This is a genomic window from Aliivibrio friggae, assembly GCF_057368515.1.
Genome location: NZ_CM170649.1, coordinates 576,714 through 634,384 on the forward strand (window position 1 = coordinate 576,714; position 57,671 = coordinate 634,384).

53 protein-coding genes (2 of these 53 cut by a window edge) are annotated in these 57,671 nt (G+C 38.7%); 28 read left to right on the forward strand and 25 right to left on the reverse strand.

Translation table 11 applies throughout. From position 1 onward, the window contains the following. The 6 genes from AC2INI_RS16025 to ggt all read right to left on the reverse strand — a co-directional run. Positions 1 to 1,831 carry the 5' end (the start) of a DUF6701 domain-containing protein gene (locus AC2INI_RS16025; RefSeq protein WP_486306395.1) on the reverse strand. The gene continues 2,585 nt to the left of window position 1, outside the view, so the window shows 1,831 of its 4,416 coding nt (coding positions 1–1,831); the start codon lies at positions 1,829 to 1,831; its stop codon lies off the left edge, out of view. Next, entirely contained in the window at positions 1,828 to 2,247 is a 420-nt protein-coding gene (locus AC2INI_RS16030; protein WP_486306396.1) for an MSHA biogenesis protein MshP, read from the reverse strand. Before AC2INI_RS16030 ends, AC2INI_RS16025 begins: the two co-directional genes overlap by 4 nt. Beyond that, positions 2,219 to 3,034, reverse strand: a complete 816-nt coding sequence (locus AC2INI_RS16035) for a PilW family protein (RefSeq protein WP_486306397.1) — start codon at positions 3,032 to 3,034, stop codon at positions 2,219 to 2,221. The genes AC2INI_RS16030 and AC2INI_RS16035 overlap by 29 nt, the downstream gene beginning before the upstream one ends. Next, on the reverse strand, positions 3,034 to 3,570 hold the full coding sequence (locus AC2INI_RS16040; RefSeq protein ID WP_486306398.1) for a type IV pilus modification PilV family protein: 537 nt from the start codon (positions 3,568 to 3,570) through the stop codon (positions 3,034 to 3,036). The genes AC2INI_RS16035 and AC2INI_RS16040 overlap by 1 nt, the downstream gene beginning before the upstream one ends. Continuing rightward, the gene (locus tag AC2INI_RS16045; RefSeq protein ID WP_486306399.1) at positions 3,560 to 4,087 is read right to left on the reverse strand and encodes a pilus assembly FimT family protein; all 528 of its coding nucleotides are present in this window, start codon (positions 4,085 to 4,087) and stop codon (positions 3,560 to 3,562) included. The genes AC2INI_RS16040 and AC2INI_RS16045 overlap by 11 nt, the downstream gene beginning before the upstream one ends. A gap of 360 nt (positions 4,088 to 4,447) precedes the next feature. Beyond that, positions 4,448 to 6,202 carry a gamma-glutamyltransferase gene (ggt, locus tag AC2INI_RS16050; protein WP_486306400.1) on the reverse strand — a complete coding sequence of 585 codons (1,755 nt, stop codon included), beginning with the start codon at positions 6,200 to 6,202 and terminating at the stop codon, positions 4,448 to 4,450. Positions 6,203 to 6,479: 277 nt separating this feature from the next. Between ggt and AC2INI_RS16055 the strand changes: the two genes are divergently transcribed. After that, entirely contained in the window at positions 6,480 to 7,481 is a 1,002-nt protein-coding gene (locus AC2INI_RS16055) for an esterase/lipase family protein (RefSeq protein ID WP_486306401.1), read from the forward strand. A gap of 33 nt (positions 7,482 to 7,514) precedes the next feature. Here the strand turns inward: AC2INI_RS16055 and AC2INI_RS16060 are convergent, their stop codons facing one another. The 3 genes from AC2INI_RS16060 to AC2INI_RS16070 all read right to left on the reverse strand — a co-directional run bounded on the left by AC2INI_RS16060 (position 7,515) and on the right by AC2INI_RS16070 (position 11,194). Then, positions 7,515 to 9,362 carry a M3 family metallopeptidase gene (locus AC2INI_RS16060; RefSeq protein ID WP_486306402.1) on the reverse strand — a complete coding sequence of 616 codons (1,848 nt, stop codon included), beginning with the start codon at positions 9,360 to 9,362 and terminating at the stop codon, positions 7,515 to 7,517. Positions 9,363 to 9,586: 224 nt separating this feature from the next. After that, a complete protein-coding gene (locus tag AC2INI_RS16065) occupies positions 9,587 to 10,603 on the reverse strand; it encodes a curlin associated precursor, CsgA like protein (protein ID WP_486306403.1) in 1,017 nt (338 codons plus the stop codon). Between the two features lie 21 nt (positions 10,604 to 10,624). Continuing rightward, positions 10,625 to 11,194, reverse strand: coding sequence for a curlin subunit CsgB (locus AC2INI_RS16070; RefSeq protein WP_486306404.1), 570 nt, complete (start codon positions 11,192 to 11,194; stop codon positions 10,625 to 10,627). Between the two features lie 260 nt (positions 11,195 to 11,454). On the opposite strand from AC2INI_RS16070, the gene AC2INI_RS16075 reads away from it, so the two are divergent. From AC2INI_RS16075 to AC2INI_RS16090, 4 genes are read left to right on the forward strand one after another with little or no spacing between them, the layout of a single operon-like run. Beyond that, positions 11,455 to 12,093, forward strand: a complete 639-nt coding sequence (locus AC2INI_RS16075; RefSeq protein ID WP_486306405.1) for a LuxR C-terminal-related transcriptional regulator — start codon at positions 11,455 to 11,457, stop codon at positions 12,091 to 12,093. Between the two features lie 2 nt (positions 12,094 to 12,095). Then, positions 12,096 to 12,557, forward strand: coding sequence for a curli production assembly/transport protein CsgE (locus AC2INI_RS16080; protein ID WP_486306406.1), 462 nt, complete (start codon positions 12,096 to 12,098; stop codon positions 12,555 to 12,557). A gap of 9 nt (positions 12,558 to 12,566) precedes the next feature. Then, on the forward strand, positions 12,567 to 12,968 hold the full coding sequence (locus tag AC2INI_RS16085; RefSeq protein ID WP_122032451.1) for a curli assembly protein CsgF: 402 nt from the start codon (positions 12,567 to 12,569) through the stop codon (positions 12,966 to 12,968). 22 nt (positions 12,969 to 12,990) lie between these two features. Continuing rightward, a complete protein-coding gene (locus AC2INI_RS16090; protein WP_122032452.1) occupies positions 12,991 to 13,827 on the forward strand; it encodes a CsgG/HfaB family protein in 837 nt (278 codons plus the stop codon). Between the two features lie 152 nt (positions 13,828 to 13,979). Here the strand turns inward: AC2INI_RS16090 and AC2INI_RS16095 are convergent, their stop codons facing one another. Beyond that, positions 13,980 to 15,539 (reverse strand): methyl-accepting chemotaxis protein, encoded by a 1,560-nt coding sequence (locus tag AC2INI_RS16095; protein ID WP_486306407.1) that lies wholly within the window; start codon positions 15,537 to 15,539, stop codon positions 13,980 to 13,982. Positions 15,540 to 15,976: 437 nt separating this feature from the next. On the opposite strand from AC2INI_RS16095, the gene AC2INI_RS16100 reads away from it, so the two are divergent. Next, complete coding sequence (locus AC2INI_RS16100) at positions 15,977 to 17,137, forward strand: methyl-accepting chemotaxis protein (RefSeq protein WP_122032454.1); 1,161 nt, start codon at positions 15,977 to 15,979, stop codon at positions 17,135 to 17,137. A 236-nt stretch (positions 17,138 to 17,373) separates the two neighbouring features. After that, the gene (locus AC2INI_RS16105; protein ID WP_486306408.1) at positions 17,374 to 18,744 is read left to right on the forward strand and encodes an NCS2 family permease; all 1,371 of its coding nucleotides are present in this window, start codon (positions 17,374 to 17,376) and stop codon (positions 18,742 to 18,744) included. A gap of 97 nt (positions 18,745 to 18,841) precedes the next feature. On the opposite strand, the gene AC2INI_RS16110 is transcribed toward AC2INI_RS16105, so the two are convergent. From AC2INI_RS16110 to AC2INI_RS16140, 7 genes are all read right to left on the reverse strand, one after another. Beyond that, positions 18,842 to 19,450: a CDP-alcohol phosphatidyltransferase family protein gene (locus AC2INI_RS16110; RefSeq protein ID WP_486306409.1), complete on the reverse strand. Its 609-nt coding sequence runs from the start codon at positions 19,448 to 19,450 to the stop codon at positions 18,842 to 18,844. Beyond that, a complete protein-coding gene (locus tag AC2INI_RS16115) occupies positions 19,443 to 20,090 on the reverse strand; it encodes an ATP-binding cassette domain-containing protein (RefSeq protein WP_486306410.1) in 648 nt (215 codons plus the stop codon). The genes AC2INI_RS16110 and AC2INI_RS16115 overlap by 8 nt, the downstream gene beginning before the upstream one ends. A 14-nt stretch (positions 20,091 to 20,104) precedes the next feature. Then, positions 20,105 to 21,766 (reverse strand): ABC transporter permease, encoded by a 1,662-nt coding sequence (locus AC2INI_RS16120; RefSeq protein WP_486306411.1) that lies wholly within the window; start codon positions 21,764 to 21,766, stop codon positions 20,105 to 20,107. Between the two features lie 183 nt (positions 21,767 to 21,949). Continuing rightward, positions 21,950 to 22,627 (reverse strand): TVP38/TMEM64 family protein, encoded by a 678-nt coding sequence (locus AC2INI_RS16125; RefSeq protein WP_122032459.1) that lies wholly within the window; start codon positions 22,625 to 22,627, stop codon positions 21,950 to 21,952. A gap of 15 nt (positions 22,628 to 22,642) precedes the next feature. Beyond that, on the reverse strand, positions 22,643 to 23,416 hold the full coding sequence (locus AC2INI_RS16130; protein ID WP_122032460.1) for a heterodisulfide reductase-related iron-sulfur binding cluster: 774 nt from the start codon (positions 23,414 to 23,416) through the stop codon (positions 22,643 to 22,645). Then, entirely contained in the window at positions 23,413 to 25,209 is a 1,797-nt protein-coding gene (locus AC2INI_RS16135; RefSeq protein WP_122032461.1) for an FAD-dependent oxidoreductase, read from the reverse strand. The genes AC2INI_RS16130 and AC2INI_RS16135 overlap by 4 nt, the downstream gene beginning before the upstream one ends. Before the next feature lie 29 nt (positions 25,210 to 25,238). Beyond that, positions 25,239 to 26,225, reverse strand: a complete 987-nt coding sequence (locus tag AC2INI_RS16140) for a rhodanese-like domain-containing protein (protein ID WP_486306412.1) — start codon at positions 26,223 to 26,225, stop codon at positions 25,239 to 25,241. 403 nt (positions 26,226 to 26,628) lie between these two features. On the opposite strand from AC2INI_RS16140, the gene AC2INI_RS16145 reads away from it, so the two are divergent. The 4 genes from AC2INI_RS16145 (at position 26,629) to AC2INI_RS16160 (ending at position 30,739) form a co-directional block, all read left to right on the forward strand. Beyond that, positions 26,629 to 28,326 (forward strand): sensor histidine kinase, encoded by a 1,698-nt coding sequence (locus tag AC2INI_RS16145; RefSeq protein ID WP_122032463.1) that lies wholly within the window; start codon positions 26,629 to 26,631, stop codon positions 28,324 to 28,326. Between the two features lie 3 nt (positions 28,327 to 28,329). Continuing rightward, the gene (locus tag AC2INI_RS16150; protein WP_256372587.1) at positions 28,330 to 28,950 is read left to right on the forward strand and encodes a response regulator transcription factor; all 621 of its coding nucleotides are present in this window, start codon (positions 28,330 to 28,332) and stop codon (positions 28,948 to 28,950) included. Between the two features lie 93 nt (positions 28,951 to 29,043). Then, complete coding sequence (locus tag AC2INI_RS16155; RefSeq protein WP_486306413.1) at positions 29,044 to 29,721, forward strand: Rossmann-fold NAD(P)-binding domain-containing protein; 678 nt, start codon at positions 29,044 to 29,046, stop codon at positions 29,719 to 29,721. 91 nt (positions 29,722 to 29,812) lie between these two features. Then, complete coding sequence (locus tag AC2INI_RS16160; RefSeq protein WP_486306414.1) at positions 29,813 to 30,739, forward strand: LysR family transcriptional regulator; 927 nt, start codon at positions 29,813 to 29,815, stop codon at positions 30,737 to 30,739. A gap of 108 nt (positions 30,740 to 30,847) precedes the next feature. Here AC2INI_RS16160 and AC2INI_RS16165 read toward each other — a convergent pair whose 3' ends face one another. Continuing rightward, the gene (locus AC2INI_RS16165) at positions 30,848 to 33,256 is read right to left on the reverse strand and encodes a beta-mannosidase (protein ID WP_486306415.1); all 2,409 of its coding nucleotides are present in this window, start codon (positions 33,254 to 33,256) and stop codon (positions 30,848 to 30,850) included. Positions 33,257 to 33,777: 521 nt separating this feature from the next. Here AC2INI_RS16165 and AC2INI_RS16170 point away from each other — a divergent pair. The 3 genes from AC2INI_RS16170 (at position 33,778) to AC2INI_RS16180 (ending at position 36,677) form a co-directional block, all read left to right on the forward strand. Next, positions 33,778 to 35,655, forward strand: a complete 1,878-nt coding sequence (locus tag AC2INI_RS16170; RefSeq protein ID WP_162922433.1) for a methyl-accepting chemotaxis protein — start codon at positions 33,778 to 33,780, stop codon at positions 35,653 to 35,655. A 267-nt stretch (positions 35,656 to 35,922) separates the two neighbouring features. Further along, positions 35,923 to 36,210 (forward strand): hypothetical protein, encoded by a 288-nt coding sequence (locus tag AC2INI_RS16175; protein ID WP_122032467.1) that lies wholly within the window; start codon positions 35,923 to 35,925, stop codon positions 36,208 to 36,210. A 38-nt stretch (positions 36,211 to 36,248) separates the two neighbouring features. Continuing rightward, the gene (locus tag AC2INI_RS16180; RefSeq protein ID WP_486306416.1) at positions 36,249 to 36,677 is read left to right on the forward strand and encodes a hypothetical protein; all 429 of its coding nucleotides are present in this window, start codon (positions 36,249 to 36,251) and stop codon (positions 36,675 to 36,677) included. Here the strand turns inward: AC2INI_RS16180 and AC2INI_RS16185 are convergent. Further along, complete coding sequence (locus AC2INI_RS16185) at positions 36,669 to 37,154, reverse strand: hypothetical protein (protein ID WP_122032469.1); 486 nt, start codon at positions 37,152 to 37,154, stop codon at positions 36,669 to 36,671. The two genes, AC2INI_RS16180 and AC2INI_RS16185, sit on opposite strands and share 9 nt — an antisense overlap. 451 nt (positions 37,155 to 37,605) lie before the next feature. Here AC2INI_RS16185 and AC2INI_RS16190 point away from each other — a divergent pair, with 451 nt between their 5' ends. Continuing rightward, positions 37,606 to 37,728, forward strand: coding sequence for a hypothetical protein (locus tag AC2INI_RS16190; protein ID WP_256372588.1), 123 nt, complete (start codon positions 37,606 to 37,608; stop codon positions 37,726 to 37,728). 54 nt (positions 37,729 to 37,782) lie between these two features. Here AC2INI_RS16190 and AC2INI_RS16195 read toward each other — a convergent pair whose 3' ends face one another. Next, entirely contained in the window at positions 37,783 to 39,564 is a 1,782-nt protein-coding gene (locus AC2INI_RS16195; RefSeq protein WP_486306417.1) for a methyl-accepting chemotaxis protein, read from the reverse strand. Positions 39,565 to 39,829: 265 nt separating this feature from the next. Further along, positions 39,830 to 40,519 (reverse strand): DNA-3-methyladenine glycosylase I, encoded by a 690-nt coding sequence (locus AC2INI_RS16200; protein WP_486306453.1) that lies wholly within the window; start codon positions 40,517 to 40,519, stop codon positions 39,830 to 39,832. A gap of 135 nt (positions 40,520 to 40,654) precedes the next feature. Here AC2INI_RS16200 and AC2INI_RS16205 point away from each other — a divergent pair, with 135 nt between their 5' ends. The 5 genes from AC2INI_RS16205 (at position 40,655) to AC2INI_RS16225 (ending at position 45,429) form a co-directional block, all read left to right on the forward strand. Next, on the forward strand, positions 40,655 to 41,833 hold the full coding sequence (locus AC2INI_RS16205) for a MerR family transcriptional regulator (protein WP_486306418.1): 1,179 nt from the start codon (positions 40,655 to 40,657) through the stop codon (positions 41,831 to 41,833). A gap of 4 nt (positions 41,834 to 41,837) precedes the next feature. After that, entirely contained in the window at positions 41,838 to 42,374 is a 537-nt protein-coding gene (locus tag AC2INI_RS16210; protein WP_486306419.1) for a GNAT family N-acetyltransferase, read from the forward strand. A 111-nt stretch (positions 42,375 to 42,485) separates the two neighbouring features. After that, positions 42,486 to 43,409: a Gfo/Idh/MocA family protein gene (locus AC2INI_RS16215; RefSeq protein ID WP_486306420.1), complete on the forward strand. Its 924-nt coding sequence runs from the start codon at positions 42,486 to 42,488 to the stop codon at positions 43,407 to 43,409. Positions 43,410 to 43,551: 142 nt separating this feature from the next. Then, positions 43,552 to 44,379: a CPBP family intramembrane glutamic endopeptidase gene (locus tag AC2INI_RS16220; protein WP_486306421.1), complete on the forward strand. Its 828-nt coding sequence runs from the start codon at positions 43,552 to 43,554 to the stop codon at positions 44,377 to 44,379. Between the two features lie 93 nt (positions 44,380 to 44,472). After that, positions 44,473 to 45,429, forward strand: a complete 957-nt coding sequence (locus tag AC2INI_RS16225; RefSeq protein WP_486306422.1) for a LysR family transcriptional regulator — start codon at positions 44,473 to 44,475, stop codon at positions 45,427 to 45,429. Between the two features lie 60 nt (positions 45,430 to 45,489). Here AC2INI_RS16225 and AC2INI_RS16230 read toward each other — a convergent pair whose 3' ends face one another. Together AC2INI_RS16230 and AC2INI_RS16235 are read right to left on the reverse strand one after the other, a co-directional pair. Further along, on the reverse strand, positions 45,490 to 46,149 hold the full coding sequence (locus tag AC2INI_RS16230; RefSeq protein ID WP_122032476.1) for a nitroreductase family protein: 660 nt from the start codon (positions 46,147 to 46,149) through the stop codon (positions 45,490 to 45,492). A 152-nt stretch (positions 46,150 to 46,301) separates the two neighbouring features. Further along, positions 46,302 to 47,915 carry a methyl-accepting chemotaxis protein gene (locus tag AC2INI_RS16235; RefSeq protein ID WP_122032477.1) on the reverse strand — a complete coding sequence of 538 codons (1,614 nt, stop codon included), beginning with the start codon at positions 47,913 to 47,915 and terminating at the stop codon, positions 46,302 to 46,304. A 409-nt stretch (positions 47,916 to 48,324) separates the two neighbouring features. On the opposite strand from AC2INI_RS16235, the gene AC2INI_RS16240 reads away from it, so the two are divergent. The 4 genes from AC2INI_RS16240 to AC2INI_RS16255 all read left to right on the forward strand — a co-directional run bounded on the left by AC2INI_RS16240 (position 48,325) and on the right by AC2INI_RS16255 (position 51,051). Then, positions 48,325 to 48,795, forward strand: coding sequence for a hypothetical protein (locus AC2INI_RS16240; protein ID WP_174213426.1), 471 nt, complete (start codon positions 48,325 to 48,327; stop codon positions 48,793 to 48,795). A 271-nt stretch (positions 48,796 to 49,066) separates the two neighbouring features. After that, positions 49,067 to 49,336, forward strand: coding sequence for a PTS sugar transporter subunit IIB (locus AC2INI_RS16245; RefSeq protein WP_122032479.1), 270 nt, complete (start codon positions 49,067 to 49,069; stop codon positions 49,334 to 49,336). A 12-nt stretch (positions 49,337 to 49,348) separates the two neighbouring features. Further along, on the forward strand, positions 49,349 to 50,605 hold the full coding sequence (gene ulaA, locus AC2INI_RS16250) for a PTS ascorbate transporter subunit IIC (protein WP_122032480.1): 1,257 nt from the start codon (positions 49,349 to 49,351) through the stop codon (positions 50,603 to 50,605). Next, a complete protein-coding gene (locus AC2INI_RS16255) occupies positions 50,602 to 51,051 on the forward strand; it encodes a PTS sugar transporter subunit IIA (RefSeq protein WP_162922434.1) in 450 nt (149 codons plus the stop codon). The genes ulaA and AC2INI_RS16255 overlap by 4 nt, the downstream gene beginning before the upstream one ends. A gap of 87 nt (positions 51,052 to 51,138) precedes the next feature. Here the strand turns inward: AC2INI_RS16255 and AC2INI_RS16260 are convergent, their stop codons facing one another. Further along, positions 51,139 to 52,251, reverse strand: coding sequence for an NADH:flavin oxidoreductase (locus AC2INI_RS16260; RefSeq protein ID WP_122032482.1), 1,113 nt, complete (start codon positions 52,249 to 52,251; stop codon positions 51,139 to 51,141). 338 nt (positions 52,252 to 52,589) lie between these two features. Between AC2INI_RS16260 and AC2INI_RS16265 the strand changes: the two genes are divergently transcribed. From AC2INI_RS16265 to AC2INI_RS16275, 3 genes are all read left to right on the forward strand, one after another. Further along, on the forward strand, positions 52,590 to 54,056 hold the full coding sequence (locus AC2INI_RS16265) for a peptide MFS transporter (RefSeq protein ID WP_122032483.1): 1,467 nt from the start codon (positions 52,590 to 52,592) through the stop codon (positions 54,054 to 54,056). Positions 54,057 to 54,409: 353 nt separating this feature from the next. Continuing rightward, positions 54,410 to 55,894, forward strand: coding sequence for a dipeptide/tripeptide permease DtpA (gene dtpA / locus AC2INI_RS16270; RefSeq protein WP_122032484.1), 1,485 nt, complete (start codon positions 54,410 to 54,412; stop codon positions 55,892 to 55,894). A gap of 187 nt (positions 55,895 to 56,081) precedes the next feature. Further along, on the forward strand, positions 56,082 to 56,426 hold the full coding sequence (locus AC2INI_RS16275) for a rhodanese-like domain-containing protein (RefSeq protein ID WP_122032485.1): 345 nt from the start codon (positions 56,082 to 56,084) through the stop codon (positions 56,424 to 56,426). A 15-nt stretch (positions 56,427 to 56,441) separates the two neighbouring features. Here AC2INI_RS16275 and AC2INI_RS16280 read toward each other — a convergent pair whose 3' ends face one another. After that, on the reverse strand, positions 56,442 to 57,248 hold the full coding sequence (locus AC2INI_RS16280; protein WP_486306423.1) for a crotonase/enoyl-CoA hydratase family protein: 807 nt from the start codon (positions 57,246 to 57,248) through the stop codon (positions 56,442 to 56,444). 203 nt (positions 57,249 to 57,451) lie between these two features. Here AC2INI_RS16280 and AC2INI_RS16285 point away from each other — a divergent pair, with 203 nt between their 5' ends. After that, positions 57,452 to 57,671, forward strand: the 5' portion of a protein-coding gene (locus AC2INI_RS16285; RefSeq protein WP_122032487.1) for a hypothetical protein. The gene runs 17 nt beyond the window's last position; 220 of the gene's 237 nt are visible here — the first part of the coding sequence; the start codon lies at positions 57,452 to 57,454; its stop codon lies beyond the right edge, outside the window.

Here is a 57,671-nt window from a genome sequence, read left to right on the forward strand (position 1 = left end):
CACCAAATGCACCCGCTTGAGGGGTTATTTCGGCATCAGAAAATACAATGGCAAGACCATCAGCACCATTACCTCCATACGCCATATAATCGAATTCAACTTCAATTTTGTTACCAAGAGCAGGGTATAAATACTGATAAGAAGATGCTGTTGATTGTGCTCGTTGTGCTTGAGTTAACTGCAAGCGGCCATTAATTATTTTAGGTATAAAATTACCGCTACTAGAGCTGGTTACCCAGTTACTGTCTAAGCTACCATTATTGAAATTATCTTCATAACAGGTAGGTAAAACCACATCAGGGCAGGGATGACGTTGTTCATATAACTGTTCAATTTGGTCGTCTGATAAGGCTTGATCAAATACGTTTACTTCATCAATTAAGCCATTAAAAGTACGAGTTAAATCATAATCATTACCTACTTGTAGAGGCTGATTATTTACCTGTAAGTGTTTTAGTGGAGAGACGTCTTCAGTAATGGATTTTACTTTTTTGCCATTAATAAAAATCGAGGCTTTATTTCTATCATGAGCGTTATAACGAATAGCAACATGCGACCATTGGTTTTTTGGAATGCTTTGTGTTGTCGTTAGATTCATAGGGTAGCGAGAGTTTTTTAACTCCCAATACCAATTCACTTGACCGTATGAATTTAAATGAAATTCATAGTTACCATTTTTAGAGACAATGGTATTAAGGCGATTGCTAGAAGGGTATGAGCTAGGGTTTATCCATGCACTAACCGTAATCGTATCTTCATTAGAGAGTTTGCTGTTATTAGGAACTTCAATATATTGTTGCTGTGATTTATTAAACGCGCCATAGCCACAAGTTCCCATCTTGGCTAAATCGATAGGTAGAGCAGGGTTGTCCTTTTGAGGAGCAGGATTATTTATAGCTGTACCGTTATAGCTGTTACCAGAGCTATCTTTGACTTCGCCAGTAGTACCGTTCCACGAGTCCTCATCTAAGCGAAGAGATAGTATAGGGTAAGCTTCTGGTTCTGGTATTGTTGTTGCTTTATTGATATAGCTATTACCCTCCATGAATAATTTGTTACTAGATACTCGGCCAATGATGTAGCTGTCATTGTTTAATGAAAGACGGTTATTAGCATATACATAACCTTCTAGATAGGCGTTGTTATTTAGCTGTATATTATTAAATCCAACAACAGTAAGTGAGGCATTTTGTTCAAGAGTAACTTTCGTATTGTTGTTTAGAAGAAAATTATGATGAACAAATAAACGAACATTCCCTGATATTTTAATATGCGCATTGTCGCTGGTTGATATTTGATAAATCCAGTAGTCACCGGATTGCAAAGTAAGAGTTATATTATCTTCTAGATCTAAACTACCAACGTAAGTTGTACCACTTGAGTTTTTAAAGCTAGCCTTGCATGAATTACGGAGTTCAATTTTATTATATTTTTTTGATTTAAACTCTTCCTGTCCTGAGTTACAAGTTTCATTTTTAGGAGAGTAGCGAGTTTGAAAATTACCTAGCGATAAAGAAGTTGTTGCCTTGCCTGTGATTTCACAAAGTTGGTAACCACCATGGCCATCATCACAGCTATTACTTGGTAACCCAGCTCCTTTGTTACTAGAGCAGTAATTTAATGCCGCCCCTTGAGTTTCATTAATCTTTGCTGAGTTATTGAGTTCTAATTGAGTGTACGGACAACTCTCCCAAGAGTTTTTATGTCCTTGAGCAACATCTGGAAAGTAAGTGCTCGAGTTTATTGTTGGAAAAGCGGATGCATTCAGGGGCATCAAACATAAGCTGAAAACTGAAATAATAAGTGAGCGAGAGAAAAGTGTAGCCATCATTGACGAATTCCTACTTCAATAACACGTTGTAATGTGGTGGTGCCAAATTGACATCGGGCTGTACTAACCAATTGATTTACTGTAATTCCTGAATCTAAAATTCCAATACGCTTACACTCTATAGTGGCAGTACATTGAGATAGCCCTGTACCAGAAAACGTATAAGGTGAGTTTATATTTGCGCATCTGTCGGTAGTCTCTGTTGCATAAAACTCGCTTAAACTCAGCTGTATGCCAGATTGCGCCGCCATATTAGTGCGAGTCCCCATAATAGATGTCACGATATGATGACTCATTTTTTGTTGATTTTTAGTCGCCATTAGCGCGAGAAAACCAACAACGATAATGACAAAAATAGTAAGGATAAGCGCAGAGCCATTATTACGACTACGGCGTGTTTGCGATAAGGACATCATGATCCAACCTCACTTCTTCATTGTTATCATTAAAGACAAACTGCAGCTTAACTAAACCATTACGTACAAGAGAGGCGTGCTCTACATCAAATTGTACACTTTTGATTTTTTCAGCCATTAAGTCACGATCTCCCACGCTTAATTCTGCAGGGGAAAGCTCACTACGAGACAGCGGATAATTCGCATAACGATATAGTTGGCTCCCCTCTAAGCAATAAGCCACTGGGGTTTTATAGGTGAATAAACGATGTGCAGGGGAGTTTGCTTTAAAGCTTGTCTCTTGAGTAAAGTGAAGTACAACCATGGTTGATTGTGATGTGTTTGTCTCAAGCAATGGAATAAAATCCACATCTTGTTTTACTTCTGCAATTGTTGTGGCGCCTGAGGTTGAAATATCCTTTAATAGGGCATCTGCATTCATCGGCATGATCACGACACGTTCTGCTTTAGTGAACCCATGTTCAGGTAATACTCTCATCGTATCTGCCGATTCTGGTGCTAATGGTAATGCCTCATAGACAGCAGTATTAGTGATTGGTAACCACTCAATACAGTGGGTAGATGCGTTAACTTGTACACTGTTTGGTACGGCATCACGAATTTCTTTGTGCATACGTTCAGTAACAAAACGACCTTGAAGTAGCAGTTCTTCACGGGTGGTGGTATCGGTATAAATTGTCATACTGTGCTGAATAATGGCACTGAGCGAAACTCCGACAACCCCTAATAAAACAATAGAGATAACCATCTCGATTAAGGTAAACCCTTTCTGTTTTTTAAATAGCATTAGAAGTTTCCTCGAAAGACAGAAAAAGGATAGTGTTGGCCACTAGGGTCAATGACATCAACAACAATGCGCTTTCGGTTTCCGCTTACGGTATCGGCAATTCCATCTAGATTTGCATCATAAAAAACGGAGATAGAAATTGAAAAGTTAGGATACACAGACCCTAAATCATCGCCTAACACATCCTGAACATTGCCTGATAATCCATTAAAATCATCAACGTCATTAAAGAGTGTACGATCTGTTTCTCCAGCTTCTGGCTTTAATTCACCAGGAAGGGTACATAGTTCACCTGTTGGGCTATCACACTCTGGTAAACCCCCATTAGGCCCACTGTTTTGGTCAAATTGGCGACCTAATATCTCATCCATCACAGCAGCACCAAGTTCAGCCGCTTTTGTTGAATAGATTAATTCTACATTTTGTTGCGATTTAGGTACTAAGGCGGTTGTTACGGTAAGTAATGCAAAACTCATTAATATAATAGACAACACGATGGAGATTAAACTGAACCCACGCTGATGCTTAACAGGCATGAATATACCCCTCTTTTTCAATGCAGATTTTCTGTTGTGATTGGCCAAAAATAGTAATTTCACATTTATCTGTCTTACATTGTTCGATACGACCCATGCCATCAAAATCTAGCGCATAAGGAAAGGCTAAATTGATAAGGGTGTTATTTGCGACTAAAGAGAAATATGCATTTTGGTTAGCTAATATCGCGACATAACTTATATCTTCGTTTTCAAGATAAACATCACTTTTTTGAGTACTAGGAAAGACAGATGAACAGGCGTTAGATAGTTTATCTAAGCTCACTTGTTGTGCTCTGTGCTCATCAATTAACCATCGATTGCATTGCCCATTTCTGTGCATGGCGCGAGTTTGAGTTAAACGTAAAGAACGAAGTAGTTCCGTTTGTAATGTGTGCGCAGAAATACTGCTAATTCCTGAGAAATAGCTGCTCGCGCTGAGGGAGAGAATTGAGAGCAAAACAATAACAGCAATTAGCTCAATCAAAGTGAATCCAGAGGTATGATTTCTAGTCATTTTTTCGTTACAAAATGTAAGTCATATAGGAGTTGTGTAGTGTACGGAAGAAAGTTTTTAATAGAAGTGAAATAAGGTCTATTAACGTAATTATTTTGCTTTTTTCATGTATATAAAGCGTTAAATTATTTGCATTTATAGTATTTATTTTGCGAGTCAATTCAAATAATTAATGTCAATGAAAAATACTCGCTTTTTATAAACTGTCAATTGATATTTATGAAGTAAAAAGCACATCCTAGATTAGTCTGTTTGTGGCAAGGGCTCGAAGTTTGAAAGCGGTGTTTAAGTGACATTGATTAAATACAAAAATGGCAACAATGAGATCATCATTATTGCCATAAATTAACGGATACTAGTTTATTGCGAAATCACTTTACCTTCACGGCGAGGATCGGCGGCCCCCACAAGAGAATTTCCTTGCAGTTTAATCGCTTGAACCCCTGAGTTTAATTCCTTAACTTGAACTTTAAACCCGAGCTTTTCTAACTTAGGGACCCATGCTTCAGCGGCGGTGTCTTTTTCTATTTCAAATGCCCCAAAGCGATTATTCATGTTAGGCAAATCAATGGCTTGCTGTAGGTCTAAACTCCAATCTAGATGAGCAACCAATGTTTTTGCTACGTATCCGATAATTTGGCTACCACCGGGAGATCCAATTGCCATATACGGTTTATTGTCTTTCATTACGATAGTGGGTGCCATGGATGAACGTGGACGTTTACCCGGTTCGATGCGATTGGCAATAGGAACACCATCGACATGACTTCTAAAAGAGAAATCAGTTAATTCGTTATTCAGTAAGAACCCGCCAACCATTAAGCGAGAGCCAAAGCCATTTTCTATTGTGGTGGTAATTGAAACCACATTACGGTCTTTATCGACAATCGAAAAGTGACTGGTAGAGGGTAATTCAATCGCTTCATCTAATGCGTAATTGTTGGCATGAGACCACGGTGGAGAGCCCGCAGAAGTTTCAGCTAACGCATCCTTTCCTTTTAGTAGTTCAGCGCGTTTTTCTAGATACTTTTTATCCAGTAAGCCTTGAGTTGGCATTGGAACATAATCACTGTCTGCCATGTATTTACCGCGATCAGCAAAGGCTAGGCGAGAAGCATCCCCTAATAATCTCCAACTTTGTACATTGTCTTTACCCATATCTGAAATTGGGTAATGGCTGAGTACCCCCATAATTTGTCCAAGTGCCAATGCTCCTGAACTTGGTGGCCCCATACCACAAATTGCATATTGGCGATAAGGTGCGCAGACGGGTTCACGCTCTTTTACTTGATAAGCCGTAAAATCAATGAGGTTAAGTACCCCAGGATTTGAGGTCTCATTTCTTACTGTGTTCACAATATCTTGTGCCATTTTTCCTTGATAAAAAGCGACTGCGCCTTGCTCAGAAATAACCTGCAGTGTTTTTGCATAATCTGGATTTTTAAGCTTCTGACCAGCTTTTATTGGTGAACCGTCTTGGTTAAAGAAGTAGGCTTTAGCGGCAGGAGAGCGTTGTAGAAACTCTTGGTCATTATCAACCAATTTTGCTAAACGAGGACTTACGGTGAATCCATTAGTTGCAAGATCAATGGCTGGTTCAAATAGGGTTTTCCAATCCAGTTTGCCTAGTTTTTGATGAGTATCCCACATCAATTTTACTGTGCCAGGAGTACCAACAGATCGCCCTCCGACTACGGCATCATAAAACTTAAGAGGTTGGCCTTTGTCATCTTGAAATAATTGAGGTGTCACTTCTAATGGTGCCGTTTCCCTTCCATCAAAAGTAGTAAGCTCTTGCTGTTTTGCATTCCAATAGACAAGAAATGCACCGCCCCCAATACCTGATGACTGAGGCTCTACTAGCCCAAGCACCAATTGCGTAGCAACCATGGCATCAATCGCATTACCGCCTTTGCGTAGCATCTCAGCCCCCGCTTCACTGGCATAAGGGTTTGCGGAGGCGATCATCCACTCTTTTCCTTCAACGAGGTTTTGCTTGGTTAAGCCCGTTGCGGCTTCAGGGGCAACATTGTCTGCCGTTTGAGCTGCAAATGATATTGGCGTAATAAGAGAGGTTGAAACTAGTAACGCAAGAGTTGATGCTTTCCACTGCATAGATATTCCTTAATCGTATCAATTGGATGTAGGTAAAGGCGTCGAGTAAAATACACTGAGAAGAAAAGATTGGCAGAGGAAAGAAGGCCTGTCGAATAGGTTATTAGTGTTCTTGGTTAATGCTCACGTTTTAAAAGAATTGAGAATTACAATCTTACTTGCAGGAGGATAGATATCACATCAATCACCGATATCACTATTTGGTCCTCATATAAAAGTAATAATTGAATGAGAAATACCCTATGATGGTTTTATATTGTGTTTATGGATGAACTTAATGAATCAAATGGATTATTTGCGATGTGCCAGTGTGGGAGTACTTTTCGGCCTAGCTGGTTGTTCGTCAAACTCTGTCAATGATATTGATGAGGTTGAAGAACCAACGATGTTGACCAAGCAAACCCTAAATATTGAAGGGCTAAAGCATTGTAATAATGCCAATGATAGTCGTATTCATTTAAATCCAGATGAACCATTAACCATTATTGCTCATGGCTGCTTCGCTTCTGCGGGTCAATTTAAAACCTTAGCGGATGTTTATGGTTTATATGATCAACAAGCTATCTGTTTTGAGTATGATGACAGAAAGAGTCTAGAAGAGACCTCTGGCGAGCTTGTTTCTGCTCTAAATCAATTATCAAATGAAAATCCCAATCAGCCTCTCCATATTATTGGCCATAGCCAAGGTGGTTTGGTCGCTCGTAGAGCACTTACGGTTGATAGAGAAGATGAGAAAAAAGTCGCCACAAAACAACTGCAACTTACCACGGTCTCTTCCCCATTTAATGGCATTGAAATATCGTCACATTGTGGAATGACTTCTTTACGGATCTTGTCTTTGGGTATTGTTGATTTGATCTGTTATGCCGTGACTGGCGAGAAATATCAACAGATCCCACCTAATGCTGATTTTATTGAACAACCGGGAGAACTTCTCCCTTCAGTTTCTCAGCATTTAGTAATTAAAACGGATGAGCGTGATACGTGTCGAAGAACCAATGATGACGGAATATGCGTTGAAGATGATTACGTTTTTAGTGTTAGTGAGCAGTCAAATCAAGAAGTGGATGATGTCGTTCATGCGAATCCAATAACGGTGAAAGCAGGTCATGTTGAGATTGTCGGTAATGGCAATTCTGTTCCGACGGATTTGATTGATATCTTAAAAGAACAACAATTGCTGATTGATAATGGAACGGTTGGCCAGCTAGAGCAAGCACGTTTAATTGAGCAACTTTATTCTCAAGACGATCGCTCTAATTTATCTATATTGAAATAAGCAGGGTGGCATAAATACCACCCTGAAATCAGTTTAGCGTCCGTACGTTTTCATAATATAGGCTTCAAACTCGTCACACATTTTTGTGTTTGATTCTGTATTACTTGCTAATGTTTTTGGACCATCAATAATAGAGATTGTTGCATTTAGCGGTGCCACTTCGGCTTGAGTTCTAGAATCTAACTCTGCCATTTTTTCTTGCTCAGATTTCCACGCCTCTTCAACAGATAAATTACACTTATCAGCTAAATATTTAGCGTTAAAGCCTTCACCAGTAAGAGCTATGATTGAGTCATTATGGTTAACGCTGTTACCGGCATTCCAATAGTGTTTTGCCAGTAATGGACCAATCTCAGGATTATCAGTTAAGTAACCAAATTTCTCAGTGAAATAGGCGCGAGTTTGGTAGACCGCCATGTGTGCCAACAAGTAACCATGATAAGCACATGAGGCTTCATCAGACACTAAGTGAGGGATAGCCATTAATGGACGTGGACTACACGCTAATCCAAGAATTTTCTTTTCTGTAGTACGAGCTAATGCTGTGATGTTTTCTGGCGTAAGTTCTTCATCAGTTAATTGATAAAGCGCTCGTTCAAAATACGGTACCACTAAAATACTGCGTTCTTGATATGCACGGAAAGGTTGTTTGCTGTCGATCATTGCTTTGATAATCGAATCAGGTACAGCGTTGCCATTTTCATCAAGTGCATACTGTTTTAACCAATCTGCATCTTCTAGCAAGCTATCGCAGAACATGGATTGGGTTTCTGCATAGGCCATTGAGGTAGGCGCAAATTCTTGTGAAAAGCAGGGTGCGTTCATCTTCACGTTAGAGAAATGAGCCGCATGGCCACCTTCGTGAAATAAGGTGTTCATACCGTCATAACCACTGCCAACTTGGTCTGGTTTTGCGTTGCTAGTAAAATTAACTTTAGCAGCAACCCATTGGTCTTGATTATAAAAAGAAGGAATAGGGCCATGACAAAAACCGTTAGGGTATTTGCCTTTACGATCCAATAAATCAAGCGTTAATTCTGCGCCTGAGAACTCAATATTTAAACGGCCAAACGATTCAACCCAACGACGTAATGATTTTGAGAACGGTACGTAAGGGTCTAGATCTCGCATCACATCGCCTGCAAACGAGAAGACAAAGTTATGCGCGAGTAAGGCTTCATTGCCTTTATCCGTTGCAAGTTGATCTAAGCTACGTTGGTGACAATCACGAGTACGAATTTCAAAATCATCTAAAATAGTAAATAGTTGATCTGTCGTCATTTTTTCTTTTTTTGTTACCGAGTAATCAAAGAAAGTATCAAACCCTTGAGAGCGAGCAAATTTGTTGCGAAGTTTAATTAATTCAATAAATCCGTTTTGTAATAGCCATTGCTCTAAGCCAAGAAACGCTTGATGAGCTGATTGACGTGTTGCGGCATTAGCACTGGTGCGAACAATAGAAGCGAGTACAGGAAGAGAGCCTTCAACCGTTTCACCTTCTTCGTTTACATACGTCATGGTGTGGTTTTGCTTTTTTTCAAATAGACCCGCTTCAAATTTTATTAGATCTGCTTTTTGTTGTTGAGCTTGTTTTGATTCTATTGCGTGAGATTCAAATGTTGCTAACCAGCCTTTTAAACCAATCAAGGTTTGTTTTTTTTCTTCATTATCAGTGATTGATTCAGCCAGTATGATTTGTTCTTTAACTGCGGAGATTTGCTCTGCATTGCTTAAAAAGTTCGTCCATGCAGTTTCTGCTTCCGTAGAGCCTTGGTGATCATCGCTTAAACCCATGTAGGTATCCCAAAAGAAGTTTTCTTTGGTGCGATGAATCGATAAATAACGTTGGTTTAAGTCATTAAGATAAGTAGTGGCAGTCATTTTCGTCCCTTTAAATACAGCATATACAAAGGATTATTATGACATAGATGGTATAGGGATGAGGAGATTAAAATGAATGACATTATGTTTAACCCTATTTCTACTTTAAGTACTTATCATTTATCATCGCTAAAATAGAAAAATCCTAATCAATTACTGATTAGGATTTTTATTTAATTTTTCAATAGTTTAGATATTAATAATAGTTAGTTCTATCTTTAAATTTAGAATTGAGTAATAAAGACAGCATTACTATTACTATTGTCTGCTAGAACAGTGGCTGAATCGTTGTTAGTTTGGTTAACCACAACGACGTTACTGTTAGAGTCGTTTACTAGGTTAATGGTTGCATCAGAGTTACTACCCCATTGACCAACCATAGCGAAGTTATCGTGACTGGCATCAATAAGTATATCTGCCTCATTATCATTCCCGCCAACAACAACGGCGTAAACTGTATTATCTAAAGCCCCATTTTCTAGTAGGATTTCAGTGTCATTATCCGACGCACCAGCATAAAAGGCAGTGTAAGTGTCATTATCATGGCCATCAATATCAGTTAAAGCGGTATTACCAGAGCCACCATAAACACTAATCGTTGAGTCATTTCGGCGACCATCTTGTACAATGGCAAGTGAGTCATTGTTAGAACCACCATAAATACCAATGGTTGCGTCATTTCGACGGCCATCTTGTACAATGGTATTACTCATATTGCCATCAGCACCATCTAGGTAAATAGCCGCATCATTTCGACGACCATCTTGCTCAATCGTATTAACCATATTGTTATCAGAATAATCCATATCAATTAGAGCGTCATTATGGCGTCCATCTTGGTCAATCAGTGCCATATTATTATCACTGTCATAAGCTTCAATTTTACCGAAATTACGACGACCATCTTGCTCAACAGTAAGATCATTACCATCACTATGACGACGAGCTTTTACTACAGCTTCATTGTGTCGACCTTGTTGACCAATGAATAGGTCATTGTCATCACTGTTATTACGAGCCCTAACTACAGCATCGTTATGACGGCCCATTTGATAAACTTCAACATCATTTAGATCTGAATTTTTGATTAAAACATCTGCATCATTACCTACTGCTGGTGATAACTGGAAAATATTTACGTTATTATCATCGGCATTAACTAATTCAACATCAGCGGTATTTCCTGCGTACACTGCACCAGAAAGTAAGATGGTTGAGATTGCGATTGCTAAATTTTTCATAATAAACTTCCTTGAAATACTTTAATTTGTGATGGATATGAATCTATCCATTCCGTTGACTAAGATAATTCCTTGATTGCCAGTTTGATTAATGGAAAAACCTGCTCCATTACTTTTGTTAACTGCTGCTGCAATATTTGAATCACCAGTCTGATTTACTGCATTTTGTTTACCATTACCCGTTTGTGTTAAATGAGCGATATTGTCATTACCATTTTGTATTATGGCTCCCTCATGACTTACTCCCCATTGCTCAAGGGAGGCGTAATTGTTTATTCCGTCTTGGATAACTAGGCCTGTATTATTGCTTCCAACCTGCGCTATGATTGCATTATTTTCATAGCCAGTTTGTTGTACTTTTGCTTTATTACTTCCTGCCCCATTCACGTTATGCTGTAAAATTATCACACTAGAATTTGTTGAATTTGTAAGCTCTACAATGGCATGATTATCATTACTAGTATTTAATTCTGATAATGCCGTTAGTTCTTCAGGAGCATTGAATTCACTAATTCCTAAATCACTATTTGCATAGGTGTAACTACTTACAGCTAATAATAAATAGAGATAACGTACTGATAGTTTGTTCATATCAGTGTCCCTCTTTTTTTGTAATAGCATTTTTTGCTACACCAAAAGTATGGATTTTACAGAGAGAACAACCATGAACTTTTCTATGATATTTTAATAAAATAAAAATAAACTAAAGTATTAGAAAGCTCATTTTTACTGCTCTTATTAAATTCTCAAATTTGAGAATAATGCAATAATGTCCATTAGTTTACTACTTATTTCTGGATATACTTATGTATTGAACTAGTTTTAAATAATGTTAATTGTGGAGGTAGGATATGACTATTTATTACTTGTCATCATGCCAAACTCTATATTCATCATTACTGATTGATTTATTAGAAAAATCATCATGTATGAATATTGTATCTCTTAGTTTTGATGAGTTAAGCATCATGAATGAGTCAGATGAAGATGTTTTTATTATTTTAGATTTGAAAAATCAAACAGATAAAAATTATAAAAATTATTTATATATGATTAATCAAGAGAAGATGAAATTTAAAGAGATTCTTTTCAATGTGACTTGTTTAGATGCTTTGAAAGATATTATGAAATATCCAAATGTTGTGGGTGCTTTTTATGAGAGTGATGATATTAAAGTAATTTCTCAAGGAATAAAAAAAATAATAAGTGGTGAAATATGGCTTAGTAGAGAAATTACAAAAGAAATTATATTTTCTTATCGAGAGAGGCAAGATGGAATTTTAACAACATCGGTATCGTTAACTGAAAGAGAAAAAGAAATACTAAAATTATTAGCATTAGGCTCTTCAAATATAGATATAGCGAACACTATTTTTGTCAGTGAAAATACAGTTAAAACACATCTTTATAATATATTTAAAAAGATTAATGTTAAAAATCGTTTGCAAGCAATGATGTGGGCAAAAGGATATGACTTTAAAGAGGTGTGAGCATGAATTTTAAGGCTATATTTTTTTTGTTTATATGTTTATTTATTTCGTTATTCACTTATGCGTCTGATAATAAAAGTGATTTGGAATCAAAAACACCGTTAGAGAATAATAAGGTTAATGAAGTCGATGACTTAGTTGAGATTGATGGCTTAATCATTGATCGAACATTGACTCGATTAGGAAGAGATTTTTACGTTGCTTTTTCTATGAAAATGAATAGTAAATACGATGGAATAGATGTGAATTTAACAGTTAAAGAGAGGCCAACCGCATTATCTGGAAGCATTATAGGGGTTTACCATTTTGATAAAGTTATTTACAGAGGGGCGCTTTCACCGGGCCAAAGACAGGCTGATGAGAAAGCAGAACAAGCGATAGAGTCTGTAAATCAATATATTATAAGATGGAAAACAGAGAAATTATTTACAGACACATACGATCTCGAACTGCCTGAGATCTAAGGATTTAGTATGAGCATAAGGATTATATTTCTTGTTCTAATAAGTAGTTTTATACCATTAAGTCAAGCCAGTGAGTTAGTTTATACGCCAGTGAACCCTAATTTTGGAGGGAATCCTCTAAATACATCTCATCTTTTTGCTGGCGCAAATGCGATTAATGATTATAAAGCACCAAAAGATGATTCACTGTTTGAAGAAGAGTCAGCGTTAGATCGTCTCACTTCAAGTTTAGAATCTCGATTAATAAGCCAGTTATTAGCTGATGTAGGTAATGGTAATACTGGGCAGCTTGTCACAGATGATTTTGTTCTAAATATTGTTGATGATTCTGGAGCGCTGCTTATTCAAATCATAGATAAAGAAACGGGTGAAAGCTCGGAAATCCAAGTAAGTGGTCTTACTCCAGATTAATTTCTAAGCTAAGGAATCAGCAATGAAATATTCAATGTTATTTTTATTACTTTTTATTATTTCAGGTTGCTCTAATTCTATTGATGTACCTGAAACTTCAGAATTGCCGACATTAATGCAGCGTGGTGCTAATTATGTAGAACTCATTTCTTTACCTAAACCAAGAGGGAGAATATTTGTTTCGGTGTATGATTTTAGAGACCAAACGGGTCAATATAAGCCACAACCAAACAGTAATTTCTCAACGGCTGTACCTCAAGGTGGTACTGCTCTTTTAACGATGGCTTTATTAGATTCTGAATGGTTCTATCCACTAGAGCGCCAAGGCTTACAAAACCTTTTAACGGAAAGGAAAATTATTAGGGCGGCACAAAAAAAACAAGAATCTATTTCTAATCATGGTTCTACGCTTCCATCTTTGTTATCTGCAAACGTAATGATTGAAGGTGGAATCGTAGCCTATGATTCAAATATTAAAACGGGAGGAGCAGGGGCTAGATACTTAGGTATTGGTGGTTCAGGACAATACAGAGCGGATCAAGTTACTGTTAATATTCGAGCGGTCGATGTTCGTAGTGGTAAGATCTTAACAAGTGTTACAACCAGTAAAACGATACTCTCGTATGAGGTTTCAGCCGGTGCTTTTCGATTTGTAGATTATAAAGAATTATTGGAAGTTGAATTAGGTTATACAAATAATGAACCGGTAAATATAGCCTTAATGTCAGCGATTGACTCTGCGGTGATTCATTTGATCGTTAAAGGGGTTGAGGAAGGGTTATGGCGTCCAGAAAATAAGGACAGTATAGATAATCCAATTTTCCGTAAATACGCTTCAGAAACCCATCAGGTTCTGTAAAGGTTGCCCAGTTAAATAGAAAACAACAAATAGAAATAGAAACAGCAATGCAATATCAAGGAAGAGATATAAAAGTAGTAAAGATAAGTGTAAGGAGCAATCCGTTTATCATTGTTATGATGATAAACGGATTTTGTGTAGGTGCTCTTACTTTAGCTTAACGTCCTGAATTGAGACACTAAATCTCCTTGAGAGTGAATAGTTTTTGAAAGTGTTTGGCATTGCTCCATTGTTCCATTCGCAATGCTATTTGTTTCTAAACAGACATTATTAATTAATTGAATATTGGTATTCATCTCGTCTGCTACTTTTACCATTTGTTCTACCGCAACAGAAATTTGGGTGTTTTGCGCTGAAATATTAGTGACTTGATCTAATGATTCCTGCAGTTTATTTCCTGATTTTTTTGCATTATCAACGCACACTTCAGAAAGATCTCTACCTTCTTCTATCGTTTGTACTGCTTCTTGTGTACTTGACTGAATATGTAAAATGATTTCTTGGATTTCTTTGGTCGATTCTTGGCTTCTTTGCGCTAAGGCTCTTACTTCATCCGCAACAACAGCAAAACCACGGCCTTGCTCACCAGCACGTGCAGCTTCAATAGCGGCATTTAATGCCAGTAAATTTGTTTGTTCAGCAATGGATTGAATGACAGTTAATACAGAACCAATGGTGTTACCGTGTTCCTGTAATGTACTAATTACACCTGAAGCGTTGGTTAGTTGCGATACTAGCATTTCAATTGATTTTACTGTGTCGGTCACAGCTAACATACCTTCAGAAGCTATTTGGTGTGTATGCTCTGTTGCACTAGCTGTTGTTTGAACACTGCTTGAAATATCATTAACAGAAGCACTCATCTCTTGAATTGCATTGGCAACTTGAGCTGTTTCTTTGCTTTGAATCGTAATGTTATTTACGGTGTCTTGGCAGTTACTTGTTGATGATTGTGCTAATGCTTCAATTTTTTCATTGGAATCTTGAATACGACCAATAACCGCATTGATTTCTGATTGACGCATTTTTAACGCCAGTTCGATCTCTGAGATATCATCAATATGGTTGGTGTAAACCAATTCCATTAATGGATTATCGAACACTTTTCTGGCTTTGGTTGTTAAGGCCTCTAATCGACGAGTTAATGAATAGGTGCTTATGAGTGAAATTCCAGCGAAAGAAGCAAGGCCCAATAATGGTGATATTTGAGTTACTGCTGCTGAAATTGCAAAATTAGGAATCAAAGTTAACGCATAACGTTGCCATAAACGCGTTCTTGGTAGCTTCATTTTTAATGGTTTATTACCTGATTTTAACGCGGCATATACTTTTTCTGCATTTTTAACGTGTTCGCGAGAAGGGCATAAACGAACTGATTGATACTCTTGAATAGCACCATTTTTTAAAATAGGTGAAGCAAAAGCGTCAACCCAATAATAGTTGCCATCTTTACAGCGGTTTTTAACTAACCCCATCCATGATTTTTTTTCTTTAAGGTGAGCCCACATATCTTTAAATGCGTCAGAAGGCATATCGGGGTGACGCACAATGTTATGAGGTTTATTAATGAGCTCATTTAATGTAAAACCTGCGACCTCACAAAATTCTTTACTGGCATAGGAAATATGGCTTGAAGGAGTAGTAATAGATAACAAGTTGTACTCTTTAGGAAACAGAATCTCCTTATTGCTCATATGTATTTTAGACGTCATGTTTGATTATTCTCATTAGTATTTATTTCCTAATGTAAGCAAATATTGCACCAGTTTGACGTGTATGCCGAAGTTTCTACTTCAATTAACATTTAATGAGCATTCTTTAACCTATATAGAGACTCTAAAAGAAAATCCTTTGGTGTGATGAATGATTTTGATTTAAATTATACTTAAATGGTATGTCAAAAAATTAGCAAGAAAGTTGAAATGAGTTTTATAAGATGTCTAAACCGATTAAGTAAATGATTTAAATAGAACATTAAAATAAGTGTCATAAAGACAGTGTAGGTGTCTATTTGACACTTATTATGATGTCATATAGACACAGAATTTCGTCTGTATCATTAATTATCAATGACTTACGATTGGCTCAGTATTTGCTGTGTAGATAATGTGAAATATCAAATTTCTTTTTATCTTTTAAAGGCTTACTTATGCTCAAATCCCTTTTTTTCCGAATGAGAATGACTCATTGGCTTGGTATTATTCTGTTAATCTTGAATGCTTTCCTTTTTACAGAAAATATAACGTCTCAAATTATTCAATGCATATTGGCGCTCTTTCTGTTTATTCACGATAGAGATGAAAAGCATTGGGGTGTGGATACGTTAAAAGACACTCAAGTTTATATGGCCAATTTTGAGCAGAAAAACTTAGCACTTAAAAATGTCATCAATAGCTCGTTTAATAGTGAAATGAGTGGGGTCTTATCGGTTATTGAAAGTTTTAGAATTAATATTAATCAAGCACTCTCTGAGATCACCCATTTGTCGATTACTTCTGATCATACATCACATGTATTAACTGAAAAAACCGCAGATATCACGCGACATCTACAAGAACAATCTCAATTGTTTGATTCGATTTATACCCAGTTAGAAGATCTAGACAGTAACTCTGCAATATTAATTAATCGTTCAGTAAGCACAGAGAAAAAGGCGACGATCGCTCAAGAAGAGTTAATTGAAGTAAATACGACTAATGAAAAGATCATGGTTCAACTCGATAATTATGCGCAAAGTACAACAGAGCTGAGTCATAATTTTTATTCCTTATTAACACAAACAAATGCGATTAATAAATTTGTTACTGTGATTCAAAAAATTTCAGACCAAACCAATCTATTGTCTTTAAATGCGGCGATTGAAGCCGCGCGTGCCGGAGAGCAAGGTAGAGGATTTGCTGTTGTTGCGGATGAAGTTAGAACCTTAGCGTTATCTACACAAACAAGTCTTGAAGAAATTACCAGTATTGTTACTTCGGTCAATCAGACGATAGCTCAAACTCAAGAGCAGATTAACTACCAAGAATCAGAACTAATTAAGTTAGGTGAACAATACCAAATCAATAAAATATCAGTTCAGAATGCACATAATACCATTGCCGAAGTGAAAGAGTTGCTTGCTGATAATCAGTCTGAATCAGGGTTGCATGGTATAAAATCTAGTATTCATCGATTATTTGATGATGTTAATGATACAAGATCTCACGTTGCTACCAACTTTAAATTATGTGAAGAGATCAATTTTGAAGGTCAGTTTTTGGCTGATAAAAATGCAGAGTTGAAAGAAATGCTACACACTTTTAAGTTATAAATTGAAGTTTAAAGATCACTTTTATGAGAATCAGTGAAATAAAATTGATTCTCATTTTTTGTTTTTAGAGCATTTTAGGAAGAATTAACAGTAATTTCATTTGCTTAACGATTAATGGTAAGTAATTGTAATCTCGTGACGATAACGATTGCTTATTTATATTTTTCTCAGTTTATGCAAAAATGCGCGCAGAAAATTAACTCCACTTTACTGTTACCTATTTAAGGAATGTTCTAATGTCGCAGGACAATGTACAGAATACAGCACCACAATCTAATTTAGATAAAAAGCTAGATGGTTTTTTTAAAATTTCTGAGCGTGGCAGTACCGTTAAAACAGAGATGATCGCAGGTTTAACTACATTCTTAGCGATGGTTTATTCCGTTATCGTTGTTCCAAGTATGCTAGGTGCTGCAGGTTTTGATACAGGGGCTGTTTTTGTTGCTACCTGTTTAGTGGCGGCATTTGGTTCGTTACTAATGGGATTATGGGTAAACCTTCCAATGGCGATTGGTTGTGCTATCTCATTAACCGCTTTTACTGCATTTAGCTTGGTACTTGGTCAAGGGGTTAGTATTCCTGTTGCACTGGGTGCGGTATTCATCATGGGTGTGCTATTTACGCTTATTACGGTAACAGGTATTCGTCAGTGGATCTTGAATAACCTACCATCAGGTATTGCACATGGTACGGGGATTGGTATCGGTTTATTCCTACTGCTTATTGCTGCGGATGGCACGGGTCTGATTGTTAAAAATGCACACGCAGGTCTTCCAATCATGTTAGGTGATATTAAGTCATTCTCTGTGATCATGTCGGTACTTGGTCTTGCTGCTATTTTTGGCTTAGAGAAGAAACGCGTACCAGGTGGTATTTTATTGGTGATTGTGGCTATTTCAATTATCGGCTTAATCTTTGATCCAAGCGTAACCTACAACGGCTTCTTTGCACTACCAAGCTTGCAAACAGCGGATGGTGGCTCTTTGATTGGCTCAATGGATATTATGGGTGCATTAACACCAGCTATCCTTCCTGTGGTGATTGCTTTGGTAATGACGGCAGTATTTGATGCAACAGGTACAATCCGTGCTCTTGCGGGTCAAGCAAACTTGTTAGATAAGAACGGTAAAATCATCGACGGCGGTAAGGCATTAACAGCGGACTCTGCAAGTTCAATGGTCGCTGGTCTTGTTGGTGGTGCTCCTGCGGCGGTTTATATTGAATCAGCAGCAGGTACAGCTGCTGGTGGTAAAACAGGCCTAACGGCAACAGTGGTTGGTGCGCTATTTTTAGTGATGATCTTCTTATCGCCAGTAAGCTACTTGGTTCCTGCTTATGCAACGGCTCCTGCACTGATGTACGTAGGTTTGTTGATGCTAAGTAATGTATCAAAGTTAGATTTTGATGACTCTGTTGATGCGCTTTCTGGCTTGGTTTGTGCGGTATTCATTATACTTTCAGCAAACATTGTAACAGGTATTATGATTGGCTTTACTACTCTAGTCGTAGGTCGTGTTTTTGCTGGTGAGTTTAAGAAGTTAAACGTTGGTATTGTTTCAATTACGATTGCTTTGATTGTATTTTATGTTGGTGGTTGGGCTATCTAGTCTGCGTCAAAAACACAGCAACAAATCAGAATAAAACAAAAACGGATGGTAGTGATACCATCCGTTTTTTTATTGCTTTTTTAGAATATTTACAGAACTAGGATTTCAAGGTGTGGAACCCAGAATAGATCCGAGTAAAGGTAGTAAACCAACAAGCAGCACCAAAGATATAAGCAATAATGGCGAAATGAGCAGGGAACAAACAAATAGCGATAAAGCAGCCAATAGTCTCTGTTCCCTCGGTTAAGCCACTCATGTAGTAAAGTGATTTATGTTTATAAACTGGATTATCAATGCCTTGTTTACTCGCCATGACAGCAAAAGCAAGAAAGCTACTGCCGCTGCCAATAAATGAGAAAATTAAAAAAGCACCAGCTACTGCATTTTGCTCTGGATTTGCGAGAACAAAACCAAAAGGAATGAGTGAGTAAAATAGAAAATCGAGACTGATATCTAAAAATCCTCCCGCATCGGTAATGCCTTGAATACGGGCTAATGCACCATCCAGTCCATCACAAACTCTATTGAGTACAATAAACACTAAGGCGACTAGATAATGTTCTGTGATCAGCGCAGGAAAAGCCAAGCAACCTAAAAAGAAGCCAAATAAGGTGGTTTGATTGGCAGTGACACCGAATTTATTAACTAGTTTAGCACTCTGCGTAAGCGGCCAGCGGATCACTTTTATACTAAAGCTATCAAGCATGATTCATCTCCCATGGCCAAGTTAATACACGGCTTCCTTGTGGAACATCTTCTTTGTCATGAGTTACCATTAAGGCCGGAATATTGGCCTCTTTAAGTTGCTCTACCACCCAATCTCTAAATTGAATACGCAAGTCTTTATCAAGTTTACTGAAGGGCTCATCGAGTAAAGCGACTTTAGGTTTAGCAAGTAACATACGAGTAAGGCTGATACGAGCTCGTTGGCCTCCTGAGATTTGGTCAGGAAATGACTCAGCCAGTTTAACGAGAGAGATATGTTCTAGTGCTTGCATGGCTTGTATTTTACGCTCGTTACCTTTAACTGAGTTTGGTAAAGCAAAAGCAAGATTCTCCCAAACGCAAAGGTGAGGAAAAAGTAAGTCATCTTGAAAGAGTATACCTACATTGCGTTTATGGGCTGGTAATTGGCTTAAATCTACACTGTCGAGCATGACCGTACCTGAGTAGGAAAACTCTTCAGAAAGATGTCCTGCGATCACATCTAATAGGGTTGATTTACCACAGCCACTTGGACCCATCAGAGTCAAGATCTCTCCTTGTTTCACTGTCATATTGAGTGAAGAGAATAAGGCATCACCGCTGTTTTTCTTTATGGTGATATTGTTAAGGTTAAGACACATTGTGAGAAATACCCTTAGGTTGAAATACGGCGATATCTGCCTTGAACTCGGCTGAAAACTATCGCAATGGTAAAGAAAATTAATGGTAATAAAGCCTGCCAAATTGCATAAATGGCAGTGACCCTGCGGTCAAATCCACTTGAAAGCGCAACCGCTTCGGTTGTGATGGTACTAATACGCCCAGCACCTAACATTAGTGTAGGTAAATATTGAGCTAAACTGACACTGATCCCAACCGCCCACGCAAATACAATGGCAGGCAGAAGAATCGGCATTTTTACTTTGAGCCACGCTTGCAGAGGTGATTTACCAAGACTGAGGGCTGCGCGAATAAGCCTTATATCGAAACTGCGCCAAGGTCCATCAAGTGCAAGATAAACAAATGGAAAAGCGAAAAAGACATGAGCCCAGCAAACCCAAAGTAAATATGAATCGCTGCTTAAGTATAGCGTAACGACTTGTAAGCCAAATAAAATAGATAGCTGTGGAATAAGCATTGGAATAGCAATGACATAACCTGGAATTTGCCATTTATATTTGATGCGATATTCATGAGCTAATAGCGCCAGTACCAGCGTAATAGTAGCGGTGATTATGGCGATAATGAGGCTCTGATTAATCGTACTTACAATACTGTCCCATTCGAGTTGCCAAAAATGATTACTGTATCGGCTTGGTAAAAGATCAGGAAAACGCCAACGCTGTGCAAAGCTCCACGTGATCATGAGTGGGATGATAAAAATGGTTAACGATATGATCATGATAAACAGAGAGTTACCAGGAAGGGATATGCCATATCGACCTGAGAATTGCCAACATTTAACCTCTTTGATTATTGTCCATTCAATTAAACGAGCAAAGGCAATCAACAGTGAAGCAATAGCAAAGAGAATCACCGCCCCAGCGGCAGCGCGAGGTAATAAACTTAAGTCAGGGTCACTAAACCATTGCCAAACTAATACGGCAAAGGTCGGTGGGTTTGTTGGACCAATGATTAGAGCGACATCGACTACGGATAAGCTATAAGCAATCACTGCTAACATTGGAAAGCGAAGTTTCGCAAACCATTGTGGCAAGATGCATTTCCACCACATTTGGTTTTTACTGTAGCCTAATGAAGCACTGACTTTCTCTATTTGAGTGACTTTTAGTTGCGCTAAGATAGAGATGCTCATTAAGAGTAAAAAGGGCACTTCTTTTAATGCGAGCATAACAATTAGACCAAGTGCGTGAGGGTCTTTAATCAATAGAACCGCATCATTAACGCCTTGGGTGGCAGGGTCATAACCAAATAGACTGTGCAGCGCTCTAATACCCATACCGGTTGGAGCAAATAAAAAGGCAAAACCAATGGCAAAAGCAACATGTGGCATTGCTAATAAAGGGGACAGGGAGAGTTCGATTTTACGCCAAATCTGAGTGCCCCATGTTGCCTGTAAAATAGCAAAGGTAATGAAGCACGCAAGATAGCTACTGGCAATAGCAGAGTAAACCGTAAGACCAATGGATCGCCATACACCTTGCCAATCAAATACCATAGCAAAGCCTGTGAGAGAAAAGCGGTTCATACCTAATGGTGGAATATAACCAAATGCAGACAGAGCTACACCCAGTAAACCAGGTAAGGTGGGTAGAATACAAATCACAATAATGAGGAGATATAAAACTCGTAACATCTTAATTAACTTTAACTCGGCTTGCGTGGTATTTCATAAATTCATCCGTGTAATTATAGAGTAAAAAATAGTTGTTATGTTTAGGTAACAATAAAAGGGATAGTAAGTTATCTATCTCTATTATGCATCTTAATTTGATAATAGATTCAAACAATTACTATCCCTGTCATAGCTATTCAGCAACTACTTTGCTAACTCTTCCATGTTGATGCCTTTCTTCTTCGCTATGTATTTAGGAATAAGAGACATACCAAATAGGATTAGCCCTGCAACGGCGAATTTAACTAATAACATTGCAGAGACACCGTTCGTTGCAATATCCCCAGCCATGTAAGCGAAAATGAATGCACCCGGAGCCATTGTTACTAATGAGACCAATGCATAAGTACCTAAGTTCAAACTAGTTAGTCCATAAGCGTAATTTTGTAAGCTAAATGGGAATACAGGAACTAAGCGCGTTAAAATTAAGAAACTAGTCCCATTCTTTGCGACGCCATCATCAATCTTTTTAAACATTGGATTGTCACCGAATTTCTTCATGATGGTATTTCGAAGAAGAAAGCGAGCAACAATAAATGCAACAACAGCCCCTAGTGTCGCTGAAAATAGAGCTAAGATCCCACCTTTGATTGGACCAAAAACAATACCTGCAACGATAGTAAATGCACTGCCAGGAAGTAAGAACACACAAGCAAAAACAAACGCAATGATAAAGACGACATAGCCCCATGCACCAAAGCCTGCGATCCACTCTTGAAGACTCTTAATATCAGTGATGATTTCAAGAATACCGGTTTGTTTAGCGGCAAAAAGTGCCAGTGCAATTACCGCAATGATAAGAGCAATTTTTACAAATTTCATTTTAAATCCTTTTAATTAATCGACTGACATACACTTGATTAGACCCGCTTTTGACTTATAGCGGTTGAACCATGATTTAACAGGGCTCGCCAATACGTTTGCCGGTGGTTCATCACCATTCATTACGACAGGACCAAACATTAAATCAAGGATGTGCCATGCTTTAGTATCGACACCCATCATAGAGGCACGACATGCGGCACAGTACACAACGACGTGACCGGTTTTAAACTCTTCAACACGACGTTTGATTACTCGGTTTGCTACATCTGGGTTAGCTGGAACTACCATGCCACCAAAGCCACAACAACGCGTGTTCTCTTTGGTGTATTCAGGCTCTTCAATTTGATAGCCAAGCTCAGTTAATATCCAACGGATACCCGCTTGAAGCTCGCTCTCGTAGCGTGTAGAACAAGAATCATGAATGGTGAACACCACATCGCTGTTTTTTGCTTTACCAATTAATTCAGCAGGAAGACCGATTTGAGGTAACAACTTCCAAAGTGATACTGGTGTTTGATTCCCCCCTGACTTTTTGATCATGCCGTAACAGCTTTGGCAAGCCACGATGACTTCTTGCGCATCAAGCTTATCGAAATCAGCTTGTAGCTGGCCGTAACGTTCTTTAAATAATTCATATTGACCAATAGCTGCGGTTGGTTTACCACAACACTTTTGTACTGCCCCCATGTCTGGATACACTTCTTTTAGATATTTTGCGATGCTTGCAACGCCTTCTGGCGAGTAGGATGGCAGACTGCATCCTGGCATAAATACTTTATTACTCATTTTGAAGTCACCGTACGTTTAGCCATAGTAAAGAGTTTAGAGAAGCCAAGCTTCTGATGCATATTGATTGCTTTGTGCCCAGGTATTGGAGAGTTACCGCCATTGGCATTAACAAAATCCACGCGAGCGCCTAAGAACATCTCTTTCATTGGATAATCTTTAGGGCAAACAATCGTACATTGGTCACAGGCATTACATGAGTAAGCCAATAGCGGGTCCATGGCTTTGTTATTAATGAAGTCACTAAACAAGGTTTTAGGACAATCTCCAAAGTCATTCATCATCACACATTCGTTCATGCATAATTTACAAGTACATTGCAGACAACGAGACGCTTCTTGCTTGATTTGTTCTTCAGAAAAACCAAGGTCAACTTGTTTAAAGTCTTGCTTGCGTTCTTCTATGTTGCGTAATTGACCATGCAAACGAGGAGTGTCTGTTGTGCCTTTTGGAAGAGGGATTTCAAGGCGAGAGGGGTAACTGTACTCTTGCTCGAAATTACGCTCTTCAGTGAGAGGACGTTTTGCAAATTGACGCTCAATGCTCAGTGCGGCTTTATGACCCAATGCCATTGCCTCAACGACAATGTTACCGCCACAAGCGTCACCAGCAACATAAACCCCATCAACAGAAGAGACTAAGGTTTGTTTATCAACCACATAACGACCGCCACGAGTTTGCTCAAGTGCGCCATCAGTGATATCTGCGACGACTTGGCCTGTTGCGAAAATAACCGTATCTACAGCGATAGTGCGGGTTTCATCTGAGTAACTCGGTGCAAAGTTGCCATTTTCATCTAAAATTGAGATGACTTTTTTAAGCACTACGCCCGTTACTTTTCCGTCTGTTTCTTCAATTGATATCGGCCCCCAGCCCGCATTAAATAGTACGCCTTCTTCGAGAGACTCATCAATTTCAACTTGGCTCGCAGGAAGTTTTGTCATCTCTTCTAACGAACATTGGTGTACTTCATCAGCACCAATACGCCACGATGAACGAGCACAGTCCATAGCAACATCACCGCCGCCAATGACCATGATACGTTTGCCAGCGCGAGGAAAATCTCGTGTTTCTGAAACTTCTTTTAGGTATTCAACGGCAGAGAATACGCCTTGTGCTTTGTGTCCTGGAAGAGGAATGATAGAACCTACATGAGCCCCATGAGCCAATACAATTGCGTCATGAGAAAGACGAAGTTCATTAAAAGAGATGTCTTTACCTATCTCTACACCGAATTTTGTTTCGATACCTAGCATATCTAAATAACGGTATTCAAAATCGATAACATCACGTGGTAAACGGTATTCAGGAATACCCACACGCATCATGCCACCATAGACATTCAGTTTTTCAAAGATAGTGACTTGGTGGCCGCTACGACGAAGCTCAATTGCCGCTTGCGCACCTGCGGGTCCAGCACCAATGATAGCGATTTTTTTACCACTATCATTTGCAACGGTTAGATCCCAGTTACTTTGTTTATCCATTTTTTCAGCAACAAAGCGTTTGATCCCAGCAACACTGATTGGTTGATTAAATTCAGTATTACGGCGACATGCAGCTTCACATGGGTGAGCACAAATACGACCAAGCGTTTGAGGTAAGAAAAGTTTGCCGCGAATTAAATCTAAGGCTTCTTGATAATGTCCTTCTCCTGCTAAACGTACATACTGTTTTACATCCGTGTGCATTGGACATGCGGTTTGACATGCTGGATCGGCATCACCCATACAGCCATCTACAATCAGCTGAGCCGTATCGTAGAGTTTTTGACTAAAAATTACATTGCTCATTTTTATTATGATTCCAATTTAAGATTGAATTAGCTTTGTTGGCCGTTGATAACGGTAACGTTCGGCTGTTTTTCTTCATAGTGAGCGTGGCTGTACTCAATCCATGAGCCGTCGTAGTTGTAAACTTCGTCTGCACCCAGAACGTTTTGTAAAATCATGGTGGTGTGTGCAGAGCGAACGCCTGATTGGCAGTAGGCAATGACTTTTTTGCCTTTAATTACATCACCGTATAGTGCTTGTAATTCTTCTACTGATTTTAAGGTAGTGTCTTCATTTACTGCCTTGGTCCAGTTAATGTGAACACTGTTTGGGATTGTCCCCGGGCCAAATGCACCACCAACTGTCGTAGTACCGTTAAATTCGTCATTACCACGAGTATCTATGATTACCCATTCATCATTATTCTGTGCTTGAATGACCATATCCAATGTAGCAAGAGCTGTGTGCTCATGGGTTGGTTCTGCTGCTTGATAATCAGACTCTTCTTGTGAAGGGTTTGCATTGCCTGTTGGTAAATCTGCGCCAACCCAGGCGTTTAATCCGCCATCTAAATAACGAATGTCTTTATGGCCTAGCGCTTCAATTTGCCAAAATAAACGCGCAGCATCGTGGTGTGATGTTGCTGCATAAACAACGATGGTTGAGTCAGAAGTTGCGCCGTAAGTACTTAGGATTTTCTCCATTTCTTCCGTGGTGTTACTCATGCCATCAAATTCATACGCGCCTTCTTTTGCTGAGTAGCCATCACGCCACATAGTAAAAGATCCTTCGATAGGTGCATCAGGTTTTATTGGGTTAAGAGCGCCAATAACCACGACATCCTCATTACTATCCATCAATTTCTTAAGGTCTTGAGCACAAATGAAGTGTTCTGGTTGGGAGTAATGAGAGAATTTCGCATTGAGTTTCTCGTCACTGATTTCAAACGAAGGAGCAGAGAACATAACGTTATAGGTTGGATATCCTATGGCGACAGCAGCGGCAAGAATGCCAAGAGCAAGGGTTGATTTTTTCATTGTCTATTTCCAGTAAGTTAAAGTTTTTAAGCCTCGCAAAAGCAAGGCGGTTAGCATTTTTTGAACCAATACTGGAGAGTGTGATAACTAACTTTTTTATAATTTTTGGTGTTAGGTTATGGTGACAAATTATGATTATTCACTTACCCCCAAGGTAGTAGGGTGATTTTGAGTTATTCAGTAATTCACAACTATTGTGGTAAACCACAATATTGATAAGGACTTGATCTAAAACAATAAAAATATTGTGAAAATCGATGATAACTGCACATATAAAATATGATGTTTAAGGCTATTTTCATTGTTTGATAACCATTCCCCAAAATTATCGGCTTTCTGTCTGTTTTGCAGTGCATTCTTGCTGCTTATTTGTCCATCGTTGTGTTATGCCAATGAAATAAAAGTGAAGCAATATGACGTGGGCGTTTTGGCGTTAAGAGGCCACTATCATTGTAATATTGCTTGGGAGCCAACAATGAATTGGTTGGAATCACAAATACCAAACTCAAAGTTTGTATTACATTCTTATAATTTTGATGGCTTGGAGAATGCATTCAAATCTGGAGAGCTTGATTTTTTATTAACGAGTCCGGGGCAAGCCACCACTTTTGCAAGACAGCTTCCGATTCACTGGTTAGCCACACAGAAAAAACAGCATGAAGTCGCATTGAGTAAAGCCATTGCATCGGCGGTGATTGTTCGGGCTGATTCTCCCTATCATTCTTTACAAGATATCGAATATGCGAGAGTAGCGGCGGTTTCTGAAAAGGCCTTTGGCGGTTTTATTGCTTTCCATTTTGAGATGGATAAACGTGGCTATTTTAATACTGCTTTTTATGATCGCATTCAATTTCCAGGACCACCAACGGATAACTTGATTCGAGCGATTGAGAAAAAGGAGCTAGACGTAGCGATTGCCCCCGCTTGTACACTAGAAGAAATGGTCGAAGAAGGTTTTGTTGAGCGCTCTCAATTTAGAGTTTTAGGTGAACAACAACATGATGGATTTACGTGTGCAGTGAGCACGCCATTATATCCGAATTGGACTTTTGCAAAGACAAGTAGAGCAACCAATGAGATAGGTAAGCAAGTTACCCAAGCTTTATTAGCAATGCCTGCGAATGCAGAGGCAGCCAAAGCTGCGAGTAATGTTGGTTGGACATTGCCAGAAAGCAGTTTGAATGTTGATAAGGCTTACCAACATCTAGATATGCATCCTTTACAAACACCATGGACGCAGCAAATGGAAGATTGGTTACATCGAAATCCTTATCTAGCCTTGATGATGATAATTGGCTTATTTGGTTTAAATATTTACCATTTATTACTGGAATGGCGTTTTAAGCGCAGTAAGAAAGCATTGCGGAAAACATTAGAAGATTTACGTCAAAAAAGCACTCTGCTAGAGCATGCTCAACGTATCATGATAGTGGGAGAATTAGGCAGTAGCCTTGCTCATGAAATCAATCAACCATTGTCAGCAATAAAAAATTACAGCCAAGGCGTTAAATTGCGAGTTGAAAGGGGAAGTAAACCTGAAGAGTTACTGCCTGTGATGGAAAAAATTCAACAACAAGTTAATGTGGCAAGTGACATTATTCAACGTCTTCGAGATTTGATCCATAAGAAACCGACAGAAAAAAAACGCTTCTGGTTAGGTACGTTAGTGAATGACACCTATCGATTGTTAGAGCATGATTTTCAACGAAATAATATTGAATTAGAAATCAATAGTTATGGTGAGCCGAGTATGGTTTTAGCGGACTTTACTGGTTTTCAACAGTTGCTGCTTAACGTATTAAATAATGCGAAAGATGCCTGTGTCATGGTGAATGACTTGCAACAAGCATTATTGGTTACGATTGAAATAATCTATCAAGAAGACCGGGTTCAGATTTCTGTGACCGATAATGGAGTTGGAATTGAAAACAATAAAATACCGTTGGATCAGGCATTTTATACAACAAAAAACAATGGATTGGGCTTAGGATTAGCTATTTGTCGAGAGGTTATCGAAAACCACAATGGCACCATAGAGTATCACTCAGTACAACCAAGGGGCTGCCGTGTGGTGGTAGTTTTACCATATCAGAAGGGATGACAATTGTTAGATAAGGGATACACAGAGCTAAGCGCTTATAATGTTTATGTCGTTGATGATGAAAATTCAGTACGAGAATCTCTGGTTTTTATGCTTGAAGGGTATGGTTTTACCGTTTCTGAATTTTCTAGTGGCCAACAATTTTTAGATAAGGTTGATATCACTTTACCGGGATGTGCAATTTTAGACAGTCGAATGCCAGAACTTAGAGGGCAAGACGTACATAGCTTATTGAATAATGAAAAAAGCCCATTAAGTGTGATTTTTTTAACGGGCCATGGCGATATTCCCATGGCAGTTGAAGCTCTAAAATGTGGTGCCGTTGATTTTTTTCAAAAGCCAGTCGAAGGTGAAGATCTTTGTGCAGCCATAAAGAAGGGGTTACAGTTATCAGATAGGCAGTGTAAGGATTTGGATGTTAAACGAGCATATCAAAATTTAACCTCTAGAGAGCAAGAAGTTCTACAACTGATTGTAAAAGGCTTTAAAAATCAACAAATGTCTGATTCTATGTGTGTTTCTTTGCGAACGATTGAAGTTCATCGATCTAATTTAATGAAAAAATTAGGGGTAAATAGCGTGGTTGATTTGATCATGAGATATGGCAATAGCATCAGTAATTAGTTGTCATCGATATAAAGAATGGTGAACCTGTGTTTTCAATGACATTATTAAGCTAAAATTACAGTGATGAAAGTGAATACTCAGGAGTACATTATGTCAGATTCAATATCAATTATTATTGCTGGTTCAACAGGGTTAATTGGCCATCATTTATTGAATTTTGCGTTAAAAAGTGAAGACGTAGAATGTGTGTATAGTCTAAGTCGTCGACCTATTGAAGAAGCTTGTACTAAGTTGACTCAGTTAGTCACTCCTGGCTTATCCATAGATAAAATGGCACTGGCCGATAATAAACCTAGCATTGGTTTTATTACTCTAGGGACTACGATTAAAAAAGCAGGCAGCAAAGCAGCATTAAAAGCGGTAGATGTCTCTCTGGTAGTGGACGTCGCGCAATCTATGCATGAGGTTGGTGTCGAGCATGTTTATATCGTCTCTTGCATTGGCGCTTCATCATCAGCGTTATCGCACTATTTAAAATGCAAAGGTGAGATGGAAGATAAGGTGACTCAAGTTGGTTTTAAAAGTGTCACGTTTATGCAACCAGGGCCACTGGCAGGAGACAGAGCAGAAGCTCGAAAAGATGAGACATTTTTACAAGGGGTTATGACTGTTTTAAATCCTTTAATGAAAGGTTTCTTATTAAATTATAAGCCTATTGAGGGAGAAGTCGTGGCGCAATGCATGCTTGATTTAGCATTGAAAAATCAAGAACTAATGGGTATTCATCGTTATACCTCAAAAGAGATGTTTAGATTACAAAAGAAGTAAAATGACCTCGAGATAACAATAGGGATTACAATAAAAGAGATGATAACCAAACCAACTGATTTTGGTTTGGTAAAAATTAGTGGAGTAACCCGTGTTGCAGTTTGATTATAATTTATTGAATACATTAGAAGTATTGCTAGAAGAGCAGAGCGTAACTGCAGCCGCATCAAGATTACATTTAAGCCAATCGGCAGTCAGTAAGCAATTGGCAAAGTTACGAGAAGTATTTGATGATCCCTTGTTTGAGCGAACACCTTATGGATTACGATCCACACCAAGAGCAAAACAGTTAGCACCAGAGCTGCGTCAAGTATTACAACGATTAGAGTTATTTACGCGACCAAATGACTTTGAGCCAGATAAAAGTAAGCGAACCTTTGATATTCATATGGTAGAGCCTGCGTATTCGTTGACCTACCCCTACTTTATGCCTGATTTATTAAAGCAAGCACCTCAAGTTAATGTGCACGCTAAAACGTGGCGTCGTGATAGTTTAGAGCAATTATTACGTTGTGAAATTGATTTGGCGATCAGTTGTTGGGAGTGGGATCCTCGCTCAAAATGGCACATTGAGAACATTCCCTCGGAGTTGAACTACGTTGAGTTGATCCAAGATCACGCGGTGTGTTTAGTTCGTGAAGATCATCCATTGTTTCAAGAAGAATGGGATCTAGATACCTTTTTAAAATATCGTCATTTGCAGGTGGTGTTTGGTGGTATTGAACAGTGGTTATTGGATGATATTCTTAATTTGCAGCACCTAAAACGAGACATCGCGGTTAACTTAACTGACTTCCATTCAGCAATGGAGTTATGTGAAAACAGCGATTTAATTTTATGTGCTCCAGCAAAGTACGTCGATACGATGCTCAAGGGCTCACCACTTAAAAAACTCAAAGCACCGGTAAAAATGGAGCCCGGATGTTATGTATTGATGTGGCATAAGCATTTCGATTTTGACCACTCTCATCGTTGGTTTAGAGAGTTAATCATCGATAAAGTAAAAGGGATGGTTTAATTTTTTAGTACAAAATGAGTGACAGAAAAAAGCCAATGGTGAGAGTCATTGGCTTTTGTTTTTCGGCTTAATACATAGAACAGCTAATTAATTACATTGGTATAAGAACTAATAACTGTTAGATAAATCATAGACTCGCAACGTGTTCGTGAGCGTTTCGATATCATCTCCAATGTAGGTTATGGTGACTGGATTTTCAGGTAACAATGTAAAGCTTGAGTCACTAAATCTGCCCTTTCCATCGTGTTCTAAATGCACAAAAAAAGCAGGATTATCGGTTCGTAACGTAATGCTAGCGCCTTCTTGAACCACCTCAATATTCGCTTTTTTTAGAGTGAGCTGTTTTAATCGTTGATTTGCAAACCACGTATTTTGGAGCTGTTTTCCGTTAACGAATGCGTCAACAAAGAAGAAGCTGTTATTAGCACAATCGTGGTATTTCTCATGGCTTAATGACCAAATAACATCATTACCATCAGGCTCAATCGAGTAATTAATTGACCATTGTTTTAAGATCTCTCCATTAAAGTCCATCCAATAAACAGTACCATCAATATGATTTTCATTACGACAGTCATTTACCGCTCTAATACGAACCTCATTATTTGAGATCTCAAAAGGAAGGTATGTTGGTGAAAAAAATCGTTTAGCATGGTAGTGAAGTTGCTTCCATCGACCACTGTATTCAATGCTCGACCATGAACTGACAGGCCAGTTATCATTTAACTGCCAATACAACATGCCACGGCAAATTGGGCTAATCGCTCGCCAATAGTCACACCCTGTTTTAATCGCAATAGCTTGCTGCACTTGGCTTAAATACAGCATGTTTTCAAAGCTAGATGGGAAACGGAAATAGCGAGTAAACATCTCAGTGATGATGCTGTTTCCGCGGCCATTTTTTTGATGTGCTTCAAAGGTTGGAGAGGTGACGTTCCAATCTTCTTCAGGGACAAAGGTTTTCACCTCGGCAAAAGAGGGCCAAGATTGAAAGCCAAATTCAGAGCAAAAACGAGGCTTAATATCGAGATAGGCATCGAATGACTTACCTGAGTGCCAAACATCCCAAAAATGCATATCACCACGATTGTCGTTATGCCACGCATCACCAAAATCCATATCGCCATTACAAGGTGAGCTCGTCCAAAAACGACGGCTTGGGTCTTCCTCTGCAATCCATTTAGCAATATTTCGGTTTAAACGATCGTAATTAACCGTGTAGGTCGTCTTGTTGTTTTTCGATTCATCATACCAACCAATTGCACCAATGACTTCGTTATCACCACACCAAATCACAATAGAAGGGTGATCTTTCAATCGTTGGATCTGTTGGCGAATTTCAGGCTCAACTTCATCTATAAATGCATCAGTAGAAGGGTAGAGTGAGCAGGCAAACATCATGTCTTGCCAAACCATTAATCCTAGCTCATCACAGATATCATAGAACATATCGGACTCATATTGCCCGCCTCCCCATACTCTGATCATGTTCATATTGGCGTCTTTCGCACTGCCTAATAATTCACGATAACGCGCTTCTGATTCTCGGCTTGGCATGGCATCCATCGGGATCCAATTTGCCCCTTTTGAATTGATAGGAAAGCCATTAATGACAAACTCCATTGCTGAACCAATTTGGTCAGGCTTGTTGTTAAGTACTAGCTCTCTAAGACCGATTTTTTTAGAAATAGTCTGGTTATTAAGATCAACATGCAAAGAATATAAAGGCTGTTCACCATAGCCTGAAGGCCACCAAAGTTCAGGCTCTGTAATATGAAAACTAACCGTCGTCATCCCCGTTTTACTGGTGGTGGTCATCTGTATTTGATCGCCAAACGTCACCGTTATTTCATGATCAGCAATAGGATCATGGTTAATCGTGACATTAACTTCAACCCTATTTTGATGCCAAATCTGCTCTGTTTGGGCAGACAATAAAGTGATGTGTTCAATTACATCAATATAAACAGGATCATAAATACCAGAGACTAATAAACAGAGCCCCCAATCCCATCCTGAATGGCATTGTGTTTTACGGATCAGATTCATGTGTGGCACTTTGTTATTACCTACCGCCCATGGAATAGGCATCGGTAAGATTTCGGCTCGTTGCTCTCCTTCTTTATCAACTCTAGAAAAATGCACAGAGATGATATTGTCGCCCAGTTCAACAAACGGTTTGATATTGATGTGATGTAACTGAAACATATTGGTACTGTGTAACACCAGTTCACCATTAATGAATACATCGGCAAGGGTATCTAAGCGACTTAGATTTAATAGCAATGAAGAGGCATTGAGTTCTTGTTGCGACAAATAAAAAGTATGAGATAAATGCCAATCGCATTCCCTTACCCATTGAACGTCTTTTTCGTTCACTCCTTGGTAGGGATCAGCAATAATATTCGCATGATAGAGAGCTTGATAATTATCCCCTGGAATAGTCATGGGAATACAGATAGTTGGGTGTGTCGGAGAGGTCAGTGTCCAATCACCATTAAGAGAAACCTGCGACATAAAAAATCCTTCTGATGCCGTTGATATAGAGACCGTAAGTAAGGAGGGAGTGTATGTTTGAGATGAGAAAAAAAATGTGAGTTTACTCTCGGATAAGAGCGAACCATAGGCTTATTTTTCTATATATTAGAGTGAATGCACAAAATATTTATTGATACTTAACTGTTTAAGAGAGTTAGAAAAGTAGGCTGTTCTCATGTCCGGTCGCCACTTATCTGTGGCTTTCTTTTATTAACCATTACTGAGTTATGCAATCCATTTGACTGATGGATAAAAAATTTTCATCCATAAACAGATAAAGTCTTTTTCTTCGGTGCTCTGTATTTATAAAATCTTAAATTTATCAGTATTAACCATTGTAATAATGAGAGGTTGATTTTATTTTTATGGAATAGTAAATACAATATAGAAGATGCCATTCCAAAACCTTTAATTTAAGTGGTATGATATTCTGTTATATCTTAATGTTGATACTATTGTTATTAGCATGTGCGGAATTTTATAAACGGGTTAACATAAAAATGAATATTTCAATAAAGAACAAACTGACTATCATGTTTGTCGCAGTCATATTAATCATGGCTTCAATACAAACATACATGACGGGTAAGCAGTTAATGGAAGAAACGTATCGTTCTGTTAACCAGTTCTCCGCAGCAATTACCAAATCGAGTGTACTTGGTATCGAGAAATGGATTGACGGTAAAATTCAGATCTTACAAGCAACAGAACAAGCCTTTAACTATTCAGCAGAGCCAATCAGTTATTTTTCTCAATCGGAACATTCAGGCCGATTTGATATTACTTATGCAGGCCTTTCAACGGGTGAGTTTTATCAAAGTAAAAATATACCGGTACCTAATGGATATGACCCACGCACTAGAGATTGGTACAACCAAGCGAAAAACTCAACCAATGCCATTGTTACGAGCCCTTATATTGATGTGGGTACAGGTAAGTTAGTGATTACTATTGCTGATTCATTCAATACGAATGGATACACAGGGGTTATTGGCGCAGACATTAGCATTCAAGCTATTGTTGATGATGTTTTGTCGATTAATCAAGATGGTGTAACTGCTTATCTTGTGGATAGTGATGGTAAATTTGTTGCTCACGATGACCGCAGTATGCTGCAAAAATCCGCGACAGTTTTAGGCAGTGGATTTACGATGAATAATATTGAGAAGTTGGCTCGTAATCATTCTCAATCAGAAGGCATCGTTAATGGCAAAGAGGCATTCATCACAGCAGCTAAAGAGACGACTTCTGGTTGGTACTTTATTGCTGTTGTTGATAAAGATCTTGCATTCGCCTCGGTTCGCAGCGTGATCCGTGATTCTGCATTTATGGTTGTTTTACAGCTGGTGATTATTGCCGCTTTAGCTATGTTTTTAATCAAGAAAGCACTGGCGCCATTGAATATATTAAGCAAAGCGATGGAAGATCTTTCTAAAGGAGAAGGTGACTTAACTCAGCGCATTGAAGTTGATTCAAAAGATGAAATTGGTCATTTAGCTGCTCATGTAAATGCCTTTATTGAGAAGTTGCACACCATCATTAAAGATATCGCAACATCATCATCAGAGCTTAACTCCCAATCAAAAGTAAGTACGCAGGTGGCATGTAAAACCAGTGATGGTTTAGCGATTCAAGTGAATGAAATCACTCAAATTGCAGCGGCAGTACATGAAATGTCCGCGACGGCTCAAGAAGTGGCTAATAACGCTCAGCTAACCGCAGAATCAGCAATTAACTCAACAGAAAGCTGCGAGCAAGGCAAGCAAGTCATTATTCGCAACCAAGAATCAATTACGAATCTAGCAAACCAAGTTGATAACGCGTCTGGGATAATTCAAGAGCTTGAAAGCAATGCTCAACAGATTAACACCATACTTTCAACCATCCGTGATATTGCTGAACAAACGAATCTATTAGCGCTAAATGCGGCGATAGAGGCAGCTCGCGCAGGTGATCAAGGTCGAGGTTTTGCGGTTGTGGCTGATGAAGTGCGTGTGCTTTCACAGCGAACTCACAGTTCAACAGATGAAATTCGCCAGATGATTGAAACATTGCAGCGCAATACCAATAGCGCAGTTCATAGTATGGACGAGAGTAAGAAGTTTGCTCAATCAAGTGTCGATGATGCAAATAATGCTACGACTGCATTAGAAGAAATCTCGTTTTCTATTCAACAAATCTCAGACATGGCAATGCAGATCTCAAATGCGGCAGCGGAGCAAAGAACCGTGACGGACGAAGTAAGCCAAAACATTCAATCAGCAAGTGATGTGTCCGATCAAATGTCAAACGAAGCAAGCAATTCACAGCAGCTATCTGAAGAGTTGCGTGAGATCGCAACGCAGTTGAATAATCAAGTACACTTATTTAAATATTAAACGGTAATAAAAATAGTACCTATGCCTCTGTTGAACTTATTAATTATGTTATTTGTTAATAATCTTCAATCGAGGCATCTTTGTATACATTAACTGAGTATAGTGAGATGTAGGTCTATTTTTACTGAACTATCTATTGATTGTTCTGTTGTGAATAAATAGATTCATTCATAAGTTTTATAAAAAACGGTTAGCTCTAAATAATAAAATATCGCATCCAATTTTAAATCATTTTTGAGACGTTTTATTTAATAGAGGAAACTAACTATGGCTAAATACCAATTCTTTTGCATTCCCAATAGCAATCGTAAGCAATACACCTTTCTTGATATGGCATCAAGCTCGTTCCTACAAGAGAAATCTGCGATTTTAGATCAAGGTTTTGAAGTAGAGGATGATGTCATCTATGCAGATACTCCTGAAGACGCTGTTGAAAAATTCAAATCAAATTTCATTTATGCGGTTGATGAATATGGTAAAGCAAATGTTAGTTATGGCTTTGTCGTCTTTCTACAATCTATCTATAAAATGATTTTTTCTAAGAAAGTTAAATAACTTATCGTAACAATAACAGTGCATGAAAAGGAAAAAGCATGGACAAGGTATTATTTGATTCGAAGAAATATCAGCTCACCGAAAGCAGTTTTACCTATCAAGGCCACAAGGAAAAATTAGAAAATATTTTAAGTCTTAATATAATTCAGTGGGGGAGAAAAGAGCGTATTAAGTATGGAATGGGACTAGGCATATTCAGTGTGATCATGTTCTATACCATTGGCTGGTTTTTAATATTGCCAATCCTCGATGCGTTAAGTGGGAATGAGCTATCTGATTATTTAGTTGAAGCCGTAACTTCATTAGTTTTCATCTTTTTTAGTGTGTTAGGTTACCTTTCTCGTAAGGGATACACATTAGAGTTAGAGAAAGCCAATGGGAACAAAGGAACCATAGGAAAATGCATCCATCGATTAGATTTTGATAAGCTATTAGTGGCCTTTGTAGAGGCTAAAAAGCTAAAATAAATCGTTAAAAGATAGCTGAAGATGGTGCATGAAAATAACACCTTTGGAATCCGGCACAATGCCATTAACAACAGAAAAGGCGATTGTGTCGGTAATAGGGTAAGTAAAGATCAGTTGGGGTATTAAATAAAGACTAATGTCGTCATTAATGTAAGTGATTATTTGGTCTTTTTCATAACCAGTAACTACGCCAGCGACAGCACCTAAATGAACGGATAGATCGTATATTTTTACGCTATCCTCCATTAGAAACTTCCAACCCACTAACGTAGATTTGTTATGGTAAGAGTTAACAAAGTGCGCAACACTAAAGCCATTATTAATGCTTAATCCAATTAACTGGTGGCTTTCATTATAATCATAATCTCGGTCCACATAATGGTTACTGTAGCCTAAAAAAACGACTTCGACAGAGTTTGAATATGCATTAGTTGTAAAGAAAATTAAAAGTAAACCAGGCAGTGAAATCCATTTCATTCAGGCTCCTAAAAAGTAAGAAGGTAAAATGTAATGGTAGTCAGATAATCTTGATTTTTCTTGTTTATTTCTGGTTTTTTGGACTTATGCTATAAAAATAACATGACCACAAATACAATACCAAATACAGCTGGTTTCGCTATAAAACCACTCTTGATGCTGGCGACAACATGGGCAAATCATCTTATCCATATATCCTCACTTAATATTCTTTCTTTTATTAATTATGGAATCTATTTTCTTTTTGGCAAACCAATATTTGAGCTCATGAGGTTCATTTAGAGTTAACTAATGTTTTTATGTAACTGTTAGAAATAACAGTAACAATGTTTTGATAAATAGTCTTTTAAACCTCGATATTTAGTCATGTTTTTGGCGAGTGTCACATTTTGAATGTAACGAATAGAGGTAGAATAAGTTACCGAAACAAAAGTTTGCTCAAGGAGGAGTAATGTTTATATCGGAAGGGTTAAGTCCACTGACAGAATTAGTCATTTGGATGAGTTATGCAATAACCATTGTGATTGCAGTTCTCGGTGTCAGTATTTTGATCGAGTTCAATAAAAAAGAGTAAAACAAAAGACAGCGATATTCTATATGGCTGTCTTTTTTAGTTTAAGGCTAGTTTCTAACTTGTCTTAAATTGTGAAACTTGTTCTTTCATCTCTTCAGCTTGTTCTGCTACCTGTTGCAGCTCTGTCAAACATGCTTGCGCTGAATTAATGTTGCTGTCAGTTAAGTCATTAAGCTCTGTAATAGTTTGGCTTACTTCGTTGGTTGTTGTGTTCTGCTCTTCAATGGCTGAAGCTATCTGAATTGATGAGTCAGAAATGGTCGACATATCCACGATGATTTTATTTAATATCGCTTCTGCACTGCTGGCTTTTTCAACCGAACTTTCACCTTGGTCACTGCATTTCTCAATATTCGTAACCACTTTATCCGTTTGAGTTTGAATGGATTCAATGATCGTTCGTATCTCTTCAGTCGATGATTGTGTTCTTGTGGCTAAAGAGCGAACTTCGTCAGCAACGACGGCAAATCCTCGACCTTGTTCACCAGCACGAGCGGCTTCAATTGCGGCATTAAGCGCTAGAAGATTAGTTTGTTCAGCAATGCTTTGAATCATCTCAACCACACTACCTACTTGACCAACTAAACCGCTTAAATGTGAAATGTCTGTTTGGCTTAAGAGCAGAGTACTTGATAACTGAGAGATCTCCTGAGATGCCGCATGTAAGGTCTCTTGGCCTTCTGTCGCATGCTGATGTGATTGGGTGGCATTACTTGCTGCAGCCTCAGTATTGTTCGCAATTTCAGCGACGGTTAGACTCATTTCATTGACTGCCGTTGCCATCATCATTGTATGTTGTGACTGCTGATCAAAATCGCGTAACACACCTTCTAATTGCTCTCTCATTTCAGACGCACTGCCTGCTAAATGAATTGATTTTTGTTGTGTATCACCAACCAGAGACTGAATGTTATCTAGTAATTGATTAAAACTTAACCCTATTTGACTGATCTCATCATTGCCCATATTTTGAGCACGTAATGAAATATTATTGGTATCAGTGATTTCTTTAATGACATTAGCTTGGTTTGAAATACGGCGAACAATCATTAATGAGAGTGTAATAGACAGGGCAATTAATGAGAGGATTAAAAAGCCAGAGACAAGGTATTTTTGCCAATTTAAATAGGCAATATGTTCATCCACTTTTTCGTTTAGCTCTTGAGCTAACAGAGAGAAATTACTTTCAACTTCAGAAGACTCTACACGAGTTTCGCCTTTCAAGCCTTGATCGTATTTTAAGCCTAATTTGATTTTTTGCTGAATTACCGCATTGGCCTGAGAAGCTAAGGAAAATAGCTCGCCAGTATAATTATTTAGCGTAATAAGGTTACCGTTAGCTACACTTTCATCAAAGCGTAGAATCCCTTCTAATAAACTGATGTTTTGTTGGCGAAACGCTTTAGAGAATAATATTTTTCGATTTTTATGATAATTGGCAAGCAATCCATCTTGCTGAGTTAGTCCTAATACTTGATAGGCACTAATAAGGTTTTTAAACGTGACTTGGTATTCTTCTAATTCTTTCTTTATCAGATCATTGCGCTCAAGTTTAATGTCAAAATCATCAAATATTTGAGATATCTCTTGGCTTTTGTCCATGAATTTTTGAGCATTTTTATCAAACTTCGTAAGGTATTTTAAATCCATTCTCGCCATAAAGTCTTTTTCATTACGACGCATATTAAGCAAATTAATTTCTAATTCTGCTAAATCTAAACGGGCTTGGTTTAGTTGGTTTGAATCTTGGCTGATTTTGTAAGCATACCCAAGGGTAAAGGTCATACCTAGAACACCGACTAGGCATAAAGAGTAAAGTATATGTTTAATTTTCATTTAATTGGCTGTCCATAATTTCGATTACTTTGCGACCATACCTACTATTTTGTAAATTATCAATAGTGTGAATGTAGCATTGCGACTCATCAGATTTTTTGATGTGTCAGGGTGGCAAAGGAAATTAATGGATAGAGTTTTTTGGCCTGAATAATAAATAAAATGATAACCTTACATATATCATATGGATAAATTTAATTTTCAAAACAAAATAAGAGTCAAAATTGGGGGGATATTAGAATGCTCCCCCTTAGAATGAAGAAAATTACACGACTCGATTATCCCCACAGCTATAAGCAATTATTTGGCTAATTTCAGACAAAGATCGCCCTGACTCAGTTTTCCATTGGTTAAATGCTTGAGTTGCTGCTTGAAGTGCTCGCTTCGTATCTCGGCCACTATCAATAATATCGCAATGACGTAAATACGACTCTACATCGGAAGATAAAATGAAGGTATCGACACCCATTTGGCGTAATGCATAAGCACCAGTATTTCCACCTAAGCGTTTTCCGTGTTTTTTAAGATATGCCCATAACCCCGTAATATCGTCCTCAGGCCAATTTGCTACCATCTTGCCAAATGATCCATACCTTAAGCTTGCCATATTAATCATCATGGCATTAGCAGGGATCGTCATTACCTTAGTTAGATGGCGGATAATACGCGGATCTTTAGCTTTCTCCTCCCATGTTTCATCGGGTTGGAGTAGCAACGGTTGAATGCGAAATTGAAAGAAAACCTCTTCAAACTCAGGCCACTTTTTACGAACTACATTCCATGAAATACCACACTGAAAAACCTTTTCTGTAAATACTGCTAACCAACGATCATCAGGGATCGCGGCTAACTCTTCTGGTGATAATGGCTTATGTAGCATCAGCTCTAGTTGTGCTTCCCCACCTTTACGCTGCGCCGCTCGTTGATAAATGGATTCAAATTTTTCAATAGTCATGATTGTCTCTGATTTAAAAGCATGAAGAGATTGAAGCATAAATAGATCTATTTTTGTATTAAAAAGAGTGAACGCTTGACCTGTCTAAAGCTTCATAGTTTATAGTGTTTGTTATCAACCAAGAGGAAAGAGTGTATGTATCGTATTTCTGAGTTAGCACAGCACGTGGGATTAAGTCGTTCAACCTTGTTGTATTACGAGAAGTTAGGCCTGATTTCAGCAAAACGACAAGCCAATGGTTATCGCAGCTATTCAGAAAACGATCTTCAGCGTCTAGTGTTATTGCAGCAATTACAAGCAGGAGGTTTGTCACTAAAAGAGTGTCAGGCTTGTTTAGAGGCTAAAATAGACAGAGAGAAATTGCTGCATAGATTAGAGGTTCTAGATGATGAAATCGCAAAGAAACAAAAAGCGAGAGAGCTTCTATCCTCAATGCTTGGTATGAACTCAATGAGAGAGTGGCATCAAACCATTGAACAACAAGCGCCTTCAGCACATTTAGAATGGCTAATAAAACAAGGGTTTGATGAAAAACAAGCCATGAGATTAAAGTGGTTATCAAAAGACATGAATGAACATGAGCGTTATATGCAAGATTTTAACTTGGTATTTGAAGCGTTAGAAACGTGGGGGCCAGGCAGTAAAGCTGACAGGTTGAAAGCATTAAATATAGTACCGAACCAAATTGATACCATACTGGAAATTGGTTGTGGGCAAGGTATAGCGACTCAGATATTAGCGGAGAATACTCAAGCGACAATCACAGCGGTAGATAATGAAGAGTTTGCCCTAGACGCGTTAATGCAAAAAATGAAAGCAAAAGGCCTCGATAATAGGATCTCAACGCTTTGCGCCAACATGACAAGCCTACCTTGTGAAGCTGCAAGTTTTGATCTTATTTGGTCAGAGGGCAGTGCTTATATCATGGGGGTTGAAGCGGCACTAAAAGCGTGGAAACCGTTATTGAAAGAAGATGGTGTCCTTGTATTAAGTGACGCGGTGTGGAGCGTTGATAAGCCAAAGCAAGAGAGCGTCGATTTTTGGCAAAAAGAGTATCCAGACATGACAACCACGGCTACTCGTATTAAGCAGGCAAAAGAGGCGGGTTATGAATTGATTGATACTTTCCCACTCAGTGAAGAAGCTTGGCAAGCTTATTACCGTCCATTAGAAGCAAGACTAAACGAGCTAAAAGAAGAGTTATACGGTTCTTCTGTTTTGGCTGATATCGAGCGTGAAATCGCAATCTTTCACCAAAGAGCCGGTGAATATGATTATCAAATGTTTATATTAAAAAATTCAAAGATAGGATAAGACAATGAAATATTCTTTATATACAGCAGCACAAACAAACGAGATTAACGCACTATTTACTAAAACCTTTTCTGACTCAGAAGGAGAGCAAGAGGGGCAGTTAATTGGTCAATTAGTAGAAGATCTTATTGGAACCACTAAAGCTGAAGACTTATACGTATTTGTAGCAACAGAAAATGAGAAAGTGATAGGCAGTATTTTATTCACCAGACTGACATTTAAAGCAGATATCAACGTCTTCTTACTTGCGCCAGTAGCTGTACATACGGATTATCAAGGCAAAGGAATTGGTCAGGCGCTGATTAATTTTGGCCTTCAAGCAATGAAAAAAGAAGGTGTAGAATTAGCGTTTACTTATGGTGATCCTAGCTTTTATTCAAAAGTGGCTTTCCAACCAGTAACAGAAGCGCAATTTAAAGCGCCACTTACACTTAGTTACCCTCATGGCTGGTTAGCACAATCTCTAAGTGGTCAAGAGCTGATCGGGATTGATGGTGACTCTTCATGTGTTCCTGCGTTTAATAAACCAGAACTTTGGTAATTTCAGTCTTGCTGTTGGTTAGCGTTAATTTTCTTATTTGATAAATGATGGCAGCCTTATAAAGTTGTGATAGCGTTGCAGTATACCTATCGTATTTAAACAAGGATCATCATGAAAATTGGAATCATTGGCTTGGGTGATATTGCTCAAAAAGCGTACCTACCTATCATCACACAGCTTGAGAATGTTCAGCCGGTTTTTTGTACTCGCAATCTAGAGGTACTTAAACAATTGGCACAGAAATATCGTGTGGATCAATATTGTGAAGATTACCAAGAGCTACTAACTTTGGGCGTTGATGCGGTAATGATCCATGCGGCCACTCGCGTGCATTTTGACATCGCCTCCTTCTTTCTTAAAAACGGAGTACCCACTTTTGTAGATAAGCCGTTAGCGGATTCAGCAGAAGAGGTTGAGCAACTTTACACTATTGCTGCCAAGCATAATCAGCCACTTTATGTTGGTTTTAATCGTCGTCACATCCCGCTCTATAATCAACATTTACCAGAGTTGGCAAACGGAGAAGTAGGTCAGCTACGCTCACTGCGCTGGGAGAAACATCGTCATGCTTTACCGGGTGATCTTCGTACCTTTATTTTTGATGATTTTATCCATCCATTAGACAGTATCAACTTAAACGCTCAGGCGACGATAGATGATCTGCATATCACGCATCAAATGCAAGGCAATCAACTAGCAAGATTAGATGTGCAATGGCAAGTTGGTGAGACTTTACTGCATGCTTCAATGGATCGTCATTTTGGCATCACAACAGAGCGAGTATCGGCAAGTTATGTAAATCAAGCCGTTGAATTTAACTCTTTTGTTGAAGGGAAAATCTGGCATAACAGTACAGAGCAAAAGCTTTCTCTTAAAGATTGGACGCCAATGCTAACCAGTAAAGGGTTTGACCATATGATCCAAGATTGGATTAGTGTTGTAGAGAAAGGGAAGTTAGCCACAACAACGGTAGATCGTAATATTGCCAGTCATCAATTAGCAGAACGCATTTATCAAAAGATCCTTGGTAAGTAATAGTAAAATAAAGAAAATATATCCGTAAATGTATACTAATAGCCAAACACATTGATGATAATGATATTCATTTGTCTTTCTATAAAATCTATTACCCTGTATTATTTCCATCAATTTTTATTGTTGTGTTGTAGGTATTATTTTGGTCTTTGATTTTTCGATGTGGATTTGGATATCACTTGCTTTAGCTATTGTTCTGGCTTTTGTCCAACAAATGAAAGCGAGTTTTATTTTACTTGGAATAAGTTTAATCGGTGCAATTATAGAGCAGAGATTAAATTTTACAGGACTAGCTGGGGTGATAGTCGGCTTAGTCATTGCTTATAAAGCACCAAATTTAGAGCGTAAGTGGCAATATGGCGCTTATGCTTTTATTTTTATTTGGTCGATTGCGTTGTTCCTACATTTTATCCCCGGTTTTAATAATGCTAAAGTTTTAGATTCTGTCGTTTCTGGACCATTAAGTATTCCGTTTACGATGTATTTGAACTTAGATAAGCCGCTGATATTTTTTGGATTGTTACTGGCTTATCCTGCTTTATTAGGTAAAAAAGACACCTTCAACAAACAAGCATTAATGCTTATTGCTGTTCCCTTATTTGCTTTACTGCCTCTTGCGTGGGGATTAGGAGCATTAAAGCCAGAGTTTACAATCCCGAGCTGGTGGTGGGTATTTGCTTTAAATAATTTATTACTGACTTGTGTTGCTGAAGAGGCTTTTTTCCGTGGTTTTATTCAACAAGAATTAGGGAAACGTTTTGGCTGGGTTTTAGGGATAGCAGTAGCAAGTGTATTGTTTGGCTTAGCGCATATTGGCGGTGGCTGGTTGCTCGTTGCTTTTGCTACCTTAGCAGGCGTTGGATATGGTTTAGCGTTTCATTACAGCAATCGTTTATGGGTCGCGGTCGGTTTTCACTTTTTGTTTAACTTTTTACATCTAGTGTTTTTTACTTATCCATTGATGCGTTGATAGCACTTTATATTTAGACAAAGATGATAGGCTTTAGTTAATGATTTATAATGTCATTAGTTAACGCCTCTCTATTTAAACAAAGGATCCGTCATGTCTCTGGTTAATCAGCTTTCACTCTTTATTGATGTTGTACAACAAGGCTCGTTTACCAAAGCCGCTGCGCTGCATGATATGGACAATTCAACGCTTTCTAAGCAGATAAAAAAATTAGAGACAGAGCTTGGAGTGCAACTACTCAATCGCTCGACTCGTTCCTTTTCTTTAACTCCTGCCGGTGAAGAGATCTTAGAGCAAGCTCATCAACTGGTTAACACCATCGGCCATGTACAAACTATTGCTGATTCTTATCATGCAGAGCCAAAAGGTCGTATTCGAATTACAGCACCAGTGCATATTGGACAGCAATATCTGCAACCTGTGATCAGTAAATTCATGAAATCGTATCCAGATGTAGAGATTGTGCTGCTAATGGACGACAAACGATCTGACATTATAACCGATCACTTCGATGTCGCTTTTCGCTTAGGTCGTTTAGATGATTCAAGTTTGATTGCCAAAAAAATAGCGGATATTCGTGCAGTTGCTTTAGCCTCTCATGAATTTATTAAACAATATGGAGAGCCTAGCACCCCAGAAGAATTGGTCAGTTTGCCTTCTGTTATCTATAGCAATGGTACGCTAACAGTGGATACTGTTAGGTTTAGTGAAACACCAGATTCAAAGCAGTTTAAAAACTACAAGATGAAGGGGAACTACAAGGTGAATGACGTAAGAACTTTATTGGAAGGTGTAAAAGATGGTTTAGGTTATGCCGTTATCGCCTCTTCCAATTTAGCTTGTTCAATTGAAGATATGAAACTAAAACCGTTATTAACGAATTATGCTATTTGTAATAAAGGGCTTGCGGTTTATGCCTTATATCCACACAGAAAACAGACCGCGTTAGTGAGAGAGTTTATTGCGGCAGTGAAAGAGTATATTGGAGAGTCACCTCGTTGGGAGCAACATATCCCAAATTTTGAAACCATGTACCAAATCCATAAATAAAAATAACCCCACTCAAAAGAGCAGGGTTAACGTAATATTCATTTCTGTAACTATCTATTCTTAAAGAACAGTAATCACATCTTCCATAGCTAAACGTGCTTTTGGAAGACCGTGGTTATAATCTTCAACTTCTTTGTGGTAACCCAGAGCAAGAGCAAAATCACATACATAGCCATCAAGTTCGTCTTTAAACTCTTCGCCAATTAGCTGAGCATCAACGCCTTCCATAGAAGTAGAAGCAATACCCATACGTGCAAGTGTATGCAGCGTGTTACCTAAAGCGATGTAAGATTGTGCTTTAGTCCAGTTGCCATTAAAGCCATTTTCATCAGTATTCAACTCAACAAAACCGTAAGCACCATCAAGCATGTCGTTGTAACGCTCAGCAGGAAGGTGACCAGAACTTACTTCAGCATCAACCACTTTACGGTATTGGTCTTTATCAAATTTCGGGTTGTGTGCAAACAAAATTGTATGCGACGCTTCTTTTGCGTGCGGCTGGTTAAACTGGAACATATTCGCAAACGTACCGTGGAAACGCTCTTTTGCTACATCACTTTCAAGGACAATGAATTTCCATGGTTGTGAGTTAATTGAAGAAGCAGACAGGCGGATTGCTTCTTTAATCACATCCATATCTTCTGCAGAGATACGTTTAGTTGCATCGTATTTTTTTGCTGTGTAACGAGTGTTTAAATCGGCAATAATTGGGTGAGTCATATCTACTTCCTAAATTCGGTGAACAAAAGCGTAAGAGGGAACATCCGACCTACGCGCTGTTGATGGGAGTAAGATAAACAAAACTCGCTAAGAGAGAAATAGCGTAATTACCCAATAACTATGGAAGAAAAGTTCCATAATGATGTAATTAGCTATCGCTTGTTAGATAAAGTGAACTGATTAAGTAATACTTCCAACCTATCTGCCAATTGTTCTAGCCCGACACTGATATCTCTGGTTTGCTCCGCAGAGTGTGAGGTGTCGTTGGCGTGTTGGGTAATGATCTCTACTTTTGTCTGCACATCTTGAGTTAAGCGAGTCGTCGTTTGAGTCTGTTGCTGTATTTGAGTTGCATGCTGTAGCACTTGTTGCATTTCACTTACCATCGTATTAATCGTCAGTGATAATTCTTCAATTTCAGATGATCGTTGATGAGCAAGGGCGCAAACAGTATCAACAGATTGCAGAGAAGACTCACTGCCTTTTTGTAGATCTGAAATAATAGTTCGTATATTACCGGTAGCTTCTGCGGTACGAGAAGATAAGAGTCTGACTTCATCAGCAACAACGGCAAATCCTCGTCCTTGGTCACCTGCTCGTGCAGCTTCAATTGCGGCATTAAGGGCGAGTAAATTAGTTTGTTCAGCAATGCCATTAATGACCTCTAGAATAGAAGATACTTGGCCAGTACGTTGATTAAGCTCTGAGATCTTGTCTTTTACTGATTCAATATCACCCACCAGAATATTGATATCCTGACTAGCTAGGTGTGCCTGTTCAGCACTGGCTTGAGCAACTTCTGTTGTATGATTTATTAATGCTGATGTATTCAATGTTGCTTGTTCAACATTCATTTGTTCGCTTTGCATACTTTCAATATTGTTCTGAACCTCAGCGGTTTCACACTGCTGATTGCTGGCGGCTTTATTTGTAATTTGAGCGACATTTGTTAATTGAGAAGCAGAGCCAGAGAGAGAATGAGATGTTTCTTGGACTCTAATTAAGCTATCAGAGACGGTATCCATAAAAGAGTTGATTGCCTGTGCTAACGTACCTACCTCATCATTTTGTTTATTATCTAATCGTAAAGAGAGGTTTTTATTTTCACTCACCGTTGCCATGTAAGCAGAGGTTTGTTGAATTGGGCGGATAACTATTTTTCGTATTAACCACATCGTGATCATAAAACCACCAAAAGAAATACTAGCCATAATTACAATCGCTAAAAAAGTCTGTTTGCTGATAAGTTTATTTACGTTGCTAAGGTTATATTCTAATCGAATAGCGCCCAAAACTTCACCTTCAGGAGTCATGTGGCACGCTACACAATTGGTTCCACGGTAATCTTTACTTGATTTCATTGGTAAAGCGACAACTAAACCTCGACCCCAATCGGCACTAAATGCTTCTATAACCGTTTCTCCAGCAAGCGCTCTACGATCAATGTCATCAACAGGGATTTGGTTTTTGTTTCCAGGTCCATAAAGTTTACTTACTGATTCTGAACGTAGAACACGAACTTGTTCGATCCCATCTTGAGCCAGTGATTTTTGTCGTAAGGTTTCTTTTTGAGACATAGTCCCTGTTAGCATCATCATATTTAAACTATCAAAATAGTTACTTGCTTTGTCATGAAGTTGTTCACTTAGCATGACATTAATGAGGTTTTTCTGCTGGAAATACTGATAAGTTGTCGATACCACGAGCACGCAAGTAAAAACACTTAGTAAAGTAATGAGAAGTTTAGAGGTAATTGTTGAGAACATAGGGCTATTTATAATAATTATTTAGAATTGTGTAACTATATAGTTAACTGTTAATGGGGGCTAAGAGTTCGATTCTGTAATGTGACCATAAACAAAACAGGGTTATTATTATGTGACAAATGTTCTGTTCACAGTCTTGTCCTGTCATGGATATCGCCCCCTAATTAATGAAATTAAACACTAGAAGAGCGATTTTCCTGCAAAATAAGAACCATTCCTAAGAGTAGGATAAATACAATATTTTAGATTATGCTTTATATATAAGCGTGAGTTGTAACCTAAATGATAGATTTATCTTGATGTTTTATATGTATATACTCTCGGTGGGCTAAGCCGATCTAGGTGCAAAAGAGTGTGCTTTGATTTGTTAAGGTGTGTGAGATAGGAAGGACAGATGTTAGCAAAGAAGATGGACGCGCCGCTAGATATGCAAAATGGCGCAAGGTTTAAAACCAAAAAGCACGGCTATGTTACCGTGATCGAATACTACAATACGCATACCGTGATTGTAGCGTTTGAGAATACAGGGAATGTTCGTGCGATTAGTGCTGCTAAATTAAGAAGTGGTCAATTGGCTGATCGTTCAGTGCCGCCTGAATCCATAATGGTGGGGGAAAAAATAGAGTCAGTAAAACATGGCTTATTAACCATTGTTCAAGTGGAGTCAGAAAACATTGTTCTCTTAACCGATGAAAAAGGTGAAGAAGTACGAATGCTATTACCTGCCGTACAAAAAATGAAACTCAAAGCAGGCGAAGGCGAAATACAAAAAGAAGAGCCGAAAATGCCAATGTCATTAAGCGCGCTAACAAAACGAAATAAAAAGACCAAAGACGTAAATAATCTATTGAAAAAAATGCTGACAGATTACGGGAAATAACAGGCTAATACTTATTGATTATTTTTACAGGTCGAATTAAAAAAGCTCATCCATTTATAAATACAACACCCATCACAGTTTCAAATTCCTCAGAAAAAATTAACAAAGCTTTTTGTTAATAAGACTGTATTAAGTAGATCTGCATCACAATCTCATTTTGGCTTTGTGATTTAGATCTATTTAAATCTTCGATTTACCCATTAAGATTCTCAACATAATAAATAGGGAATGAATGTTACATTCCAAATTAATCCTACAGAGAGTATATAAAATGAAAAAGATCTTAGTTGTATGTGGTAACGGTTTAGGCACTTCATTAATGATGGAAATGGCCGTAAAAGATGTAATTAAAAAAGTAGGTTTTGAAGCAGAAGTTGATCACGAAGATCTATCATCAGCAACATCAAGCAACGCTGATATCTGGGTTGCAGCAACGGATGTAGCAAGTCAATTAGAAGAAGCTGGCAAACAGAATATCATTAGTCTTAAAAATATTTTTGACAAAGTGTCTATTGAAGAGCAACTAAAAGCATTCATGTAAGGTCTTATTATTATGATAAATTTCTTTGAATTCATGCTCGGCTTATTAAAAGAGCCAGCAATCATGGTGGGCCTTATTGCTTTTATTGGCCTTGTTGCTCAAAAGTCTGATATATCCACGATTTTAAAAGGCACCATCAAAACCGTAATGGGATTCTTAATTCTAGGTTTTGGTGCTGGTGCATTAGTTGGCGCATTAAATAACTTTTCAGTGGTATTTACCGAAGCCTTTGGTGTAAGTGGTGTTATTCCAAATAACGAAGCGATTGTGGCATTAGCACAAGAAGCGTTTGGTTATGAGATGGCATTAATTATGTTCTTCTCATTTATTGTGAATATCGTACTGGCTCGCATTACTCCTTTAAAATATATATTTTTAACGGGTCACCACACCATGTTTATGTCGATGCTTGTTGCGGTAATTTTATCAACAGCAGACATTACCGGTACAACGTTAGTTGCAGTAGGCTCTATCATTGTTGGTTCGCTAATGGTTATCATGCCAGCGATTGCTCAAAAATATACTGAAAAAGTAATGGGCACAGACCAACTTGCAATGGGTCACTTCTCAACGTTATCTTATGTGGTTTCAGGCTATATTGGCAGCAAGTTTGGTGATACATCAAAATCAACAGAAGACATTAACGTACCAAAAAGTCTAATGTTCTTACGTGATACGCCAGTGGCTGTTGCTGCAACTATGGCATTGTTCTTCTTATTGGCTTCTAGCTTTGCTGGTGGTGAATTTGTTGAGAGTGTATCTGGTGGGCAAAACTGGGTGGTATTCACCTTTATGCAATCACTTACTTTTGCTGGCGGTGTTTACATCGTACTTCAAGGTGTAAAAATGTTGATTGCTGAGATTGTTCCAGCGTTTAAAGGAATTTCAGACACATTAGTTCCAGGTGCAAAACCTGCGCTAGATTGCCCAATGGTATTCCCTGTTGCGCCTAACGCGGTATTAATTGGCTTCTTATCTTCATTCTCTGCTGGCCTATTAATGATGGGTGTACAAGGCATGATGGGATGGACGATTATTGTTGCTGGTGTTGTTCCTCACTTCTTCGTGGGTGGAGCTTCTGGTGTGTACGGTAATGCAACGGGTGGTTTACGTGGCGCTATCTTAGGTTCATTTACACAAGGTATTTGTATCTCAATCTTACCAATGTTACTGCTTCCGGTACTTGGTGGTTTAGGATTAGAAGCAACAACCTTCTCTGATTTTGACTTTGGTGTTGTTGGTCTACTACTTGGATGGTTTGTATCATGAGTTTATTAGAATTAATTGGTGACGACGGTATCGTTATCACATCTGAAAGCAATTTAAGTGTCGATTCAGCGTTAGCGCTAACGTGTTCAGTATTGCTAAAAAATGGAAAGATTGAACCAAGTTACTTAGAAGCCATCAAACAGAAACACAATGAAATTGGTGCTTACTATGTGCTTGCTCCTAAAATTGCAATGCCACACGCAAGACCTGAAGATGGTGTAAACGAAGCAGCGCTTCAAATCACCGTGTTTAAGAATGGTGTGAACCTAGAGTCAGAAGACAATGGCGATGTGTACTTTTCAGTGACATTAGCCGCGATGGATTCAGACAGCCATATCAATACTATTATGGCGTTATCTGAGTTGTTCCAAAACGATGAAGATATCGAGGCAATCATCAATTCAGATAGCCAAAGTGACATCGTTGAGATCCTAAAAAAATACTAGAATTCCCCTCTAGTAAATCAAACTAAAACGCCGCAGTTAATACCTGCGGCGTTTTTTTGTTTTGGCGATTTAAACCATTAATCTATCTTACGCTTGGTCTTTCTTTGGTTTTCTCTTTTTATACACCACGCAGAAATTACCGCGTTTGGTGCGACACTTAGAACAACGCTCGCAATCCACTTCTGCTCTGCTGCCTTCTTTCCAGCGCTTAATTAACTGAGGCTCAGCAAGCAAAGGGCGTGATAAAGCAAAATATTGAATATTGGTGTTCTCTGCAATGGCTTCAATCGCACCAATATCGTTAAGACCACCCACAGTAATTACAGGGATAGAAATATCTTCACTGATTACCGCACCATACTCACGAAAATAGCCTTCATCTTGCAAGGTATAACCATCAAACGACTCGCCAATCATGGTGCTCGCATTACCGTGAATATTGCCTGAAACGATAATGGCATCGACACCAATCTCTTCCAGTTTTTTACAAATAAGGCGAGTGTCATCAAAGGTTAAACCGCCATCAAAAAACTCCGTGGCCGTTAGCTTAACTAAGATAGGGAAATCATTACCCACTAATTCTCTGATCTTGGCATAAATCTCAATTAAGAATCTCATACGATTCTCTAAGCTACCGCCGTATTCATCTTCACGACGGTTGTAATATGGGCTCAAGAACTGATTGATTAAATAAGTGTGCGCCGCGTGAATTTCAACGCCATCAAAACCAGACTCTTGTGCTCGTCGGCTTGCTTGAGCAAAAGCATCAACAATGTAATCAATCTCATCTTTAGTCATCGCTTTACCAAGAGTTTGCGTGCCTCTTTCGCATACGTCACTTGGTGCAAAGATCACACGCTCGCCGACGTTATACGTGGTTTTTGTGCCACCATACGCCAGTTGCATCGCAATCTTAGAATCATACTTGTGCACTAACTCAGTCAGCTTTTGGTATTCAGCAATAAAAGAGTCGTTGTACATGCCCATCATGCCTGCATTAGGTTTTTCTTCCTCAACGATATTTGCATAACCTGTCACTATTAAGCCGACTTCACCTTGGGCTAGCTCTTCATAGATATCGTAAAGTTTGTCTGTCATATGGCCATCTTCAGTTGCCATATTTTCCCACGTTGCACTTCGAACAAAGCGGTTCTTTAGTGTCATGTTGCCAATCTGGGTTTGTGTAAACAAAGTGCTCAAGTGCAATCCTCTAGAAGTGTTCTGTCATGTCGTTGGGATAAAAGGGCGGCAATAGTAGCGCTAAGAAAAGAGCAAAACCTTAATCTATATTAAGAAGTGGGCATATCAGTCGCTAAAAAGGCAAAAAAAAGCGCTATTTTTAGCAATGAGACTGAGCTGAGTTATTGTCAAAATCAGTCTGTTTTCTTACCTTCATTTTTGAAAACTTATGTTACACGGGATTTGCCGCAAATTTCTTGGTGTTTTTATCGTTGCTGTGTATGTTTAGCCAATATTAGTGAATAAGTACCAGTAGATAATAGTGATACTTATTCGATGAAACCATCATGGGACAGCAGATGAACACGATCAAACAACCTAAAGGGCTATTCCACATTATTGCGATTCAAATGTGGGAGTTTTTCAGCTATTACGGCATGCGCTCTTTATTGATCCTTTTCTTAACCGAAAAGCTATTAATGTCAGATCAACATGCTTACGCCTTATATGGAGCCTATACCTCACTGGTATACGTGACGCCAATCATTGGTGGTTATCTAGCGGATAAATATTTAGGTAACTATTGGTCAGTGATCTTAGGTGGCTTATTGATGGTTGGGGGGCACTTTGTTCTCAGTATTCCAAGTAGCGATCACACCACACTCTATGTAGCACTTTCATTGATTATCTGTGGCTACGGTTTCTTTAAAACCAACTCAAGCTGTTTGTTAGGCGAGTTATACCAAACTAAAGAGCAAGAGCACGGACGTGAAGCTGGCTTCTCTATCTCTTATATTGGTGGCAACATCGGCTCAATGATTGCACCTATCTTATGTGGTTTTGCAGCCATGAAATGGGGATGGCACATCGGCTTTTCATTGGCAGGGGTAGGAATGCTTATTGGCTTGGGGGTATTTATCTCAGGTCGTAAAAACTTTGCTCATGTAAGCCAGCCGAACTTCACTGCACTGCAACAAAAGAGTGCGGGGATCCCTCATTGGTCTCTACTGATTATCGCTATTGCTGTGGCGACATTAGGCTTAGTATTTGTACTTGAAAACTTATGGGCAGGTTACATCTTATTTGTGATTTGTTTCATCTCAGTGGTTCACATCATCAACTTATATCGTAAAAGTGATGCAGAAGATCGCCAAAAGCTAAACTCAATTATGTACTTCATGCTCTTTGGTACCGTGTTTTGGGCATTTGATCAACAAGGCGGCAGCTCAATTAGCTTGTTCATTGAGCGCAACATCAACACCAATATTGGCGGCTTTACCATTCCAACCGCGTTCTTCCAAGCCATTAACCCTGTTGCGGTTATTGTTGGTGGTGCAGCTGTAGCATGGTTATGGAAAATATTAGATTCAAAAAGTATCTCAGTAAGAACACTGACCAAATTGAATATCGGTCTTTTACTGTTAACCGCAGGCTTTAGCTTGATTACCTTGTCATCAAAACTAGCGATGGCAAGCGGTGAGACAACCTTCGTTTGGTTAATGGTTGGCTTATTGTGTATTGGTGTTGCTGAGCTGTTTATTGACCCAGTCGCACTTGCTGCCATTACTCGCTTAAACCCACAAGGCGCAACAGGTACATTAGCGGGTATCTATATGCTTGCAGGAGGCTCTGTGGCGAACTACTTAGCGGCAGATATTGCTCAGTTCACTTCAACAGACACAAGTGCGAACGCAGATGCATTAGATCTGATTGTCTCAGCAACGCAATATCACCACGTATTTCAAAGTATCTTATTTGTGACTATCGGTGTGTTTGTATTAGGTCTGCTTGTCGATTTCAAACACCGTAAACAAGCAGCAATGTAACTTCCACTTCATATAAACGAATCCCTAAAACAACAGCAGAGAATCACCTCTGCTGTTACCTCATTTAAAACTTCTTTTAAGATTAAATACTTATCTAGAGCAGTATTTATTTCCTTCCCTAATAACGCATTCAATTTGTCATCATAGTGTCAGCAATAAATGTTTCAAAATGTTTCATTTGGTAATTTATTGTAACCCTATGATCTTATGAAGTTTTAATTCATTTTCCATAAATGATAATTGAGATCCCATTTCTGGCTAGTGATAAGTAAATGTTAAATAAGTAAGTTGGTTGTGTAATGCGTAAAAATGCATAAGAAAAATAGCTAATCACAACATACAGGGATTTATTTATGTCTAACTTGAATGTATTCAAGCAGCCTAAGCAGTTTTATTTAATCTTCTCAATCGAGTTTTGGGAGCGTTTTGGCTTCTATGGTATGCAAGCCATTCTCGCCGTTTATCTTGTTAAAATTTTAGGAATGTCAGAGTCAGAATCATTTGTACTCTTTGGGGCATTCTCAGCACTTATTTTTGGCTCGGTAGCGATAGGCGGTTGGGTCGGAGATAAAGTCATCGGCACCAAACGCACCATCACTCTTGGCGCGCTAATATTAACCATTGGTTACGCACTATTAGGTGTTTCGGCATCGGCAGGGAACATTGGTGGCTCAGGCCTTATCTACGTTGCAATGGGCTTTATTACTATGGGTAATGGTCTGTTTAAAGCCAACCCATCAAGCTTACTTGCTAAAGTATATGACCAAGACGATAAGCGTTTAGATGGTGCATTCACTATGTACTATATGGCTATTAACCTTGGTTCATTCTTCTCAATGTTATTAACGCCATGGATAGCGAGTCAGTTTGGCTATGGCATGGCATTTAGTGTGAGTGCGGTTGGTCTTATCATTACCGTTATAAACTTCTTAATGTGCTCTCGCATGGTAAAAGGTGTTGGTTCAGATCCTGATCTTATTCCTCTAAACAAAACGCGTTATTTAGGCGTTGTTATTGGCGCAGTGGCATTAAGCTTTCTATGTTCAATATTATTGCAACACCTATTCTATGCTCACGCTATTTTAGTGGTGGTAGGCGTAACGATTGTTGTTCTTTATATGAAAGAAGCATTCAAAATCCAAGGGCTAGAGCGTGCAAAAATGCTCGTAGCGTTTGCACTAATGTTGCAAGGCGTGGTGTTCTTTGTGCTTTACTTCCAAATGCCAACCTCATTGAACTTCTTTGCAATCCATAATATCGAGCATAACTTATTTGGTATTTCAGTTGCGCCTGAACAGTTCCAAGCATTGAATCCATTTTGGATCATGATAGCAAGCCCAATCTTAGCGGTTGCTTATAACAACTTAGGTGAGCGCTTTGCCATGCCGTACAAGTTTGCCTTTGGTATGGTGCTGTGTGCGTTATCTTTCTTAGTGCTAAAGTTTGGTGCAAGCTTTGCCAATGCAGAGGGCATCATGAGCTCTAACTGGCTTGTGGTTTGTTACGCTTTCCAATCATTAGGTGAGCTTCTTGTGTCTGGTTTAGGTCTTGCAATGGTGGCGCAGCTTGTACCACAACGCATGATGGGTTTTGCAATGGGTATGTGGTTCTTAACTTCAGCTACTGCGGCGGTTATTGCAGGGTGGGTAGCAACATTAACTACAGCTCCAGCAGGGCTAACCGATGCCAACCAAACACTGGCTATCTACAGTGATGTTTTTGGTAAAATTGGGTATGCAACCGCAGCTGTTGCTGTGATCACATTACTAATCGCACCTAAGCTAACGCGCATTATCCGTGGTGAAACAACCGAGCAAGTTGAAACAGCCAATGCATAAGCGCTAAAGACAGTTAGCAGCAGGTAACAAAGCAGATAGAAAAGAAAGCCAGTGTGATTCCTTTATTAAAGAGAATACGCTGGCTTTTTTGATCTAGCCTATAAATACGATCAACAACCTATGTGAAAACGCGCAATCCAGATTAAAATAAGGACAAATTTTACTGAGCATTTTAAAAGGACAATAAATGAAAATTAAAGCCGGATTATGTCTACTATTCGCAATGCTATCTTTTAATAGCTGGGCATCAGAGCGCAGTGAGCAAGCGTGGGATCTTGTCGAGCAAGGCGCATTATTAATCGATGTTCGCACCCCAGGTGAGTTTAGCCAAGGACACCTCACCGACGCCGCAAACTTGCCATTAAATACCGTAGATACCGCCTTTGCCAATATGGATAAAGACACGCCAATTGTGGTGTATTGCCGTAGTGGAAATCGCTCAGGACAAGCCATGAGTTACTTAAAACAAGCAGGTTTCACACAAGTTCATAATGGTGGTGGCTTAGACGAAATGTTATCGACTAAGCCATAAACTCAGCGAGTTAACTCACCAAAAGCGTTGTCTATTTTTAAACATAGGCAGCGCTTTTTTCTTTAATGCATATTGCGCCTGCATAAAATTCTTACCCACCAAAATACGCACTTGGCTATAACTCTCATAAGCCAGAAGCTTCCATTTAGGCGCAGTCCAATAGCGGTTATAAATATGCTTAGTCGCCGCTATTGCATCAGGAGAAGTACGAGAAAGCTGTTGGCCTAACTCAATAGCCGCCTCTAAGGGCTGTTCATGTATTTCGGTAATTAACCCATATTGCAGCGCTGTTTTTGCATCTAATTGAGTCGCACACATACTTATCTTCATCGCCTGATCTTTAGGCATGATTTCTCTAAGCGTTAAAGACCCTGCCATATCAGACGTTAACCCCATTTTCGACTCCATAATCGATAAGTTAGCGCAAGAAGACGCAATTCTAAAATCAGCCCCAAGCGCAATTTGAAGCCCAGCTCCCCAACAATAACCATCAATCGCCGCAATCACAGGCACTGAAAGCCCACGCCAATTAGCACTTACTTGTTGCGCCTTATTAGCATTACCCGGCCAGATCTTTAATAGCAACTTAATGGCATGAGATTTCTGTTTAATGATCGAATTAAAATCCAAACCAGAGCTAAAATTATCGCCACTGCCAGTCAGAATAACCGCTCGAATAGCGCGATCATGCTTAACCTTGCGGCTAACATCAATTAACTCATCAAACATAGGGTAATTTATCGCATTTAACTTCTCAGGGCGGTGCAAACGAACAATTAGAATATTATTGTCTTGCTCAACCTGAATATGATGGTAGTTCATACAAATCCTTTTTAATCTTTCAATCCCGCCATCAGTATAGTTAAAAAGCAAAAAAGGGCAGGATAAGCGTGATAGATATAAGAGATAGAACACGAAGAACTGATCTATGCCATAAAGTTGTGAAAGTTGCTTCACTATTGCTTGACCAACATAGCGCTTAGAACTAAATTTATAAAAAAAGCAGGTAGGGGTTCAGAGGCGTTATGAAAGTAGAAGCAATTGGTAAAATTCAAACCGAATCTATTGAAAGAGATAGAAGCCAAGAAGAGTTAAAAAACAGCATTAGTAACATGAAAATGCAGAACGAAGGTGTGTACGACCAAAAAGCCATTAACTTCGCTATGAAGCGCGGAGAATTAAGAGAGCAAGAAATCGAATCAAGAGTGAACCGATTAAAAGTCTACATGGACCAACAGCGTAATT

Bases quoted from the DNA above. Each gene is read 5' to 3' on its own strand.
- AC2INI_RS16195 (WP_486306417.1), bottom strand. From the start codon at position 39,564: ATGAAAATTAAACATATACTTTACTCTTTATGCCTAGTCGGTGTTCTA.
- AC2INI_RS16255 (WP_162922434.1), top strand. From the start codon at position 50,602: ATGAGTTTATTAGAATTAATTGGTGACGACGGTATCGTTATCACATCT.
- AC2INI_RS16045 (WP_486306399.1), bottom strand. From the start codon at position 4,087: ATGACTAGAAATCATACCTCTGGATTCACTTTGATTGAGCTAATTGCT.
- AC2INI_RS16075 (WP_486306405.1), top strand. From the start codon at position 11,455: ATGACTATTTATTACTTGTCATCATGCCAAACTCTATATTCATCATTA.
- AC2INI_RS16055 (WP_486306401.1), top strand. From the start codon at position 6,480: ATGAATCAAATGGATTATTTGCGATGTGCCAGTGTGGGAGTACTTTTC.
- AC2INI_RS16210 (WP_486306419.1), top strand. From the start codon at position 41,838: ATGAAATATTCTTTATATACAGCAGCACAAACAAACGAGATTAACGCA.
- AC2INI_RS16205 (WP_486306418.1), top strand. From the start codon at position 40,655: ATGTATCGTATTTCTGAGTTAGCACAGCACGTGGGATTAAGTCGTTCA.
- AC2INI_RS16135 (WP_122032461.1), bottom strand. From the start codon at position 25,209: ATGAGCAATGTAATTTTTAGTCAAAAACTCTACGATACGGCTCAGCTG.
- AC2INI_RS16165 (WP_486306415.1), bottom strand. From the start codon at position 33,256: ATGTCGCAGGTTTCTCTTAATGGTGATTGGACACTGACCTCTCCGACA.
- AC2INI_RS16240 (WP_174213426.1), top strand. From the start codon at position 48,325: ATGGACGCGCCGCTAGATATGCAAAATGGCGCAAGGTTTAAAACCAAA.
- AC2INI_RS16265 (WP_122032483.1), top strand. From the start codon at position 52,590: ATGAACACGATCAAACAACCTAAAGGGCTATTCCACATTATTGCGATT.
- AC2INI_RS16070 (WP_486306404.1), bottom strand. From the start codon at position 11,194: ATGAACAAACTATCAGTACGTTATCTCTATTTATTATTAGCTGTAAGT.
- AC2INI_RS16115 (WP_486306410.1), bottom strand. From the start codon at position 20,090: ATGTGTCTTAACCTTAACAATATCACCATAAAGAAAAACAGCGGTGAT.
- AC2INI_RS16170 (WP_162922433.1), top strand. From the start codon at position 33,778: ATGAATATTTCAATAAAGAACAAACTGACTATCATGTTTGTCGCAGTC.
- ggt (WP_486306400.1), bottom strand. From the start codon at position 6,202: ATGCAGTGGAAAGCATCAACTCTTGCGTTACTAGTTTCAACCTCTCTT.
- AC2INI_RS16125 (WP_122032459.1), bottom strand. From the start codon at position 22,627: ATGAAATTTGTAAAAATTGCTCTTATCATTGCGGTAATTGCACTGGCA.
- ulaA (WP_122032480.1), top strand. From the start codon at position 49,349: ATGATAAATTTCTTTGAATTCATGCTCGGCTTATTAAAAGAGCCAGCA.
- AC2INI_RS16185 (WP_122032469.1), bottom strand. From the start codon at position 37,154: ATGAAATGGATTTCACTGCCTGGTTTACTTTTAATTTTCTTTACAACT.
- AC2INI_RS16085 (WP_122032451.1), top strand. From the start codon at position 12,567: ATGAGCATAAGGATTATATTTCTTGTTCTAATAAGTAGTTTTATACCA.
- AC2INI_RS16090 (WP_122032452.1), top strand. From the start codon at position 12,991: ATGAAATATTCAATGTTATTTTTATTACTTTTTATTATTTCAGGTTGC.
- AC2INI_RS16080 (WP_486306406.1), top strand. From the start codon at position 12,096: ATGAATTTTAAGGCTATATTTTTTTTGTTTATATGTTTATTTATTTCG.
- AC2INI_RS16280 (WP_486306423.1), bottom strand. From the start codon at position 57,248: ATGAACTACCATCATATTCAGGTTGAGCAAGACAATAATATTCTAATT.
- AC2INI_RS16215 (WP_486306420.1), top strand. From the start codon at position 42,486: ATGAAAATTGGAATCATTGGCTTGGGTGATATTGCTCAAAAAGCGTAC.
- AC2INI_RS16235 (WP_122032477.1), bottom strand. From the start codon at position 47,915: ATGTTCTCAACAATTACCTCTAAACTTCTCATTACTTTACTAAGTGTT.
- AC2INI_RS16225 (WP_486306422.1), top strand. From the start codon at position 44,473: ATGTCTCTGGTTAATCAGCTTTCACTCTTTATTGATGTTGTACAACAA.
- AC2INI_RS16140 (WP_486306412.1), bottom strand. From the start codon at position 26,225: ATGAAAAAATCAACCCTTGCTCTTGGCATTCTTGCCGCTGCTGTCGCC.
- AC2INI_RS16065 (WP_486306403.1), bottom strand. From the start codon at position 10,603: ATGAAAAATTTAGCAATCGCAATCTCAACCATCTTACTTTCTGGTGCA.
- AC2INI_RS16130 (WP_122032460.1), bottom strand. From the start codon at position 23,416: ATGAGTAATAAAGTATTTATGCCAGGATGCAGTCTGCCATCCTACTCG.
- AC2INI_RS16040 (WP_486306398.1), bottom strand. From the start codon at position 3,570: ATGCCTGTTAAGCATCAGCGTGGGTTCAGTTTAATCTCCATCGTGTTG.
- AC2INI_RS16230 (WP_122032476.1), bottom strand. From the start codon at position 46,149: ATGACTCACCCAATTATTGCCGATTTAAACACTCGTTACACAGCAAAA.
- AC2INI_RS16200 (WP_486306453.1), bottom strand. From the start codon at position 40,519: ATGACTATTGAAAAATTTGAATCCATTTATCAACGAGCGGCGCAGCGT.
- AC2INI_RS16275 (WP_122032485.1), top strand. From the start codon at position 56,082: ATGAAAATTAAAGCCGGATTATGTCTACTATTCGCAATGCTATCTTTT.
- AC2INI_RS16245 (WP_122032479.1), top strand. From the start codon at position 49,067: ATGAAAAAGATCTTAGTTGTATGTGGTAACGGTTTAGGCACTTCATTA.
- dtpA (WP_122032484.1), top strand. From the start codon at position 54,410: ATGTCTAACTTGAATGTATTCAAGCAGCCTAAGCAGTTTTATTTAATC.
- AC2INI_RS16180 (WP_486306416.1), top strand. From the start codon at position 36,249: ATGGACAAGGTATTATTTGATTCGAAGAAATATCAGCTCACCGAAAGC.
- AC2INI_RS16155 (WP_486306413.1), top strand. From the start codon at position 29,044: ATGTCAGATTCAATATCAATTATTATTGCTGGTTCAACAGGGTTAATT.
- AC2INI_RS16105 (WP_486306408.1), top strand. From the start codon at position 17,374: ATGTCGCAGGACAATGTACAGAATACAGCACCACAATCTAATTTAGAT.
- AC2INI_RS16175 (WP_122032467.1), top strand. From the start codon at position 35,923: ATGGCTAAATACCAATTCTTTTGCATTCCCAATAGCAATCGTAAGCAA.
- AC2INI_RS16120 (WP_486306411.1), bottom strand. From the start codon at position 21,766: ATGTTACGAGTTTTATATCTCCTCATTATTGTGATTTGTATTCTACCC.
- AC2INI_RS16035 (WP_486306397.1), bottom strand. From the start codon at position 3,034: ATGCTATTTAAAAAACAGAAAGGGTTTACCTTAATCGAGATGGTTATC.
- AC2INI_RS16110 (WP_486306409.1), bottom strand. From the start codon at position 19,450: ATGCTTGATAGCTTTAGTATAAAAGTGATCCGCTGGCCGCTTACGCAG.
- AC2INI_RS16100 (WP_122032454.1), top strand. From the start codon at position 15,977: ATGCTCAAATCCCTTTTTTTCCGAATGAGAATGACTCATTGGCTTGGT.
- AC2INI_RS16060 (WP_486306402.1), bottom strand. From the start codon at position 9,362: ATGACTGCCACTACTTATCTTAATGACTTAAACCAACGTTATTTATCG.
- AC2INI_RS16030 (WP_486306396.1), bottom strand. From the start codon at position 2,247: ATGATGTCCTTATCGCAAACACGCCGTAGTCGTAATAATGGCTCTGCG.
- AC2INI_RS16190 (WP_256372588.1), top strand. From the start codon at position 37,606: ATGTTTATATCGGAAGGGTTAAGTCCACTGACAGAATTAGTCATTTGG.
- AC2INI_RS16095 (WP_486306407.1), bottom strand. From the start codon at position 15,539: ATGACGTCTAAAATACATATGAGCAATAAGGAGATTCTGTTTCCTAAA.